Source organism: Jatrophihabitans sp. (genome assembly GCA_036389035.1).
Classification (GTDB): domain Bacteria; phylum Actinomycetota; class Actinomycetes; order Mycobacteriales; family Jatrophihabitantaceae; genus Jatrophihabitans_A.
Genome location: DASVQQ010000033.1, coordinates 57,672 through 113,279, shown reverse-complemented (window position 1 = coordinate 113,279; position 55,608 = coordinate 57,672). Strand labels below are relative to the sequence as shown.

Here is a 55,608-nt window from a genome sequence, read left to right as displayed (position 1 = left end):
AACCCGTATCTGGTGCGCGCAGGAGTGCCTGCGCAAGACCGGCCACGCCCACGCCGAACTGGTCGAGGTCTCCGGACCGAGGACTGATCACTGGGTCGTGCTGGGCTCGGGGACTGCCCAGGTCGCGACCTTCACCACGGCACTGCGGGGGCTCGCCGAGCCCGTGGTCTTCGCGATGCTGACCGATTCGAGAAAGACCGGAGAATGAACATGCAACCGTACTTCGAGTACCGGCATCTCGTCGGGTTCGAGGAGACCAACCTCGTCGGCAATGTCTACTACGTCAACTACCTGCGCTGGCAGGGGCGCTGCCGTGAGATGTTCTTGCGGGATCACGCACCCGATGTCCTGGCCGAGATCCGCGACGATCTCAAGCTGTTCACGCTCAGGTGTGACTGCGAGTACCTGGCCGAGATTGCCGCGTTCGACGAGTTGTCGATCCGGATGCGCCTGGAAGACCTGACACAGACCCAGATCGGGTTCACCTTCGACTACGTGCGGTTGCGTGACGGGGTCGAGGATCTGGTCGCGCGCGGCCGGCAGCGAATCGCGTGCATGCGTGGGCCGAACACCGACACCCGTCCGGCCCAGGTGCCCGCCTCGCTGCGCAAGGCACTGGAGCCCTACCTCGGCGGCACGCAACGCTCGCGCGTGTTCGTCGACCTCGTGAACGGTGACTGAGGCCATGGCCAACGCCGACAAAGCGTCCGTCGTGGAAGTGACGACACCGGTCGAAAGTGAGCCGATCGAGCGGCCGGACCAGAACGCCCAACTGGACCGGTTCGGCTTGCGACGTGTCTTCGGACGGTTCACGACCGGAGTGACTGTCGTGACGACCGGCGGTGACGCACCACACGGCATGACAGCGAACTCGTTCACCTCGGTGTCACTGAGCCCGCCGCTCGTGCTCATCTGCGTGCTGCGAGAGGCGGCCATGCACAGCGCCATCCTCGAACGCAAGTCGTTCGCGGTGTCGGTGCTCGCAGCGCAGCAGGAGGGCTTGGCGCGCTATTTCGCCGACCGCAAGCGCCCGCACGGCGACCAGGAGTTCGCCCTCATCGATTGGTCACCCGGCCGCTTCACCGGATCTCCCGTCGTCGAAGGCGCTCTCGCCTGGCTGGAGTGCTCCCTCACGGCAACCTACGACGGGGGCGACCACTCCATCTTTCTCGGCGAAGTCCTCGACATGGGACTGCGGGATGAGGACGACGCCTTGCTGTTCTATGACGGCTTCTTCCACGGCCTGCACCCCACGTAAGCGTTTGGCCACCCTGGTGCCTGGTGCCTGGTGCCTGGTGCCTGGTGCCTGGTGCCTGGCGCCTGGCGCCTGGCGCCTGGCGCCTGGCGCCTGGCGCCTGGCGCCTGGTCAGGGCACCAGGGCCAGCTTGCCGATGGTGGCGCGGGCCGCGAGCGTCGCCAGCGCCTTCGGTCCGTCACCGAGTTCATACATGGTGGGCTGGCCAGGGGTGAGCACGCCGGCGGAGATGAGCGCGGACAGTTCCTCAGTCACCTCGCCGAAGATGTGCGGCGCGGCCTGGATCAGAGTGCCGAGGTTCAGGCCGATGATGTGGATCTGGTGCTTGTAGACCAGTTCCCAGTTGGTGATCGCGGCTTCGCCGCCAGCCACGCCATAGACGACGACCCGGCCGGTGACCTGCTTGGCCGCGGCCAGGCTGGCGGCGAAGGTGACGCCGCCACCTGACTCCAGCACCAGGTCGGCTCCCGCGCCGTCGGTCAGCCGAAGAACGTCGGCGGCGAGGTCGGCGCTGCGGGAGTCGAGCACGTGGTCGGCGCCCAGCGCCCGTACCACTTCGTGCTTGCCCGGCGATGCGGTGGCGATCACTCTCGCGCCGTAGTGCTTGGCCATCTTCACCGCGGCCTGCCCGGTCCCGCCGGCCGCGGCGTGAATCAGCACGGTCTGCCCTGCGGTGAGGTGGCCCTGCGGCTTGAGCGCCGCCAACGCGGTCGGCCAGTTCACGACCATGCCCAGCGCCTGCTCGTCGGCCCAGCCCGCCGGCACCGGGAGCGCGCCGCCCGCGTACAGCACCATGTACTCCGCGAAGGCGCCGCCTCCGACGCCGATGACGTGAGCGCCGGGCTCCAGGCCAGCCACCCCCTCGCCGACGGCGACCACTACCCCGGCGCCCTCGAATCCCGCCAGATACGGCGGCTGTGGACCGCCTGCGAACCTGCCGTGGGCCTGGTCTATATCGGCGAAGTTAACGCCTGCGGCAGTGACCCGGATCAGGATCTCCCCCGGGCCGGGACTTGGCACCTGCGCGTCGGTGATCAGGCGCAGGTCCTGCGGGCCGTTCCATGAGGTCTGTTGCAGGGCGCGCATAGTCGCGGGAACGGTCATCGAGATCTGCCTCCTCCGACGAGGCTGCGGCGAGTGAGCCGCCCAAAATGCACATTAGCAGGATATGCGGGAGTGCTGACTTCGGCGGTGTGGCCCCACCAGTGAGCTATTCGGCATCCAGGGGATGCAACTCACGCCTGTGATCGGCGGCCCACTTCTCGACGTCCTTGATCCGCCAGACTTTGCCCATGATCAATTCGTCGTAGGGCTCGGGAAACCCGGGCTGCGCGACCAGGTGCCCGACTCGGGTCCGGCTGAGGCCGAGCATGCGGACCAACTCTCCAGTGCCGACGAGCTTGCGGGCCACAACGACATGGTAAGCACCCGGCGCCGCACCCTCTTCATCAGCGTCCTGACACCGGCCGGCGCCGCCGGTCTCTGACATGAGGCAATCCAGCGCCTTGTTAGCGCAGTTGATGTCGTCCACCCTCCCGGAGGGGAGAGGGAGAGAACATGACTGCTGCTACAGCATCACCATCACCGCTGCGCCGCCTGTGGCAACGCGAGTTGCCGGAGTACCCGACCGGCGCCAGGCGCATCTGGTACCTCGGGATTGTCTTCACCGCGACGGTCATCGTGTACTACGAGAACTTCATCAGTGGGGCTATCACCCTGCAGCTGCTGGGTGACTTCCAGATCTCCTTCTTGTACTTCGCCGTCGTCACCGCGCTGGGAAACGCTGTCGGAGCCATCGGCTCGCTGGCGACCGGCGTCGCCGACAAGGTGGGGCGCGGCAACCTGGCGGTCGTCAGCCTGTTAGGCGTTTCCCTGGTGACCCTGCTGTGGTTGCCCAACGTGACGACCGGCCTTCAGTACGGGATCGCCTTCGGCGCTGCCGGGGTTTTCGAGGGCGTCATCCTGGTGGTCACGCCCGCGTTGGTGCGGGACTTCAGCCCCCAGGTCGGTCGCGCCCAGGCCATGGCTTTCTGGACGATGGGACCGGTGCTGGGCAGCCTCCTGGTCACCATGGTGTCCAGCAACACCCTCGACAGCCACCCGGAGTGGCAGTTCCAGTTCGAGATCGCGGGCTGGGCCGGCCTGGCCGTCTGCGTGCTGGCCCTGCTGTTCCTGCGCGAGCTCAACGGAGCTGATCGTGACCGCATCATCGGCGCGCTGGAGGCAGAGACCGCAGCGGCGCTGAACAGCCGCGGGCTGTCGCATGAAGAGGCCACCCGCCAGCCGTACCGGCAGATGTTCCGGCTCGACATCGTCGGCCCGGCACTCGGTCTCAGCCTGTTCCTGCTCATGTACTTCACCGCAATCGGTGTCCTTCCGGTGTACTTCCAGACCAACCTCAACTTCTCCGCCAGTGAGTCGAACTCGCTGTTGAACTGGCTGTGGGCCAGCGCGGCGGTGTCCATGCTCGTTTTCGGGGTGCTGTCGGACAAGCTGCGCGTCCGCAAGCCGTTCATCCTCGCCGGTGCCCTGGCCAGCGTCCCGGTCGACATCGCGTTCCTTATGAAGGCCGACTCCGGCTCCCCCACCTACTCCTCCATCGCGATCCTGCTGGCGCTCATGGGCATCTGGCTGGGTGCTGCGTACGCGCCGTGGATGGCTGCCTTCACCGAGACCGTCGAGCTTCGCAACCCCGCCCTGTCGGCCACCGGCCTGGCCATCTGGGGGTGGATCCTGCGCGTGACGGTCGCCAGCGCTGTCATCACGATCCCGTTGATCGTCTCGGCTGTCACGCCCATCGTCGACGACGGCCCTTCCGTGCTCCAGGCGCAGGCCTACTTCGACAAGAGCCAACCCCTGAAACTGCTGCTTGCCGAGGCGCGGGCACACCCTGAGGTGCTCAGCGAGCTCGGCGCGTCGCCGGACGACCCGGCGGTGCAGAAGAAGGCGATCGAGACCGTCGGCGCGCCGACCGTACTTGTGCTGGCCGGTGACCCGATCGCCCAGAGCAATCTCGCCCTGCTCGCCGAAAAGGCGCCCGGCGTCCTCAAGGCGCAGGCCGACAGCCCGGGACAGTGGCGAGCCTGGTTCTGGATCTGCACCATCGGGGCACTGGCTCTCTGCCCGCTCACGCTGCTGCTGAAGGGCCCGTGGCGCCCGCAACCCACCGACGATGCCCACGCCACAGAACACGCTCTCGAGCTGGCCAACCGCCGCGCTCACCCTGATGCGCATCCGGTGGGGGCGGTTCCGCTCCACCTGCAGGAGCACGCCGTACCGGCGCAAGCCGTCGCCCGTCAGCAGCCCGGAGCGGGAACCTAGCGGTGACCGCAATCCTCGTCGAGGTCATCGACCCCACCAGAGGCACCATCGCCGCCGCGAAGGAGAACGCCGGGATCCTCCAACTTGCCGTACCGCAGCCGGCCACGCTGGCCGCGGCTGCCCTCTGATTCCGAACGGAGCCCCTGTCATGCGTTCTCTGCTGCTCACCGCCGTCTTCTGCCTCCTGCTCATCGCCGCCACGGTGATCGGCATCGTCACCACCAACGACCACGCCCAGCGTCCCTCGGTCGGCCAGAACGACTCCGGACTCGTGCTGTATGGCGGGCGTTGATGACGCTGCTGCCGCAGCTCGCCCGGTACCTCGCCGCCAGGCTGCCCGCGAAGCCTTCAAGCGATTCTGCTCTGCTCTAGTTAGTTTGAGGAATACGGAGCGAGATTCGTCCCTTGCCCGATTTTGCTTTGCTACAGTTAGTTCTGAGCACGCGAAGCAACTTCGGGAGGACGGTCGTCGTGGCAGATGGTCGTCCGTCGCGCTCAGCGATCTACCGACGACTCGACGAGGCGATCACTGACCTCAACGACCGCCTCGGCGGGCTGCCATCGCCCGCTGAAGCCGATGGCATCTGGCCCGATCTCTGGCATCAAGAGGCCCACCACTCGACCGCCCTGGAGGGAAACACGCTCATCCTCTCGGAAGTGCAGAAACTTCTCGACGAAGGCCGGGCTGTCGGCGACAAGGAACTCAAGGAATACATGGAGGTCCTCGGCTATGCGGCCGCCGCCAAGTGGGTCTATGGACAGGCGCTCGAGCCGGGTGGGTGGTCAGCTGATGGCCTGCTGACATTGCAGGAAGTCCGCTCCGTGCACTTTCAAGCGATGACCCCGGTATGGGACGTCGCACCGCACCCGCACGCGACCGGAGAAGAGTCTCCCGGCAACTGGCGCCGCCACGAGATCGCACCGTTCCCGGACGGGATGACACCACCGCCATTCACCGAGATAGACCCGCTGATCACCGACTGGGTCCACGACGTCAACCAACTGCTCAGCCCCAGCGGCACGCCACTGCCCGAACGGCTCGCTCAGGTCCACAACGCCTTCGAGCGCATCCACCCCTTCCTCGACGGAAACGGCCGCGCCGGGCGGCTGCTGCTGAACCTCATCCTCGTCCGAATGGGCTACCCGCCCGCGATCGTCTTCAAAAATGAGCGATCGCGCTACCTCGCAGCAATGCGGAAAGCGGACGACGACGACTACGGCCCTCTGGGTGAACTCATCGCGCGGGCAGTGACCGACAACCTCTACAAGTTCGTCGTACCTGCCGTCGCCGGCCCGGCCAGACTCGTCCCGTTGGCCAGTCTGGCTAACAAGCAGACCGGGTTCTCCGTGATCGCGCTACGGAATGCGGCAAACCGGGGACGGCTCAAAGCCCAGAAATCCCCGAACGGCGCCTGGCTAAGCTCCAAGAACTGGGTCGACGAGTATCGCGACCTGAAGTTCAAGCGCGACTAGCGCACCTCACACCTTCCGTCGGCATTCCAGGGCGTGTGAGGCGCGGGCCCGACGGGTGACGCGGGCTGGGAATGCTGCAGATCCGACTAGTCGCCGCGGTTAACTCGCGCCGCTGGCCGTCATCGAATAGCGTCCGAGCTCGAAGTTGTTCATCAGTCGCTGCCGCTGCGGTGCTGCTGCAGTTCGAGCAGGTCGTCGACGCCCTCCCGGCTTGGGTATCCGCACGACGAGCAAGGTCAACGCGCGACCGGCACATTGCGGCGGGCTCGGCCGCTCGCCGTACTTCACGCCGCGGCGGTGGTCCGCCGCCCGCCGAGGGAATCCAGCTGCGCGTACTTACGAGCCGTGTCGCGCCTCCTCTGTAGTGCGCACGGGACTCGTCATCGGGCAGCTTGGCCGACCGCGTCGGGCTGCAACGATTCACGCCTCGGGCGTCAGTGTGTTCGACGAAGGTATGACACGCACAGAGCGATCACGATGATCTGCCTATGTGCAGGGCAAGGGATCTTATGGTGGCCGGTCCGATACCGGCGCGAGTTTCGGCGTCGGGTTCTGCCGCCGCCAATAGGGGGAGATCACATGCGCACACCAGTATCGATCGCTGCGGTTGCCGTCGTCACGGCGGCCGGACTGCTGTACTCGGGGTCGACAGCCTGGGCCGCCGTCCCGACCAACGACACCATTGCCGGGGCAACGCCGATCTCGGCGCTGCCCTTCACGGCGACCCTCGACACCGCCCAAGCCACTACCGACGCCGACGATGCCAGCCTCAACGCCGACTGCGGTGCACCGGCAACCGAGGCCAGCGTCTGGTACTCCTACACCGCGCCAGCCGACGGAGCCGTGGTCATCGACGTCAGCCAGTCCAGCTACTCGGCCGGCGTCATCGTCGCCACCGGAACGCCCGGCAGCCTCTTGATAGACACCTGCGGCCCCGGCGCGGTGGCCGAGACCGTCACCGCCGGCGAGACCGTGTACATCATGGCGTTCGACCACACCCCGGGGTCGGGCAACGGCGGCACCTTGCAGATCTCGGTCGACAACGCGCCCCCGCCGCCGGACCTGTCAGTGACCGTCGACCCCGTCGGGAGCTTCAACTCGCACACCGGTGTCGCCACCATCAGCGGGAACGTGACCTGCACCGGCGGTGACTTCGTCATCTTGGAGACCAGCCTGCGCCAAAAGGTGGGGCGAGTCGCCATCACCGGCTTCGGGATCACGGAGTTGCCCTGTGACGGCACCTATCGCTGGGCGATCGACGTCCTGGGCGACAACGGCCGCTTCGCTGGCGGCAAGGTCGCCACTGTCAACTTCAGCTTCGCCTGCGGAGCCGTCTACTGCAGCCAGGGCTTCACCACGCAGACGGTGACCCTCAAGAGCGCGAAGAAGTAGCCAAGCAGCACCAGGCCGGCGGCTCACGGGCCTCGGCAGGGGCAGCGCCTTGCCGCCCCTGCCGGGAGGTTCTACCGGTCGCACCCACAGCGGCATGCCGCCGCGGACCTCGTCAGCTAGCGCGTCATCAGGTTAGCCGTCCGTCCAGCTCCCGGCCGGTGCGGGCGACATAACGCCAGAACGTCTCAGACACATTTGCACGCTTGGAGCGAGCTCAGCGAACAGTGAGCAGACGATCAATCTGAGCCACTCCACGGCCTGCGGGCTCAACGTCTGGATTCCGCGCTGCGGCCGATCCGCTCGTAATCACCGTCACCGCAGGTCTGGGACCGCTCGCAGCACTCCAATCCGAGCCTCGATCATGCTTAGTAAGGTCTAGAAATGTCGGATATTTTATGATCTGCTTTGTATCAATCGATTGGAGAGATCTGTCGTTGCGGAGGGGACATGAAAGCGATTCTGCCCAGGTGCGCGTGGATTAGCGTCGCTCTACTGCTCGTCGCCTGCTTCTTTACGGTTGTTGTTCCGACATCTGCTATGGCCAATCCATCGGGCAGCGTCCATTCAATTCCCGGCGGGAACATGAGCAGCGGTGGAGTGTTCACGCTCTGCTACGACTCCTCCGGCTTCAGTTGTGCTGGCGGCGGCTACAACGGCACTTCAGGGCAGATCGGCGGGAACGGCTGGACAACCGGTCAGTATTGGTCGTATGGCAGTTCCGGTCCCAACGGCACACGGCACAACTGCACGACGTACGCGGCCTACCGGCTTCAGCAGAATGGAGTCCCGTACCCGGGTTGGACGGACAACGCGAACGGCTGGGACGACAAGGCGTGGGCCCGCGGCACGCAAGTAGATCAGACGCCCGCAGTCGGCGCGATCGCTCAGTGGAACGGCGGGAGCGCTGGGCACGTGGCGTACGTCGAGGTCGTGACCGACACGTACATCGAGACCACCAGCGATAGCTTCGGCGGCGGCACTGATCGTCAGCGGATCAGCAGGACTTCAAGCTATAGCCCGGACAATTTCATCCACTTCAAGGATATCGGCGGTGCTACGGCTAACGGCGGCAGCGCGATCCAGAACCCGATCTCTGGGCGGTGTGTCGATGTGCACGGGGCGAGCACGCAGTCCGGGACGCAGGTGCAGTTATGGGACTGCAACGGCAGCCCGGCCCAGCAATGGCTGTACGTGGAACGCACGTTGCGCGTCTACGCCAACATGTGCCTAGACGTCAGGGGGGCGGACTTCCAAGCCGGAACAGCGGTACAGACCTGGGAGTGCAACGGCGGCGGCGCCCAGAACTGGTCGGTCAACAGCAACGGCACCATAACCATCAGCGGCTACTGTCTCGACGCCACCGGCGGCGGCACAGCCAACACCACGAAACTCCAGCTCTGGACCTGCAACGGCGGAACCGCGCAACGCTGGGTAGGTATTCCATTGCCTCAGCCACTGTAGAACGGTAAGCCAACTGCACAGGTGAATACAGCGGGCCGGTGAAGCTGTGACCGTTAGTAGGACGCGTTGCATCACATAGCCGCAGGGTGCGATCGAGGTTGCTGGCCGCACGCAACACCCTCGATCGCTTTAGCGACCGACAATCCTCGACCGACATCGCCACCCTCCCGAACAACCACGACCCGAGCTCGGAACCCGGACCACCTTTGCTACCTCAGCTGCATCGACCTAAGGGGTAACCAACCGAACATCCCACCCTTCGACGGCGCCACACCAGATAACGCGGCGGCACGCTCGCTACCGCCGCACAACCCTTGAAAGCCGTCTTGAAGAGTCAGTCACAGACGCCCCGCGCCAGCTCAAACAAATGGGTCAACCGAGGGTGACTAGATGCAACGTCTGAGCCGCTCCACGACACCAGCATGACCCCATTTCACAGATCAGCCGGGTGCACCAATACAGGCCTGGCACTATTCCCCGCATATAGGGCTACGGTGAATACGGTGGGATCTTAGATAGGAGCGGCAGTGGGTCTCTTCTCGAAGCGAAATCGCCACAATGAAGGCGCGGGAAAAGCGGCTCAGGAGACACCGAGGTCTGCAGGTTTCGAACAGTGGCGCAGCGCTGGAGCGGCGCAGGCCGCTAAGGACGTCAGACGGAAAGTGTCCCCGATCGGGGAGTTGCCGATCAGCCAGCGCCTGCCCAGGGAGGGTGAGTTCCACGTGGTGTGGCAGGTGTACCTGTACGCCCCTAACGGGGCCGAAGCTCGCCGCCTCGGATTGGACTGGCTCACACAGCCTCCGGGGCCATGGGATAGCTACTACGGGGTTATCGACTCGACCGGAGCAGGGATCACCGTGGAAGGCATTGACACGCGGGAATGGAGCCTCCTCGACCGCAACTGCGATCCAGGTGAGTACATGGTCATGTGGGACGGATACTTCACCGCGTCAGGACCCGTCGAGGCGAAACAGGCAGCTTGCCGCTGCATTGAACAAGCCGGCGACGAGCTCGCCCAGCAGATCACCGTGGCGCCGATTGCCTAGCTGTTCAGATCGGGTAAGCGCTGGGCCGTCACGACGGCTCAGTCAGCCGATGGCCTGCGGTACACCATCCGTAAGCCTTTCCGCCCGGTAACGGGATCCCTCGTCAAACGTGATGATGGCGGTGCCAGCGCCGGCGCCGGTCTCGATGTCCTGACACCGGCCGCAGAAAGGGCAGCACGACACTTCCGCGCGCCCGCAGTGGGCGAAGGCGACGACGTTGCCGAACTGATCGACCTCAAAGCGCACCTCGCTGACATCGCTTCTCATGCCTGGCCTTCCGTGAGGTAGATCAAGGCCAGAGCCGCCACCGAGGAGGCGTCGACGATACGCCCGGCGAGCAGTGCGGAGCGGACCTCGGCATCCGGCAACTCCACCACCTCGTTCTGGGCCTCCAGAGGCTCCGGACGCGGCGCCGCGTCGCGGGCGACGTCGGCTGAGAACACGTGCACGCGGGAGGTGGCGAAGCCCGCGGCCTCCTGAAGTACGCCCAACCGCCGCAGCGACAGCACCCGGTGACCCGTCTCCTCGACCAGCTCGCGCTCGGCGGCGTCCTCAGCGCGTTCGCCGGTGTCCAGGCCGCCTTGCGGAAACTCCAGCGTCCACTCGCCAGGAAAGGTCGGCCGCTGACACCGCAGCATCACCCAAGCGCCGCTTGCCCGCTCACGCGCGATCACCAGCGACGAGTCCGGCTTCTCGACCCAGAAGTAGGGATGCTCGTCGCCAGCCGCCCCCACCACTGCTGACACCACGCCGAACCATGGGTTGCGGTGAACGATCTCGTGCTGGGTGATCTCAAACATCAAGTCCTCCCAGGTACTCGCGGGCAAGGGCGTGGGCGCCGTCGCACAGCGCGGCGTAGTTGGCGCTCAACTGATCGTGCATCCCGCGACAACCACGCCGTGGTGAGGCGGGCCAGCTCGAGAACGATCCGGCGGGTGACCGAGTCCAGCGCCGTGTGCGGAATTCTGTCATCCCAGGCAGATCCGAGCGGGTTATAAAGGGATCGGCGGTCCCGGTTACAGCCCACATATCTTGCCGAAGGCTTGCGAGCCAGATCAGACCTGCGGATCGCTACTTCCAGCCTTTTCGGCCCTGCGGGAAGCTGGCGCGGATGTGCAAACTCGTAGCTTGAGAACGTTGCGTCAGCCCGCCGAGGTCGAAACCGCCCTTCTTGAGTTTAACTCCGAGGGCGCCATCGATCGCGTGGGTGCGATGGCTCCTTATGTTGATGACCACCTCTGTGGCCCCGTTCTCAAGAACGCTGCTCACGGCTGCGGAGAATCCCGGTTCGTCAGGCCAACGTAGCGGCCTTGGGTCGCGAGGTGCGCTGCCCGCACCACTGTGTCGGAAGTCGAATCCGCTATTTTCGATGCGCTCTTGAGTCAGCTCGCCGCCACGACGGAGAACCTTTGCGCGGATTCCGCGACGAGCAGCGACCTCACCATAGGTCTCACAGGTGATTGCCGAGGCGCCAAGGGTGTTCATGATCCGGATGGCCTCGTTGTAGCGATCACGGAGCGACCAATCGTCGTACTCCCCAAACGGAACCAGGAACGGTCCGGCCTCGCTGGGCACCCGAACGTAGACGAGCGAAGTCCGAATCGCGCCTTCGACCGAACGCGACCCGGCAGCCGACGCAATCGGCAACTGGTGGATTTCCACCTGGCTCTTGGGCTCAACCGGGTTCTCGTCGTAGTACGCGACAAGCTGACTCATCCTTCAACCCCCTAGATGCGGTTTCGCCAACGAGGCTAAAGGGTTAGTCGGCTTCTGGTATCTAACCATCAGGGGTGGCCAGCGTCATTTCCGCTGCAGGCGCGGTGTCAGGGTTGAGCCAGCACGGCGCCAAACGACCTCGTCTAGCTCTCAGATCGGCTTGCGAGACATCGAGTAGCGAAGAACATCATCAGGCTGTCGAGACCCGAGCCACCACCCGGACTGAGATCATCGAAGCCATCCAGGCCGCGCAGGTCACAGAGCCCGCCGAACCGGCACTCATGTCAGGGGACGACGAGGTGTCGTCGAGATGATCAAGGACGCGGAACCTTCCGCGTCATCTCACATGCCGGAGTCGAACGTCCTCTGTTTTGGTGGAGCTGAGGGGACTCGAACCCCTGACCCCCACACTGCCAGTGTGGTGCGCTACCAGCTGCGCCACAGCCCCTAACCAAGCGGCCCACCCTGGTGCGGCGAGCCGGAAAGTGAGTTTACACAGCGCCGGGGACCGCCCGCGGCCAGCCCTCCGAAGCGATCTTGAAACGAGCCGTTCGCCACGCCGAGAACCCCCGGATTTCTTGACTTGCAGCCCTCTCGGCCATACTTGGGACGAGCCGCACCGGCCTCGCGCCGCCAAAGCATCGTCCACCGCGCGGCGAGGACACTCATAAGGGAGACATTCGTGAACCGCAAGGAACTGGTGACCGCGGTCGCCGAGCACGCCGATCTGGAGCAGAAGACCGTCGACGCAGTGCTTCGCAGCCTGCAGTCCACCCTGGAAGGCGCCGTCGCCAAGGGCGACAAGGTCAGCGTCCCCGGCTTCTTCGCCGTCTCCGTCGGCAAGCGCGCCGCCCGCGAAGGACGCAACCCCGCCACCGGCGAGACCATTCAGATCGCCGCCGCCAACACGGTCAAGTTCACCGCCGGCAGCGCCCTGAAGGACGCCGCCAACAAGTAAGCCGGTCCGGCCCACCAGCCACCAGGCCCCGCGCCGAACGGCTCAACAGCGCCCAGGTGGGCCAGCCAGGCAGCTCAAGCCAGCCAGCTCAAGCCAGACAGCTCAACCGAATAGCTCAACAGCAGCGAGGGCCGGTACCCACAGGTACCGGCCCTCGCTGCTGCTCAAGCCAGAGCTGCTGCTCAAGCCAGAGCCGAGCAAGCCAGGGCCGGGCAGCCCACGAAGCAGCTAGTTGCTCGACGTCGGGCTGGCCGACCCGGTGGGAACCGGAACCCCCGTCCTGCTGGGCGACACCGTCGGGCGAGGGCTGGTGGCCGGGCTGCTCGGCGCCCGCGAGGTAGGACTGGGCGTCGCGGTCGGCGACGGCGCCGCGGTGGACTTGGCCTTGGCCAGTGCCGACTTGATCGCGGAGTCGACCTCGGCGACCGTCACCGACGTGTCGCCGTTGTCGTTGAGCCGCCGGCCGTCGACGAACACCGTCGGGATGCTGCTGACGCCCCGCTTGGACGCGGCGTCGGTCACCCCGGCCACTAGCTCCTTGTGCTGGTTGGACGTCACACAGGTGGAGAAGTCGGCGCTGGTGATGCCGGCCTCCTTGCCCCAGGCGATCAGCTGCGAGTCCGGCTTGCCAGCGCTGCCAGCAGCCGGCTGGTTGTTCTGCCCGGCGGTGTTCTTGCCGAACAGGATGTCGTGGAACTTCGCGAACGCCTCGGGGCTCTGGTCGGCGGCGCAGTAGCCGGCGTTGGCCGCCCGCGAGGAGTAGTCGTTGCCGTTGAACTCCGAGTCCAGGAACGACACCATGTGGTAGTTGACCTTGATCGTGGTGGCCTTGACCTTGTCGGCCAGATCCTTGGCCAGCCCGCTCTGCTGGACGGTGTTGCAGTCCGGGCAGCCGAAGTCCTCGTACACGTCGACCAGCACCGGCGCCTGCTGGTTGCCGACCCGCACCCCGGTCGAACTGCTGGCGTTGGTGGTGTCTGCCTCGGAGCTGACCGTGGCCCGGCTGCCCTGCACCCCGGCCCCGATGATGGTGATCAGCAGCAGCACCGCCAGGGTGCCGGCGGCGGTGTAGCGCTGCTTGTACCGCAGCTCGGCCTCGGCGGCGGTCACCGCGGCCCGGTACCTGCGGATGTTCTTCTCGCTCCGGCGCTGCTTGAGGCTGAGCTCGGGGACCCGCTCGGAGTCGATGATCGCCTTGTCGATGGACCCCCTGGTCAGCGGCCAGCGGATCAGGAACGCCGACAGCGCCAGCATCCCGAGGGCACGCAGGATGTCCAGGGTGTAGGACGTCGAGGTGGAGGGCCCGCCTTCGCCGCCGAAGCAGTCGCACCAGACGTCCAGGCCGCGGGCGGCCGCCTGCAGGGTGAGGAGCAGGAACAGCGCCAGCAGCACCGCGCTGACGATCGCGGCGTACCGGGTGACCAGCCCGATCAGCAGCAGCAGGGCCAGCACCAGCGCCAGCGCCGGCAGGGCGTAGCCGATCGTCCTGCTCAACCACTCCGGGGTGGCGTCATAGGACCGCACCACCTGAACGAAGCGTCGCGGGTCACCGATCTTGGCCAGCGCGCCCCACATCCAGAGCGCCGCGAGCAGCACCCGGATCACCAGGCCGGCCACGCTGAGTCGATCTCGCCGGGTGGACAGCGCTGGGAACCTCACGTCGTAACCCCTTACTTGGCCTCAGCCACCAATGGCAGGTCGTGGGCGATCTGCGCGGCCCCGTTGGTGCTCTGCAAGAACGCCACTCGCGCGTAGTCGTCCGTACCATAGAGCAGCACTTGCGCAGAATGCGTCCGACCCTCGTCCTCGGCGAGTGTCACCCGGGCAGCCACCTGGGCGGCGTCGATCCCGGACTGGGTCCCCCGCAGGCCGATGAACTCGTTCGGCAACCCGGCGTCGAACTTGTCCAGGTAGCTCTTGATCACCGGTGCGGTGTCGCGCTTGACGTCGGTCGTCACGAACACGATCTGGGTCGCTGCCCGGACAGCCGCCGGCACCTGGCGCAGCCCGTTGGCGATGTCGGCCAGGGTGGTCGGGCAGACGTCCGGGCAGTGCGTGAAGCCGAAGAACAGCAGGGTCGGCTTGCCGGCCGTCTCGGCGCCGAACTTGAACTCCCGGCCCGCGGTGTCGGTGAGGGTGAACTGCGGCCGCGGCCGCGGCGGCGTCAGCACCACCCCCCGGTAGGTCGGGTCGGTGTTGCCGTTGAGCTCGCTGGGCGCCGGCTTGGCGGTGCCGCTCGAACCGTCCGGCCCGCTCGGGCCGTCCGACCCGCAGCCGGCCACTAGCAGCACCGCGAGCAGGACGGTGGTCAGGACCGCCCCGGCGCCACGCAACCGGGCGCCCCGTGACTGGGCGCGTGACCGGCTCATTCAGGCTCCTCGGTCGGAACCGGCGCGGTGACCGCGATCACCGGTGCGGTCAGCAGCACCTGCCCGGACCGGGAGAAACTCAGCTGGAAGTTGACGCTCTGGCCGGGCTTGAGCGGCCCGTAGAGCTTCTCGATCATGACGTGCCCCTTGCCCGGTGAGAGGGTGACGGCCCCGCGCGCCGGAATGCTCAACCCGGCGCTGGGCCGCATCGAAGCGGTGTGCAGGGTGGTCTGCGCGCCGGCTCCGGACGTGACCGCCGTCAGCACCTCTGGCTTGTCGGTGGTGTTGGAGATCGTGAAGTACGCCGCCGCGTTGATGCCGTTGGCAGGCTCACGGACATAGGCGCCGCTGACCACGATCGGCCGCTGCGGCTCCATGGCGGTAGTGGCGGTGCTGGCGGCGGGCGCCGCGGGCTCAGCGCCTCGGACCAGGCCCGCCAGACCGGCCACGGCCAGCAGCACCGCGGCAATCAGCGGCAACGGAAAGCGCTTCACGACATCCATAATCCCTCAACCGCGCCGGTGGTCGCGCCGCGGGAACCCGGTCCGGCCGCGGGAGCCAGTCGCGCTGCCGGGAAACCGGTCGCGCCGCGGGAACCCGGTCTCGCCGCGGGGAAGCCGGTCGTCCCCGGAAGCCGGCCGCGCCATCAGGACAGCTCGATCTTGGCGACGGCCACCGTCGAGTCGAACTCCGAGGTCCGGACGGTCAGGCGCAGTTCCCAGACGCCGGCGGCGGGCAGCAGCACGCCGGTGGAGGTGTAGCTGCCGGCCCCGGCCGCCTGCAACGGCACCGGGATCGGTCCCAGCTGCTTGGCTGGCAGGCTGGCGGTGGCGGTGACGCCGGTCGGCGGCGGCCCGCCGCTGAGCCGCACTGTGATCCGGACGTTGCCCTGCACGCCCGGCTCCACGCTGACCAGCGCCTGGGTCTGCGCGTTCAGCTGGACCGTGGCCTGCCGGGGCTGGCTGCGCTCGGCCGCCAACGCCACCTTGCCCGGCGGCTGCGAGACCAGCACCGCGGTCGCGGCCAGCACCAGGGCGCCGATCGCCACCTCGCTCAACAGCGTCCGGCTCAGCCCGGCCGGCAACCCTGACCTCGACCGGGGCGCCGGCACCATGCTGGACGGCCCTGCCGGCGTCGTGCTGGACGGCCCTGGCGGCACCGCGCTGGACGGTCCCGGCGGTACCCCACCGGAGGCCAGGGCCAGCGCCATCTCCGACGGCGCCGGCTTGGCAGCGCTTCGCTGGACTGCCCGCCGGGCAAGGTAGCCGAGCCCCAGCACCCCCGCGAACAGCACCACCTTCAGCACCACCAGCTGGCCGTACCGGGTGCCGGTGATCGCGTCGAGGTCCCCGATCTCGCGCCAGGCCTGAAGGGTGCCGGTCACCGCGAGGGTGGCGATGCACACCATCGCGACCCTGGAGAAGACCGGCAGCCCCGCGGACAGCTGCGCCCGGTCGGCGTCGCGGTCAGCATGCTCGGCACTGCCCCGGCCGAACGCGGCCACCAGCAACATCGTCAGGCCGCCCAACCAGATGATCATGGAGCTCAGGTGCACAGCGTCCACCAGCACCCACAGCTCGTGCGGGTTGGCCGACTGGGCGTGTCCGGTCGCCGCGAACGTGATCACGATGCCGAACCCGATACCGGCCACGGCCCCGGGCCCCCAGCTGGGCGCATCCTGCGCCTCGCCGTCGGCCCGCGCGCCCTCGCCGGCCCGCGCACCGCTCCGCGCGCCCGCACCGAGCAGCGCCGTCAGCACCATCCCCAGGATGCCCAGCAGCAGCAGTCTCAGCGACAGGAATTGACCGAAGGTGCTGTGCAGGGTGGCGTCCAGCAGGGCGGTCTGGGTAAGGCTCGACAGGCTCGACCCGGCGGCGTAAGGCCCCTCCAGCAGGAACTCGGTGGCCGCGCCCAGGCCGGCCAGGCTCCAGCCGACCCACACCAGCCGGCGGACCGAGCGGCGACCAAGGCCGGCCGGCCACAGCGCGAAGACCAGCCAGCTGCCGCCGACCAGCCCGACCCCGGCGAAGCTGATCCAGTGGCTGAGCGCCAGGCCGGCCCGAACCGCCGGATCCACCGGCGCCGTGCCCGAGCCGGAGGACTGGTCACCGCCCACGTCCAGCGGGCCGTCGCCCACCACGTACCGGATGGTGCCCGCGATCGGATGCGAGTCGGCCGAGATCACCCGGTAACTGGCCAGGTAGCTGCCGTCGCCCAGGCCCGAGCGCAGCGGCACCGAGACCGAGCTGCCCACCCCGCCGGGATGGCTGGCCGGGCCGCTGTCGACCCGCTGGCCGGACGAGTCGGTCACCCGCAGGTAGCCCAGCCGCAGGCCCACCTGCTCGTTGAACCGCAGGGTCACCGACTCCGGCGACTGGGTCAGCCGGCTGCCGTTGGCCGGGTCCGAGCCCAGCAGCACGGTGTGCGCCGACGCGGGAGCGGCCAGCAGCACGCTCAGGACGGCGCCGGCCAGCAGGGTCAGCAGGACCGGCAGCCAGCGCCTCACGCCGCCCCCCGGTGCCGCCACGGCAGCGAGCGGGACAGGCCATGGCCATCACCGCGGGCGGCCGGGCGGCCAGGCCCTGGCACCCGTTCGGCGCGGGCCAGCGCGGCCACCAGCAGCAGCCCGAGCACCACGCCGGCATGACTGCCGAGCCGGGCGCCGGTGACCGCCCCGGCCAGCAGATCCGGCACGCTCAGCACCGCCAGCACCGACACGAAGACCAGCAGGATCGGCGCGGTGCCCGCCGCCCGGGCCGGCCGCAGCGCCACTGCCAGCATCGCGGCGCCCACCGCGACGTTCCACGCCGCGCTCTCGTGCGCCTGGTGCGCCCCACCCACGTGCATCGCGGCCATTCCGATGTCCCGGCCCAGCACCGCCGGCGCCGACAGCAGCCACTGCACGCCCGCCAGCAGCGCCAGGCCGAGCTGCAGCGAGCGCCGGCGACGCAGCAGCCGGGCGGCCGGCAACGCGGCCTCGCGCAGGATCGGCCCGCTCAGATCCGGCGGGGTGGCTCCGGACACCCGCAGCAGCCGGCCGGCCCGGGTGGCGGTGTCCAGCCAGGCCGAGCAATCCGGGCAGCGCGTCAGGTGCTCGTCCAGCACTACGCTCGCCATGCCCGCAGCTTCGCCGTCCAGCCGGGCCGAGGCGGCCTCACGATAGGGCGCACAGCTCATGCCCACTTCAGTCGGGTTCAATGGTTGTTCAGTTCCCTGCCTGTGGCCTGGGTCACGACGCTAGGGTGCCAGCACCTGGCGCGGACGCCAGGGGTCACCGCATACCAGTCGAGCACGCAGAGGAGGACCGGTGCCGCCGCCAGAGCAGGACTACGACGCTGTCACGCTGTCGGCGTTGCAGGCCCGCGCCGGCGACGCCGAGGCTGCCACCGCGTTCGTACGGGCCTGTCAGGGCGATGTCTGGCGGCTCTGCGCGCATCTGGGCAGCCCCCGCGACGCCGAGGACCTCACCCAGGAGACCTTCGCCCGGGCGTTCGGCTCGCTGCACCGGTTCGCCGGCCGGTCCTCGGCACGCACCTGGCTGCTCTCGATCGCCCGGCGGGTCTGCGCCGACGCCATCCGCACCCGCCGGCCGTGCACCCCGGTCGCCGAGCTGGAGCCGCCCGGCCGCGGCGCCGACCCTGCCGACACGGTGAGCCTGCGGATGCTGCTGGACAGCCTGGACCCGCCGTTCCGGGAGGCGTTCGTGCTGACCCAGGTGCTCGGGCTGGGCTACGCCGAGGCCGCCGAGGTGGCCGGCTGCCCGATCGGCACCATCCGATCCCGGGTGGCCCGGGCGCGCGACGCGCTGGTGGCCGGCCTGGGTGAGGGCGGCAGCCGGAACGCCCGCGGCGCCGGCTGAGCGGCTCAGCCCAGGCGCGCGCGTACCTCCTGGTTGGCGCGGCGCTCGGCGACGAACGAGGCGAACGGCACGGTGCCGGCCAGCATCACCAGGCCCAGCTTGAGCCAGGCCCAGCGCAGCCGGATGCCCAGGTCCAGGGCGGTCACCAGGTACACCATGAACAGGAAGCCGTGCGCGGTGCCGATCAGCGAGGTCGGCCCCTCGTTGTCACCGAGGTACTTCATCGGCAGGGCCACGAAGACCAGCAGGATGAGCAGCACGCCGGTGATGAAGGCGAGGATCCGGTAGCGCAGGAACGCCCCGGACAGCCCGCGCTGGCCGGCGGTCGTGGTGGTGCTGGTGCCCGTCACTCGGCAGCCTCTCGGTCAGCGGCGCTCAGGCGCGCCAGGTAGGCGTTGAGTCTGCGCCGCTCCGGATCGGTCTCGAGTTCCGGGTCAGGCGGTGGCGGCGGGGTGTAGCCGCGGTACCGGTTCGCTGCCTGCTGCTGAGCCCCCGCCTGCCGCGCCCGGCCATCAGGGGTGACGCCGTCCGGAGCACCGGCGTCCCGAGCACCGCCGTTCTGGGCACTGACCTTCCCAGCGTCGGCCTCCCGAGCACCGCCGCCGTGGGCACTGACGTCCTGAGCACTGACATCCTGCGATCTGTTGGCGTGCCGGTCCGGCCGCAGGTGATCGTGGACGATCCGGAACCACATCAGCACCGTGAAGCCGACGAAGGCCCACCACTGCAGGGCGTAGGCGTAATTGCGCAGGTCGTCGTTGCGCCGGACGGCAGCGCGCCACTGCCAGTACCCGAGCCAGATCATCCCACCGCACACCGCGAGCGTGACAAGGTGCAGCAGCAGCCACTTCGGCTGCAGCAGCGTCAGCTTGCCAGGGCGTCCGGACACGCCACCACGGTACGTCCTGGGCCAGTGGGAATCAGAGTCGGACCGCCTTGTCCCAGCGGCCCGCCGGCCCGGTTCGCCTCAGCTCGACGGTGGCGCGTCGGCCGCCCTCGGCGCGGACAGCTCCAGCGCGATGTTGTCCGGGTCCCGGAAACCCAGCAGGTGGACCGGGCCGAAGTCCTTGATCCCGGCATGGCTGACTCCGAGGCCCTCCAGCACCCGGACGGTGTTCTCCAGGTCGGCGAGGCTGCCGACCGCGAAGCTGACGTGATCCAGGCCCACCCGGTTCTCATCGAAACGATCCCCTGGCGGCGCGCCCGGACGCACCCCGAAGTGGCTGTCCCCGATGGCGTAGATGACCCCGTCGAACACGAAGGCCAGCTGCTCGCGGGTCGCCTCGTCGGCGTCCTCGGGAACCTCGAAGGCCACCGGCAGCCCGAACACCTCGTCGTAGAAGGCCCGGGACCGCTTCATGTCGGTCACGGTCAGGCGGACGTGGGCATAGGAGGTGGTGGGGATCGGCATGGGTAGATGCTGATCACCACCGGCCACCGACGCCACTCCGGCCGTGCGCGAGAGGGAACGGCGGGCTGGTCGAACGGGCCTAGTTGAACGGCGGGCGTCCCGGCTTCCAGGCGTACATCTCCAGGGCGATGTTGTCCGGGTCGCGGAATTCCAGGATGTGGGCGAGCCCGATGTCCTTGATCCCGGCGTGGGTGATCCCGAGCCCGTCCAGTGACCGCTGGATGTCCTCCAGGTCGCTGAGCCCGTCGACCAGGAAGGCGAGGTGGTCCAGGCCCACCCGGTTCTCGTCGAACCGGTCCCCCGCCGGCGCCGCCGGGCGCAGGCCGAACAGGGCGGCGCCGACCCGGTAGATCACGCCGCCGTACAGAAAGCTCAGCTGCTCGCGAGTCGCCTCGTCGGCGTCTTCGGGCACCTCCAGGGCGATCGGCATCCCGAACACCGACTCGTAGAAGGCGCGGGACCGCTTGATGTCGGTCACGGTCAGGCGGACGTGGGAGTAGGCGGTGGTGATCGGCATCTGGCGATCATGCCACCGCCTACTGAACCTGCGCGACGGCCTCGCACAGCGCCCGGGCGGGCGTCACCGGTCGCCGGCGTGCGTCACCGGCCACCGACGTGCGTCACCGGCCGGGTGGCTGGCAGGCTGGCGGGATGGACCCGGTAATCGTGGTGGGTGCTGGAATCGCGGGCATCTCGTGCGCCCGGGCGCTTGCCGATGCCGGCGTGGCAGTGCTGGTGCTGGAGCGGGACGGGCAGCCCGGCGGCCGGATGGCCAGCGCTGAACTCGCCGGACGTCCGGTCGACACCGGCGCCTCGTACTTCACGGTGTCCGATGACCGCTTCGGAGAGGTAGTGCGGGACTGGCAGCGGCGGGGCCTGGCGCGGCCGTGGACCGACACCTTCGAGGTCTATGCCGACGGGACGTTTCAAGGCAGGAGCAGCGGCCCGCCGCGCTGGGCGGCGCCCGCCGGCCTGCAGGCGTTGGTGAGGGACCTGGCCGGCGGCGCGGACCTGCGGATCGAGCAGTGCGAGGTCGGGCAGGTCGCACCCGCCGGCCCTGAGCTGGCGGCGGACGGCCGGCTGGCGGCGGGCGGTCGGCTGGCGGGGAGCGGACGGCTGGCGGGGAGCGGACGGCTGGCGGCGGGCGGTCGGCTCGCGGTGGACGGCCGGCCGGCGGCCGCGGTGGTGCTGGCGATGCCCGACCCGCAGGCCAGGGCCATCCTGCATCCGGACCTGGCCGCCGAGCGGGCCGGGCTGTACGCGGGGTTCGAGCCGGTGCTGGCGCTCAGCGCGGGCTGGCCGGAGCGCGACTGGGACCCGCTGGACGGCGTCTTCGTCAACGGCGACGAGCGGCTGTCCTGGATCGCCGACGACGGCAGCCGGCGTGGCGACGGGGCGCCGGTGCTGGTCGCCCACTCCACCACGTCCTGGACGGCGAGGCAGCTGGGCCGGCCCGACCAGCCCGCGCAAGACGACCGGCCCGCGCAAGACGACCAGCCCGCGCAAGACGACCAGCCCGCCGAGGCCGTCGAGCAGCTGGTGCGGGCGCTGAGCCAGGTGCTCGGCATCAGCGCGGCCCCGTCCTGGACGCGCCTGGACCAGTGGCCGCACGCCAAGCCCGCAGCCGGGCGAACGGCTGCCTTTCAGCTGTGGCCGAGCAGGGTCGGCGCCTGCGGTGACAGCTGGTCGCCGCGGCCGCGGGTGGAGGCGGCGTTCCTGTCCGGGCTGCGGCTCGGCAACGCGCTGGCGGCCCGGCTGCAGCGGTGATCGCCGGGTGCCAGGGCCGGGGTGACGGCAACGTCGGCAAGCATGCATGATGGGGTGCATGCTTCTGGTTCGCGCGATCGCCCGTCCTCTGCTCGCCGCCGCTTTCATCACCGGTGGCGTCAGCACCCTCCGCAAGCCGGCCCAGCGGGTTGCCGCCGCTGAACCGGTGGTGACCCCGCTGATCAGCCGGTTCCCGCAGCTGTCCAACACCGAGCAGGTGGTCAAGATCGACGCCGCTGCCAAGGTGGTCGCCGGTTCGATGCTCGCCTTCGGCAAGTTCCCGCGGCTGTCGGCCACCGTGCTGGCAGCCAGCCTGGTGCCGACCACGATCGCCGACCACCCGTTCTGGGAGGAGCAGGACCCGATCCGGCGGACCCAGCAGCGTCACCAGTTGATGAAGAGCGCCGGCCTGCTCGGTGGCCTGCTGCTGGCCGCCGTCGACACCGAAGGCCGGCCCTCGCTGACCTGGTGGGCCCGGCGCACCCCACGGGTGCTCAGCCACGCCGCGACCGGCCTGCGTCGCGACACCGAACTCGCGCTGCAGTCGGCGACCCACACACTGCGGGACAAGCTGCCGGTCTGAGCCGTCCTGGCGGGCGACAAGCGTAGAGTCGCCCGACAGAGGCAGAAAGTGTCTTCTTCGCCAGCCCGGCGGGCGCTGGCGAACCGGCTAATTCAGCTGACGACGTTTTATTGAGGACACTAGTGATCAGAACCAGCGCCGAATCCGCACGATCCGATGGCTAACGAACCGACCCTGCAGCAGTTGGCCGAGGTGTTCACCAGCCTGGAACCCCACCTGGTAGAGCCCGGCCCCGCCGATGACGTGCTGCAGGCGATCACCAGCAATGGCGTGCAGGTGGTGCAAGGAGCCGAGCATGCCGCGATCACCCGCGGCCGGCCCGACAAGTTCAAGACCGTCGCCGCCACCAGCGAGGTGCCGCTGAACGTCGACTCGATCCAGTACGAACTCGGCTACGGGCCGTGCGTCGATGCCATCCTCGAGAACACCACCTTCGTCACCGGCGACCTCGCCAACGAGGAACGCTGGCCCGGATTCGGCCCGCGCGCCGCTCACGAGTGCGGCGTGATGAGCATGCTGTCCTTCCGGATGTTCCTGGAGGACGACGACCTGATCGCCGGCCTGAACTTCTACTCCGGCAAGCCGAACGCCTTCGACGAGCACGACCGGACGGTCGGGCTGCTGCTGGCCACCCACGGCGCCCTGGCGGTGTCGGCCATGCAACGCGGCGAGACCGCCGCCCACCTGACGCGCGCGCTTGCCAGCAACCGCGAGATCGGGGTGGCGATGGGCGTGCTGATGACTCAGCACAAGATCAGCCGTCAACAGGCCTTCGACCTGCTGCGCATCACCAGCCAGCACAGCCACCGCAAGCTGTCCGACATCGCCGCCGACGTCGCCGACACCGGCACTCTGGAGCTCCCCCGCCTCCAGTGACTCGGAAGCGCAGGGTGTGCCACACCGCTTGTCGCGCGTTACGCGATCCGCGCGAACCAGAGTCCGGATGTGGAGCGTCGATTACTGCGCACACAGCCGCTCGAGGTGTTGCCTTCGATGGTGACGATGTTACCGCCGCCTGCTGACCACACCCATCCCATGTGCTCGCCCTCGACGCCGAAAACATCGCCGGTCTGTGGCCGGCTCACGAGCTTGCCGTGCCGCGACGCCCACGAGCGGACGGACGGCACATAGCCGGGGGTGTCCCACGGGGTGCGCCGGTTGCGGTCGGTGGCGTTGTCCCAGCACCACGACACGAAGTACGCGCACCACGGGCTGGCCGGGTAGTTGCCGAACCAGCGGACATATCGCTGATGCGGCACACCACCGTCGTCGCCCTGCTCGCAGACGCCGGCCCGAAGCTCGGCGCCGGCGTAACGCAGTGCCTCCATCACCCGTGGATCGATCGAGGCCGTCAGGGAGCGGACTGAATCCTCGGTGGTGTCGAGGTCGACCTCGACAGCCTCGGCGAACGCGGCGTGGGTTGGAGGTGGCTGCTGCGGCGAGTCGACCGGTTCGACGTCGACCAGGGCGTCCGGTGGTGTGTCCTGCGTGCTCACGAAATGCCTCCGATTCGCATGAGCGCCACACCGGCACGCTCCCCCAACCGCCTGGCGGCTTCCTCGGCCTGCAGGCGGACATGCTGCGGGACCGGGCCTGCGCCGCACCGGGGACAGTAGAGATCGGACATCGCGAAGGTGTGGTTCTTCGGGCACCCGATGTAACCCGGGAGCGCCGTCCAGGTCGGCGCGGACACGGCGGTTTTGTAATCCGGGTTGGACGCCAGGTTTTGATAGGCCTGCGCAAGCGCGACATCCATCATCTGGTCCGCCTCACGCCACAGCGGATCGTCCGGGTGTGCTGGTGACAGCGCTGGTGGTTGGGTACTCGGATACTTCGCCCTCCACTTCTCCTCGAAGATCCGTCGAGCTTCGCGTAGTTCCGGCAAGTTCGCGATATCCATTGCGGTTCCCCCATCAACAGCGGTCCTCGCCTGCCTTCCCCTGCCGGAAAGTGGCGGCTCGCTCATCGTCCTCGCGCGGGGACCGGTGCGCCATAGGTGGAACTAACTTCGACGGGCATATCTCGCTCCGTGCCGTCCGTTACCGGCGATCACGCCCTGATAAGCCGGTTCAGCACCGCGGCGGTCACCACCCCGTAGGCCAGGTGCGGCGCGGCGTCGGCAGCCCAGTCGGCCGCCGACCAGGACCGCGGGTCGGTGACTCCGAGCAGCGTCATCGGAGCGTTGCCCGCGATCAGCGCACCGGTCGTGGCGGCCGCGACAGCCGCTCCCGGGCCCGGCCGCCAGCCCGCCGCCCGAACCAGTCCGAGCATCGCGCCCACTCCCACCCCGGCCGCCACTCCGAGCAACGGGCCGAGGCCGGCCACCCGGTTCTCCCGTGCCTCGCCGTCCCCCGGGACGGGCAGCTTCAGCCGGGTGGACAGCCGCTCGACACTCTCCTGCGGGGTGCTGCTGGTCGGACGGCCGCGGACCGCCATGTCGAGGTAGGTGACGGTGTTCAGTGCGGTGGTTCCGGCGGCTCCGGCGGCGGCGCCGAGCAGCAGGCCGGTGGACAGCTTCATGCGATCGACGCTAACCACCGGCCGCGCCGCCAGCAACGAGTGCTCCGGGACCGAGCCGGCCGGCGCCTTTCTGATTTGCTTCCTCCCAGATTTGGGAGTATGGGTAGAGACCTGTTCCGGCGATGAGGGCCAAGAAGCGATCTCACGTCCGCCGAGCCAATCGCTGAGAAGCCGCGACCAGATCGACCCGAGCGCCTGGGGCGTTCGGGCTTCGCCCTTCGCCGGAGAACCTCATGGCGCTGTCGGAAGAAGAGAACTCCAAGCTGCTCCAGGTGGAGCAGGAACTGGCCGCTGACCGGCTGCTGAGCTGGCTGTTCATCGCGGCGTTTCCGCTGGTCAGGCCCGGTAGGCCGCGGCCGGGCCCAGCACGGCGGATGCTGTGCGCGCGCCCGCGGCAGCGACCCCGCTGACCCCAGCCACTCAGCCCTCGTAGTGGTGACCGACCGCGGTCAGCGCCTTGTCCAGCGCGGCCAGGCCCTGGCGCATCTCGTCGTCGGTGATGGTGCAGGGCGGCACCACGTGCAGCCGGTGGTAGTTGGTGAAGGGCAGCACGCCGTTGGCCCGAAGGGCGCCGACCAGCTCCGTCATCGCCGGCGAGCTGCCGCCGTACGGGGCCAGCGGCTCGCGGGTGGCCCGGTCCTTGACCAGGTCCAGCGCCCAGAACACCCCCAGCCCGCGCACCTCGCCGATCATCGGATGCCGCTCGGCCAGCTCCCGCAGCCCGGGGCCGAGGACCTGCTCGCCGATCCTGGCCGCGTTCTCGACGATGCCCTCCTCGGTCATCGCGGTCATGCTGGCCACCGCGGCCGCGCAGGCCAGCGGGTGCCCCGAGTAGGTCAGCCCACCGGGAAAGACCCGCTCGTCGAACGTCCGGCAGATCTGCTCGGAGATGATCACGCCGCCGAGCGGGACGTAGCCGGAGTTCACCCCCTTGGCGAAGGCGATCAGATCTGGTGTCACGTCGTAGTTGTCGACGGCGAACCAGCGGCCGGTCCGGCCGAAGCCGCACATCACCTCATCGGCGATGTAGACGATGCCGAACCGGTCGCACAGCTCGCGCACGCCCGCGAGGTATCCCGGCGGCGGCGGCATGATGCCCGCGGTGCCGGGGACGGTCTCCAGGATGATCGCGGCGATCGTGGCCGGCCCCTCGAAGCTGATCACTTGCTCCAGGTGCGCCAGCGCGCGCTCGCACTCCTCGGCCTCGGTGCTGGCGTGGAACGGGGAGCGGTACAGGAACGGGCCGAAGAAGTGCACCGCGCCGGCCGCGCCGAGGTCGTTGGGCCAGCGGCGCGGGTCACCGGTCAGGTTCACCGCGGTCTGGGTGCCGCCGTGGTAGCTGCGGTAGGTCGAGAGCACCTTGTGGCGCCCGGTGTGCAGCCGGGCCATCCGCACGGCGTACTCCACCGCCTCGGCGCCGGCGTTGGTGAAGAACACCTTGGCCATGTTCGCCGGGGCCCGCTCGATGATCATCTTGGCTGCCTCGCCGCGAGCGGCGTTGGCGTGCTGCGGGGCGATCGTGCACAGCAGGTCGGCCTGCTCCTTGATCGCGGCGACCACCTTGGGATGCTGGTGGCCGATGTTGGTGTTCACCAGTTGCGAGCTCAGGTCCAGCAACTGGTTGCCGTCGCCGTCGGTGACATAGCTGCCGGCCGCCGAGGTGATGACGAGGGGTTTCAAGGCCGCCTGTGCTGACCAGGAGTGGAAAACGTACTGTCGGTCGAGTTCGAAAGTTGTCTCGGCGGTCATGTCGAATTCCTGTCTGGCGGCACGCGCCTTATAGGTTGTGGCGGCGGTGGGCCCGCTCCGGCGGACCTGCCCTCCACGTTGGTGATGGTAGAGAGTGCGCCCGCGGTGGCGTCAAGGAGGCAGGATGTACTACCAGCTGTATGTGGAGTCCCAGCGCCGGGTGCAGGACCTGGTCACCCCGCTGGACTCCGCGGCCCTGGACAAGCCGACTCCGGCCTGCCCGGACTGGTCGGTGCACGACGTGCTCGCCCATCTGGCCGGCGCGGCCGCCTCGTTCGGCACCGACTCCTTCGCCGGGGTGGGGACCGATCCCTGGACGGCTGAGCACATCGAAAACCGCCGGGACGCCGCGGTGACTGACCTGTTGGCCGAGCGGTGGGCCTGCACGCCCAAGCTGGAGCACGTTCCGGCCGACCACCGCGTCTGGCTGCCGGTCGTGCATGACGCGCTGACCCACGAGGCCGACATCCGCGGCGCGATCGGCGCGCCCGGGCTGCCCGCGGACGCGCTCGCGGCCGCCTTTCCGCTGGTCGAACCCGCGCTGGGAATGAAGTTCGCCGCGTTCGGCCCCACCACCGTCGAACTGGACGGCCAGCCTCGCAATTTCGGCGAGGGCGAGCCGGTGCTGGTGGTGCGGACGTCGATGTTCGAGTTCTGGCGCGGCGCCTTCGGCAGGCGCAGCAACCGGCAGATGCGCAGCTGGGTGGCGGCCGGCGACGCCGCGGCCTTCGCCCGGGTCCTGCCGGTGTTCGGCCCCCGTGACACCGATCTGCTCGAACCGGCCTGACCCCTCGCCCTGATCCCGGCGAACCGAACACCCTGATCGGAACCACGGAACACCTTGATCCAGGCCACTGAGCAGCTACCAGGCCGGCTGAGCCGGGCGCGGATAGCCACCTCGCTGATCTTCGCCTTCAACGGCCTGCTGTTCGCCGCCTGGGTGCCGCACATCCCCGAGGTCAAGCACCAGCTCGGCCTGAGCGACGCCTCGCTGGGTCTGGCCCTGCTCGGCCCGGCCATCGGCTCGGTGATCTCGATGCCGGTGATCGGGCGGGCCACCACCCGCTACGGCAGCGGCATGGTCACCGCGGTGCTGGCCTTCGCCACCTACCTGGCGATCAGCGGTCCCGGGCTGGCCCGCAACCTTCCAGAGCTGTTCGGAGCGCTGGTGCTCTGGGGGGTCGTCACCGGCGGGCTGGACGTGGCGATGAACTCCCAGGCCGTCCAGATCGAGACCAGCTACCGGCGCCCGATCATGTCCAGCTTCCACGCCTACTGGAGCATCGGCACGGTGCTGGGCACGGTGCTGGGCAGTCTCGGCGCCGGGTTCGGGGTGTCGCTGGCCGCCCAGCAGGCCGGGCTGGCGGTGCTGCTGGCGCTGGTCACCGGCTGGTGCGTGCGCCAGTTCATCGCCGATCACCCGCCGCGGGACTATCAGGCCGGCAAGCGGGTCTTCGAGTTCCGGCTGGTGCTGCTGGGCATGGCCGGGGTCTGCGCCCTGCTGGCCGAGGGCAGCGCCGCGGACTGGTCACCGGTCTACCTGCGCGATGACCTGCAGGTCTCGCCGGGCCAGGCCGGCATCGCCTTCGGCGCCTTCACGGTGATGATGACGGTCGGCCGGCTGACCGGGGACCGGCTGGTCCTGGCGCTGGGCCGGTCCAGAAGCCTCAGCGTGCTGGCCGGCATCGGGACGCTGGGGATGAGCCTGGGCCTGCTCAACAACACCCTGATCGGCTCGTCGATCGGTTTCGCCTGCCTGGGACTGGGCCTGTCGGTGATGGTCCCGGTGATCTTCTCCACCGCGGCCGACGGCCCGGGGGCGGCCGGGCCCAAGCTGGCGCTGGTGTCCAGCTTCAGCTACCTGGGCTTCTTGCTCGGACCGGCCTCGCTCGGCCCGCTGGCCCACGCCACCTCGGTGCACACCGCGTTGTGGGTGCTGCCGACTTTCGCCGCGCTGGCCGGGGTGCTGGGCGTGATCGCGGTCCGGATGACCGCCCGCCTCTCAACCCCGGCTGCCGCCGACGTCAGGTGAGCTGCCCCGAGGTCATTGCCCTGAGGTCATTGCGCGGCCTGAAACCGCGCTGTCGGGCCGCCGAACCGCGGTTTCGGGCCGCGCAACGCCCCGAGGTGCCTGAGCGGCGACGGCTCAGGCCCGGTACTCCTTGAGCAGGCCGCGGCTGATGATGGTCTTCTGGATCTCCGAGGTCCCCTCGCCGATCAGCAGGAACGGCGCCTCCCGCATCAGCCGCTCGATCTCGTACTCCTTGGAGTAGCCGTAGCCGCCATGGATCCGGAACGACTCCTGGGTCACCTCGGCGCAGTACTCGCTGGCCAGCAGCTTGGCCATGCCGGCCTCGACGTCGTTGCGCTGGCCGGCGTCCTTCAACCGGGCCGCGTTGACCATCAGCAGGTGGGCCGCCTCGACCTTGGTCGCCATCTCGGCCAGCTTGAAGGCGATCGCCTGGTGCTCGGCGATCTTCTTGCCGAAGGCCTTGCGCTGCTGGGCGTAGTCGATGGCCAGCTCGAAGGCCCGGATCGAGATGCCGCAGCCCCGGGCGGCGACGTTGACCCGGCCCACCTCGATGCCGTCCATCATCTGGTAGAAGCCCTGGCCGCGCTTGTCCGGCCCGCCCAGGATGTCCTCGGCGGCCACCGCGACGTCGTCCAGGATCATCTCGGTGGTCTCGACGCCCTTGTAGCCCATCTTCTCCAGCTTGCCGGGGATCCGCAGCCCGGGCCGGGTCTCACCGAAGCCCGGCTCCTTCTCGATGAGGAAGGTGGTCATGTTGCGATAGACCGAGTCCGCGCCCAGCTCGTCCTTGACCAGGGTGGCCACCACCGCCGACCGGGCGCCGTTGGTCAGCCACATCTTCTGCCCGTTCAACCGGAAGCCATCCCCATCGGCGGTGGCCCGGGTCTTGATGGCGGCGACGTCGGAGCCGACGTCCGGCTCGGACATCGAGAACGCGCCGCGCACCTCGCCGGTGGCCATCTTGGGCAGCAGCCGCTGCTTCTGCTCGTCGGTGCCGTGCTGCATCAGCAGGTAGGCGACGATGAAGTGGGTGTTGATGACGCCCGAGACACTCATCCAGCCACGGGCGATCTGCTCGACCACCAGGGCGTAGGTCAGCAGCGACTCGCCCAGGCCACCGAACTCCTCGGGGATGGTCAACCCGAACAGGCCCATCTCGGCCATGCCCGCGACGATCTGCTCCGGGTACTCATCGGCGTGCTCGAGCTCGCTGACGTTCGGCAGGATCTCCTTGTCGACGAAGCCGCGGACTGTGGACAGGATCTCTTTCTGCAGGTCGCTGAGGTCAGCTGTCTGGGCGAGACGGGCCATGGCGCGTTACTCCTTGTGGTCAGCTGGTCAGCTGGTCGGCGGTGTGAAGGCAGAGGTCCGGCTCAGCCCGGCGGCGCGGCCCTTGGCGGCGATCACCAGGGCCATCTTGCGCGAGGCCTCGTCGATCATCTCGTCCCCGATCATGGCCGAGCCCTTCGCACCGCCCGCTTCGGAGGTGTAGTAGTCATAGGCGTCCAGGATCAGCTCGGCGTGGTCGTAATCCTCCTGCGACGGCGCGTAGACCTCGTTGGCGGCCTCGATCTGCCCCGGGTGCAGCACCCACTTGCCGTCGAAGCCGAGGGCGGCCGAGCGCCCGGCCACCCGCCGGAACCCCTCGACGTCGCGGATCTGCAGGTACGGGCCGTCGATCGCCTGCAGGTCATAGGCCCGGGCCGCCATCAGGATCGACATCAGGATGTGGTGGTAGGCATCGCCGACGTCATAGCCGGGTGGCTGCTCGCCGACCACCAGCGAGCGCATGTTGATCGAGGCCATGAAGTCGGCCGGCCCGAAGATCAGCGTCTGGATCCGCGGCGAGGCCTGGGCGATCTGGTCGACGGCGAGCAGGCCGCGGGCGTTCTCGAGCTGGGCCTCGATGCCGATCCGGCCGACCGGCAGGCCGACGGTCTTCTCGATCTGGGTCAGCATCACGTCGAGCCACTGCACCTGCGCCGCGCTCTGCACCTTGGGCAGCATGATCGCGTCCAGGTTGGCGCCGGCCCCCTCGACCACCTCGATCACGTCGCGGTAGGTCCAGTGGGTGGTCAGGTCATTGACCCGCACCACCCGCAGCTTCTCGCCCCAGCCGCCCTCGTTCAGCGCCGCCACGATGTTCTTGCGGGCGCCGGGCTTGGCCAGCGGCGCGCAGGCGTCCTCGAGGTCCAGGAACACCTGATCGGCCGGCAGCCCCTTGGCCTTGTCGAGGAAGCGCGGGTTCGAGCCGGGCACCGCCAGGCAGGACCGGCGCGGGCGCAGCGGCGCGGGCTGGTCAGTGGGCAGCGAATCGGAGGCCGTCATAGCTGCTGAGAATGCCACCGGAGCCCGTCAGGCCGCAGGACGATGTTCGCGGGGTCACACCTCGCGCACGGAGTTCGCGCCGATGATCTGTGGAGCCAATTGCACGGATAGCCCCTTCCGCCTGATTCATCATTAATCTACGCTCACCTCACCCCAAGGAGGCGTTATGAGATTAGGTACCCGTTCCCGGATCGCCATTGCGGCAGCCGTGCTCAGCAGCGGCGCGCTGCTGGCGCCGGCCGCCCCGGCGGCGGCGACCAAGTTTCCATGTCCGTCGGCCCAGTACCAATGCGACGTGGTGAACTATTACTACTCGGACTCCACCAAAACCTACTTGGTGGGGTATTACCAGGACGGCCCCTGTGGGCAGGACATTTGGGGTCAGGAGACCGCGTACGTCGAACGCGTACGCGTTTACTGCTAACCGGAGCCGGCCTGAATACGGCGCCTACCAGTAGCGGCCTCAGTCCAGGTCGGGCACCGGCTCGGCACCCGGCTGACGGGCCCGGACCACCACGATCAGGCCGGCCAGCAGCAACACCAGCCCGGGGATCGCGCTGAGCGGGGGCCACTGGTCCAGCCAGAGCCCGGCGATCAGCGCCGCCCCGGGGACCTCGATCAGGATGGTCAGGCTGACGAACGTGGCGCTGACCGAGCGCAGCACCACGTTGAACAGGCTGTGCCCGAGCAGCTGGGCGCTCACCGTCACCGCCAGGATCAGCAGCCAGGCCTTGCCGGAGTAGCCGCTGAGGGGCTGGCGGGCTGCGAGGCAGACCACCAGCAGCCCCAGCGCGCACACGCTGTAGCAGATCGTGGTGTAGGCCGAGGTGGACATCTCCCGGCGGGCGCTGGCGCCGGCGGTGACGTAGGCCGCCGCGAAGATCCCGCCGAGCAACGCCAGCCCGTCGCCGGCCAGCGCCCGCGCCGAGATGCCGAAGTCGGCCCCGGCGATCAGGGCGGTGCCGATGATCGCCAGGACCATGCCCAGCCAGGCGATCCGGGGCAGCCGGCGGCCGGCCGCCGCCGCGATCAACCCGGTGAACACCGACTGGGTGGCGACCAGGGCGGTGGCCGAGGCGACCGAGGTCAGCTTGATCGAGGGCACCCAGGTGCCGAAGTGCAACGCCAGGAACACCCCGGCGAGCGAGGCCACCGCCCAGCCCCGCCGGTCCAGGGCGGCGAACTCGGCCCGGTGCCGCAGGCCGACGAACAGGCCGGTGCTGCCGGCGCCGAGCGCATTTCGCCAGAACGCGATGGCCAGCGCGGGCGCCGCGGTGGCGGCCATGATCGGCCCGGACGCCGACACCCCGGCCAGCGCTATCGCCAGCAGTCCGGCGTCGCGGGCCGGCGGCAGCGTCAGCGACTCGTGGGACTGCTCGATCCGCGACACCCGACCATCTTGTCAGTCCGAATTCGCGGGCCTCATGCCCACTAAGCTTTGCCCGTGAGCACCGCGACCCGCGTCTTCGTGGCCAGGCTGGCCGGCCTGGGGGTCTATGACCCCAACGGCGACCAGCTGGGCCGGGTCCGCGACGCGGTGGCGACCCTGCGGGTGGGACGCCAGCCACCACGCATCCTCGGCCTGGTGGTCGAGGTGCAGCACCGGCGCCGGATCTTCGTCCCGATGGGGCGGGTCACCCGGATCGAGCCGGAGGCGGTGGTGCTGACCACCGGCAGCGTCAACATCAAGCGCTTCGAGCAGCGGCCCAACGAGCTGCTGGTGCTGGGCGAGGTGCTGGACCGGACCGTCGTGCGGATCGAGGACGGCGCCCGGATGGTGGTGGTCGACGCCGCCATGGAGCAGAGCCGCACCAAGGACTGGGTGATCACCAAGCTGGCGGTGCGCGCAGCCACCGGCAAGCTCGGACGGCGCCGGGCGGTGCTGCAGCAGGTCGACTGGAACGACGTGGACGGGCTGTCGGCGACCGAGAAGGGGCAGGGCGCGGACTCGCTGCTGGCGGTGCTGGCCGGGCTGCGGCCGGCCGACCTGGCCGCCCAGCTGCAGGGCATGCCGGACAAGCGGCAGCAAGAGGTGGCCGAAGCCCTCAACGACGACCGGCTGGCCGACGTGATGGAGGAGCTGCCCGAAGAGGACCAGATCAACATCATCAGCGGGCTGACCGACGAGCGTGCCGCCGACATCCTGGAGAAGATGAACGACGACGACGCGGCCGACCTGCTGCGCGAGTTGCCCGCCGACGAGCAGGAACGCCTGCTGGAGATCATGGAGCCGGAAGAGGCCGCCCCGGTCCGCCGGCTGATGACCTACGGCGAGTACACCGCCGGCGGCATGATGACCTCGGAGCCGGTGGTGCTGCTGCCCGACGCCACCGTCGCCGAGGCGCTGGCCAGGTTGCGCAATCCCGACCTGTCGCCGGCGCTGGCCGCCCAGGTGTACGTGGTCCGCCCGCCCCAGGCCACCCCGACCGGGCGCTATCTCGGGGTGGCGCACTTCCAGCGGTTGCTGCGCGAGCCGCCGTCCTCGCTGGTGTCCGGAGTGCTCGATGACGGCATCGACCCGTTGACGCCGGAGTCGACCCTGCACGAGGTGACCCGGCACCTGGCGACCTACAACCTGGTCGCGGTGCCGGTGGTGGACGAGAACGACCGGCTGCTGGGCGCGGTCAGCGTCGACGACGTGATCGACCACCTGCTGCCGGAGGACTGGCGCGATCGCGACGAGCAGCCCGCCGACGCCGCCATCACCCGCCGGAGAGCCGAGTGACCGAGCCGCGTCGCCGGCTCGATCAGCCGAAGGCGCCTCGGAGCCTGCGCGCGCCCAGGTTCAGCGCCGACGCGATGGGGACGGCGGCCGAAGGCATCGCCCGGTTCTTCGGCACCGCTCGCTACCTGGCCATCCAGACCTTCCTGGTGATCTGCTGGATCACTTTCAACGTGCTGGCCATGGGTGTGTGGAAGTTCGACCCGTACCCGTTCATCCTGCTGAACCTGGCCTTCTCCACCCAGGCCGCCTACGCCGCGCCGCTGATCCTGCTGGCTCAGAACCGGCAGGCCGACCGGGACCGGATCCAGGCCGACGCCGACCGCAGGCGGGACCAGCGCGCCATCGCCGACGCCGAGTACCTGGCGCGCGAGATCGCCGCGATCCGGATCGCCCTCGGCGATGTGGCCACCCGTGACTACCTGCGTTCGGAGCTGACCCGGTTGGAACGGGGCCTCGCCGAGGACCGGGACGGCTGACGAGCCCCACCGGCTGGACGTGTTCCATCACGAAGATCAGAAAGGTGACGGGCTCCAGCGCCATGCGTTCGCTCTACAGAACACTCGAGCGCTCCCTGGTACGTGACCTGGTGCTGGTCTCCCTCGCCAACGGCGTGGTGGGCGCCTCCTTCGGCGCCATCGCGGTGGCCGGCGGCCAGCCTGCCTGGGTGGCCCTGCTGATGTCGCCGCTGGTCTTCGCCGGCGGCGCCCAGTTCGCCGCGCTGGGGGTGGTGCTCAGCGGCGGCACCGCCGTGGCAGCCGTGGTCGCCGGCCTGGTGCTGAACCTGCGGCTGCTGCCCTTCGGTCTGGCGGTCACGGACGTGCTCGCGGTCTCATGGCCCAAACGGCTGCTGGGAAGCCACCTGATCTTCGACGAATCCGTCGCCTTCGTGATGACCCAGCAGGGCCTGAGCCGGCGACGGGCGGTCTTCGCGGTCTTCGGCGTGCTGATGTACCTCACCTGGAATCTGGGCACCGTCATCGGCGTGCTGGCCGGTCAGGTGATCGGCGACCCCAACGCGCTGGGCCTGGACGCGGCCGCCCCGACGATCCTGCTGGCCCTGGTGCTGCCGGTGCTGCGAGACCCCGGGTCGGGCTCCTACGCGCTGCGAGCGAGCCTGGTGGGCGCGGCGATCGCCTTGCTGGCCACCCCCGTGCTGCCGGCCGGACTGCCCGTCCTGCTGGCCCTGCTGGGCGTGCTCGTCGCAGTCAGCCACCAGCCCCGCCCCGCCGGTCCGGCGAGTGAGGAGGCGGACCCGGCATGAACCTGCTGGCGATCCTGGTGCTGGCCGGCGGCACCTACGGCCTGCGGCTGGCCGGACCTGTGCTGCGCAACCGGATCACCCTGTCGGCGCGGACGCTGTGGCTGCTGTCGATCGCTGCGACCGTGCTGCTCTGCGCGCTGGTGGCGGTCTCGAGCCTGACCACCGGTCACGGCTTCGCCGGCTGGGCCCGGCCGGCCGGCGTGCTGGTCGGCGGGCTGCTCGCCCTGCGCCGGCTGCCCTTTCTCGTGGTCGTGCTAGCCGCGGCCGCCACCACCGCGTCGCTCCGGCTGGCCGGCGTCTCGTAAGCGCCCGGTTTCAGCCTGCGAGCTGGCCGGCAGCTCGCGCGCTGGCGGCGAGCACGAGCTTGGCCGCGCCGCCCGATCCGCCGGTGAAGGTGAAGACCTGGTCACCGGTCCCGGCAACCGGCCGCAGGGCCAGCAGCGAGTCGGCGCTGTAGCAGTCCGGCGCCACCACCGGCTGGGCGCCGGCCCGCAGGCGGAGCCGTGGAAAGCGGCTGCTGGCCAGCTCGAAGACCTGCTGGCTGAGCTCCGGGTTCGGCGGCGGGGCGTCCGGGTCGATGTTCCAGGCCTGGGTGGGCAGTCCCACCAGCATGCCGGTCGCGGCCGTCTTGCCGTACAGGCCGCTGACCTCGTCGACGAAGGTGCCCGGCTGCCAGTCGTCCACGCCGAACACCGTGTACTGGATGGCCTTGGTGCTCAGCCCGTCGCTGTCCCAGCCGGACGCGCGCAGCAGGGCAGGCGTCCAGGCGCCGGCCGCCAGCACCAGCAGGTCACAGCTGTGCGCGACGCCGGCCAGCCGGAAGCCGCCCGGCTCCAGCTTCTCGACCGGCCCCTCGTCGAGCACCCGCACCTGGCGGCGGCCGGCCAGATCGGCCAGCACCCGACCGCGCAGCCGATCCGGGTCCAGGCTGCCCGCCTGCCGCTCCGCCAGCGCGAGCGGGCCGTCGCCGGCCAGCTCGTCCGGGCTCATCAGCCAGCCACGGCCCGCCAGCTGCTCGGCCGACAGCAGCTCGACCGATCCGGGCAGCCGGGCGTCCAGCTCAGCGGCGGCGCTCTGGAGACCGGCCGGTTCCAGCGGCCGGTAGATCGAACCCGACTCGAGGTAGCCGGCCCAGTCGCGCAGCCGGTCATCGCCGAGCAGCTCGATCATGCTGTCGACGGCCAGCTGCCGGGCGGCCGGATCGGCCTCGTAGCCGCGAATGGCGCCGCCGGAGGCCGCGGTCGCATCCCGGGCGCCGGCCGGCCCGGGCGCGATCGAGACGCGGTTGACGCCAGGTTGCTGGGCAAGCCGCCAGGCCAGCAGGGCGCCGGCCATGCCGCCGCCCACCACAGATACATGTGCCACGGCCAGCTTCCCCTAACGCCTGATTCGCCCATGTCCGGGTCCGCACACTATGTCTGACATCCCGGGCTCGGTCCAGAGGATGGCGGCGCACCGCGGCAGGTGCCCCGAACTACCGGCCACTCCTGACAGGCACCGGGTCGAGTTTGACCATCAGGGCCTCCAGCTGGCGCAGCTCGGGCTCGGACAGCCGACCCAACACCAGCTCCGACACCCCGGCCAGGTGAACCTTCGAGGCGTCGCGCAGGGTGTCGCGGCCCTTGCCGGTCAGCACCGTGAACATGCCCCGGGCGTCCTCGGGGTCGGGTTGGCGAAGCACCAGGCCGTCCTTCTGCAGCCGGTCGACCAGCCTGGTCAGCCCGCTGCGTGAGAGCAGCACCGCCTCGGCCAGCTCCGACATCCGCAACCTGTTGTCAGTCGCCTCGGCCAGCTGCACCAGCACGTCATATCCGGCGATCGCTATCTTGCCGTGTTCCTGCAGTTGATGCTCCAGCTGGCGCAGCAGGTGATTGTGGGTTCGCAGAAAACTGCGCCACACCGCAAGCCGCCAGTCATCTGGGCTCAGCGACTGGGCCGCAGCGGCTGGCGGAGCCGCGGCGGCATCGTCGGAATCGGGCATCACCACCCACATCGTAGTGACGCCGGATGCGCCGCCGTAGGATCTTTGGTGTGTCTATTAATGAAGTAGAGCGGGACCCCAGCACGCTGCAGGCCGCGATCTCGGCGGCGCTGGCCGGCGTGCAGGACCCCGAGATCCACCGGCCCATCACCGAGCTGGGCATGGTGGAGCGGGTCAGCGTCGCCGCGGACGGCGCTACCAGCGTCCGGGTGCTGCTGACGGTCGCCGGCTGCCCGATGCGCGAGAAGCTCACCCATGATGTGACCGCCGCGGTGTCGGCGGTGCCCGGGGTGTCCTCGGTGGCCGTGGAGCTGGGCGTGATGAACGACGCGCAGCGCACCGACCTGCGCACCAAGCTGCGCGGCGACAACCCGGTGAACGAGATCCCGTTCGCCCAGCCCGGCTCACCCACCAGGGTGTACGCGGTCGCCTCGGGCAAGGGCGGGGTCGGCAAGAGCTCGGTGACGGTGAACCTGGCGGTGGCGCTGGCCCAGCGCGGCCTGCGGGTGGGCGTGCTGGACGCCGACATCTACGGCTTCTCGGTGCCCCGGATGCTGGGCGTGACCGGCAAGCCGACCCAGGTCGAGAAGATGATCATGCCGCCGCAGGCGCACGGGGTGAAGGTGATCTCGATCGGCATGTTCACCCCCGGCAACACCGCGGTGGTGTGGCGCGGGCCGATGCTGCACCGGGCCCTGCAGCAGTTCCTGGCCGATGTCTACTGGGGCGAGCTGGACGTGCTGCTGATGGACCTGCCGCCGGGAACCGGTGACATCGCGATCTCGCTGGCTCAGCTGGTGCCCTCGGCCGAGCTGCTGGTGGTCACCACGCCGCAGCTGGCCGCCCGCGAGGTGGCCGAGCGGGCCGGCTCCATCGCCCTGCAGACCCACCAGCAGATCGTCGGCGTCGTGGAGAACATGAGCTGGCTGGACCTGCCCGACGGCAGCCGGATGGAGCTGTTCGGCGCCGGCGGCGGCCAGGCGGTGGCCGAATCGCTGACCGAGTCGACCGGCACCAAGGTCGGCCTGCTGGGCCAGGTGCCGATGGAGGTGGCCATCCGCGAGGGCGGCGATGACGGCACGCCGATCGTGCTCTCGCAGCCGGACTCGCCCGCCAGCCGGGCGTTCGGCGCGATCGCCGACACCCTGGCCGGGCGGCAGCGCAGCCTGGTGGGCCGCCCGCTCGGGCTGTCGGTCGCCGCTCGCTGATCCGCCAGGCCGCGCCCCGGCCTACCAGGATTCGGCTCAGGTGGCGTCGGGGTCGATCGGGGGCCGCTCCCCCGGGCCCAGCGGCAGGTCCGCCGGCGGGTCCGGCGTCGCCGGCTTGCTGAGATCGATCGTGGACGACAGCCGGTCCGGCTCGTCCTCGCCGCGCAGCGCGCGCTGGATCGAGTCCCGCGGGTTCAGCGAGGTGAAGTCCTCATCGCCCAGCAGGGCGTTCTTGATCGCGGTGCGCGGGTTCAACGACGACAGGTCGAAGTCGGCGAATTCCGGCCCGAGTTCGGTGTTGAGCTGGGTCCGCGCGCCCTGGGCGACATCGCGCAGCGTCCGCAACATCCGGGCGGCGTCCCTGGCCAACTCGGGTAACCGTTCGGGGCCGAACACGATCAGCGCGACAGCCGCGAGCACCACGAACTCGAGCGCGCCGATGTTGAACACAAACTCAGCCTAGCCGGGCTCAGCTGCTGCCGAGGGTGACCTTGGCCTGCCCGGTGACGCCGTCGCGGACGTAGCGCAGCGTGACGGTGTCACCCGGCCGCGACTCGGCGACCGCGACCGTCAGCGCGTCACCGGAGTCGATCAGGGTGTCTTCGAACAGGGTCACCACGTCACCCTCCTTCAGCCCGGCCTTGGCAGCCGGGCCGTTCGGGACGATCTGCACGAGGTAGGCGCCGTCCCGGGTGCCGTCGGTGACGCTGCGGCTGCTGGCCCCGAGGTCGGCGTGCCGGACCTTGCCGGTCTGGATCAGCTCCTCGGCGACGGCGCGGGCGGTGTTGACCGGAATGGCGAAGCCGACCCCGATATTGCCGCTCTGGCCATTGGACTGGCTGACCGAGGCGATCGCGGTGTTGATGCCCACCACCGCCCCGGCGGCGTCGACCAGCGCGCCGCCGGAGTTGCCCGGGTTGATCGAGGCGTCGGTCTGCACCGCGTCGATCACCGCGTCCGGCTCGCCGTTCTCGCCCGGCAGCCGGAGCGGCCGGTTCAGGGCCGAGACGATTCCGGCGGTCACCGTGCCACGCAGGCCCAGCGGATCTCCGATGGCGACCACCGGATCACCGACCGCCAGGCTGTCCGAGTCGCCCAGGGTCGCCACCGTGAGGTCGGTCTTGGTGACCTTGAGCACCGCCAGGTCATTGCGGGGATCGGTTCCCACCACTCGGGCCGGGGCCGAGGACCGGTCGGCGAACACCACCCGGATCGTCGGTGTGCCGGGGAAGGCGACCACGTGGTTGTTGGTCAGGATGTAGCCGCCCTTGTCGATGATCACGCCCGAGCCGGACCCGGCCGCGTCGGCGGAGCGGACGTCGACCGACACCACCGCCGGGCTGACCCGCTTGGCGATGTCTGCCACCGAGCCGGGCGGCCGGTTGGCGGGCGTGTCGGTCTTGGCTAGCTTGACGTTGGGATCGGTCAGCACGTCGTGGGCCCGTTCGGACAGCCAGTACCCGACCCCGCCGCCGAGCAGGCCCGCGACCAGGCCGGCCACCAGCACCATCGCCAGCGCCGACAGCCCGAACCTGGCCCGCTTGCCCGAAGGGGCCGGGGCGGGCTCGGTCTTGTCCTGGTCCTCGACGGCCTCGGCCATGCCGATGACCTCGTCCTCGGCGTACACCGGCGGTCCGGCGATCCAGTACGGCGACTGCGGGTCGCGCCACGGGTCGGTCGCCGCGTCCGGCTTCCACCAGGGCGAGCCCGGGCCGGGCAGGGACGGGCTGAGCCGGTCCCCCGGCGCGGGCGCGAACGACCCGGCGCCCGCGCCCGCGTAGACCTGTGCGAGCTCGGCCGGCACCGGCTGCCGCAGCGGGCTGTGCCGGGCCGGCATCCGGTCCCCCGGCGCCGGCGCGAACGCCGCGTCCGAGCCCGCCGGCGGGCTGAAGATCTCGCGGTCGGCGGCTGAGACCTGCGGCCTGGACGCGGCCTGCTCAGCGGGCGCCGGCGGAGGTGGCTGGAATGATCCCTCGGCGCCATCGGGGCGGGCGAACGGCGAGGAGTCGACCTGGTCGTCGCTCACATACCCTCCGTCCGTGGGATGCCGCTCCCGGTGACCTGGTCGCACCGGAAAGTGGGATCGATCGTCTGAGTCTGCCTGAGCGGCGCGGTCCGGACCAAGCCCGGCGCGTCGGCGCCCAGGTTCGGCCGAGTCCACTCGGGCAGCTCGGGTTGCCGGCCGCGATCCATGAACCCTAGGGCGTGGCCACGGGCGCGCCGGCCGGCGTCGGCTCGAAGCCGGCCGGCGAGCGGGCGTCGTTGCCCGGCACGGATCGATCGGCCTCGGCCTGCGCGCCGACCAGCCGGCTCCAGGACGCGTCGCTGGCCGCCTGGTCACTGCGCTGGGAGGTCCGCGGCACCGGGGCCAGCGTCACCGAGTCCGCCCGCAGGCCTACCCGCAGGGCCGGCGTGGCCGGCTGGTCGGTGCTTGCCGGGCCGGCCGACGGCCGGCTGACGCCGAGCCGGACGGCGGGGTTGAGCGGGTTGGACGAGCGCAGCGCCGCGTTCTGGCTCCCGGTCACCGAGCCGACCACGTTGGCCGCGCCGGCGGGCGCCTGCCGGTCGCCGACGGCGGCCAGCGTCGAGACCTGCCCGCCGAAGGTGCCCGCCGCGACCACCGCGGCGGCCGAGGCCAGCACGGTCACCGGCAGCGCGGCGCGACGGTGCACCGGTCGGGCCGGTGGCGGGGCAGCCGCCTCGGGCTGCTCTCCGGCGGAAGGCTGGCCGGCTCGCGGGTCGCGGGCCTCACGCTCGAGCGCGTCGCGGGCCCGCACCTCACGCTCCAGCGAGTCCCGGGCCTGCAGGCCGCGGGCCTTGTGCGCGTCGTGCGCGATGAACATCGCGGTGCCGTCGGCGCCGAGCACCGTCGGCAGCCCGCCGCGCGAGGGCGGCGGCAACGGGGTGGACATCGGCAGACCGGCCAGCCGGTCGAGCAGGCCGGACGGCAGCGCCGGAGCCTGCGCGGCTCGCAGCATCATCGCCGTCTCGCGCTGGCCCCGGACGGCGTCCGCGCACTCGACGCACTCCGCGCAGTGCCGCCGTGCCCGGCTCGCCGCAGCCGCCGAGAGCACGCCGTCGGCGAAAGCCGCGACGGCGTCCTCGGACAGGTGCGGCAGGCCGAACACCGGGCTGGTCATTTAGGCGATCACCACTCCCGGGTCGGCGCCCAGCTCATCGGGCCTGCTGGAGGGCGCGCGATGGGCCAGCGCCTCGCGCAGCAGCACCCTGCCCCGGTGAATGCGGGAGCGGACCGTCCCGACCTTGATGTCGAGGGTGAGGGCGATCTCTTCGTAGGTGAGGCCTTCGAGGTCACAGAGCACCACGGCGGCCCGGAAGTCGGCCGGCAGCGCGTCGAGCGCGCGCTGGATCTCGGGGTCGAGGTTGTTCTGCTCGTAGGCCCGCTCGGGTCCCGGCTCGTCGGAGGCCAGCCGCTCGGAGGCGTCCTCGGCAAGGGCGTCGAACCGGATCTTCTGCCGGCGGCGCACCATGTCCAGGAACAGGTTGGTCGTGATCCGGTGCAGCCAGCCCTCGAACGTTCCCGGGGTGTAATCGGCCAGCGAGCGGAACACCCGGACGAAGGTCTCTTGGGTCAGGTCTTCGGCGTCGGAGCGGTTGCCCGAGAGCCGGTAGGCCAACCGGTACACCCGGTCGGCGTGCTGGCGCACTATGTCATCCCAGGACGGCGCGACCCAGGCGGTCGGCTCTGCGGCATGCGAGGACTCTGCGGTCACCGGCGGCTGGGCCGCCCGTTGTCCACCCATCGAGCTAGCCACACCGAGGTTCAGCGTGGACATCGAACGATCACCCATTTCTCAGTGGTGCCCCGCCTGTTCTGGCCAGGACCACATAAGCCTCGCAGCAGTGGCTGTGTATTGGTTAAACGTCTCACCAAGCGCTCACGTTCCCCGGCGGGGGTTCCGGCGCGGCGTTTCCGGCGTCGAAGCAGCTTTCACCTCCTCCGATGTCTAGGCTCCAGCCGTGCACACCTACACCGACGTTAGCGCGGCCATGGCCCGGTCGCTGGCCGAGCTGTGCCTGGACCGGTTGGCGATGCATGCGCCGCTGGACCGCTCGCTCACCCCGGACCAGCTGAGCGCGGCCGCCGGAGTCACCGTCACCGAGACCGGCATCGGCGCCGACGAGGCGCTGCGGTTGTGGGAGCACGTGCTGGCCCCGGCCTGCCTGTCGGTGGACCATCCGCGCTACCTGTCCTTCATCCCCGGCGCGCCGACCAAGGCCTCGGCCGCCTTCGACATGCTGGTCGGCGCCTCCAGCGTCTACGGCGGCACCTGGCTGGAGGGCTCCGGCGCGGTGTACGTGGAGAACCAGGCGCTGCGCTGGATCGCTGACCTGGCCGGCTTTCCCGAGGAGGCCGGCGGGGTCTTCGTGCAGGGCGGCACCATCGGCAACCTGTCGGCCCTGGTGTCGGCCCGCGAGGCCGCCCGGCACAAGCGCCAGGGCGATCCGCCGGCCCGCTGGTCGGTGCTGGTCACCGACGAGACGCACTCCTCGGTCAAGCACTCGCTGCAGGTGGTGATGGACGTCGGCGTGGTGCAGGTGCCCGGCGACGAGCGCGGCCGGCTGACCGGGGCCGGCATCCGGGCCCGGCTGGCCGAGTTGCCCGAGTCCGAGATCGACGGGATCTTCGCCGTCGTGGGCACCGCCGGCACCACCAACTCCGGCGTGGTGGACGACCTGGCCGGAATCGCCGAGGTGGCCCGGGAACGGGACTGGTGGTTCCACATCGACGGCGCCTACGGCGGCGCCGGGCTGGCCGCGCCCTCGGTTCGCGCGCTGTTCGACGGCATCGAGCACGCCGACTCGTTCATCGTCGATCCGCACAAGTGGCTGTTCGCCCCGTATGACTGCTGCGCGCTGGTCTACCGCGACCCGGTGCTGGCCCGCGCCGCGCACACCCAGAAGGCCGGCTACCTCGACGCGGTCACGGTGGAGGGTGAGTGGAATCCCAGTGACTTCTCGGTCCAGCTGACCCGGCGGGCCCGGGGGCTGCCGTTCTGGTTCTCACTCGCCGTGCACGGCACCGCCGCCTACACCGAGGCGGTCGAGCAGACGCTGCAGGTGGCCCGGGGCGGGGCGGAGCTGATCGAGGCGGCCGAGCACGTCCGGCTGCTGGTGGAGCCGGACCTGTCAGTGCTGATCTTCGAGCGGATCGGCTGGCAGTCCGATGACTACAACCTCTGGACGGCGCGGATGCTGGCGGCCGGCTTCGCCTTCGTGACCCCGACCCGGCACGCCGGGCAGTCCTGCACCCGGTTCGCCATCGTCAACCCCGAGACCACCGTCAACGACCTGGCCCTGATCATCGATTCGATGAAATAGCCGCTCGGCCTCGGCCCGGCCGGGCCTGAGCGGCTCGGGTGCTCGGTAGAGTCTGAAGCCATGGCCGACGCGTATCTCAACTCATCCAGCCTCGTCTACGCCGAGAACTTCTTGGCCGAGGACGAAGTCACCGCGGCAGCCCGGGCCCGGGGCGCCGAACTCGGCTGCACCCCGATCGGCCGGGCCGGCGGGGCGACCCTGCGGCTGCTGGCCACCCTGGTCAGCGCCAAGTCCGTGGTCGAGGTCGGCACCGGCGCCGGCGTCTCGGGACTGTGGCTGCTGGCCGGCATGCGCCCGGACGGCGTGCTCACCACTGTCGACACCGAGCCCGAGCACCAGCGGGCCACCCGGCAGGCCTTCGGCGAGGCCGGCATCGGCACCACCCGGTACCGGCTGATCAACGGCGCCGCGGCCGAGGTGCTGCCCCGGCTCAACGACGGCTCCTACGACCTGATGTTCGTCGACGCCGACAAGACCGGTTACAGCGAGTACTTCGAGCAGGGCGTCCGGCTGCTGCGCAGCGGCGGCGTGCTGGCCTTCGACAACGCGCTCTGGCACGACCGGGTGGCCGATCCGAACGCCCGCGACGCCGAGACGGTGGCGCTGCGCGAGCTGGGCCGGGCGGTGCGCGATGACCCCCGGCTGGTGCCGGTGCTGCTGCCGGTGGGCGACGGGTTGCTGGTGGCCGCCAAGCGCTGATCAGCCGGTGGCTTTGACCAGCTCTGATCAGCCGGTGGCTTTGACCAGCTGTTCCAGGGCGGCCCGGATGATCGGGCGTTCCTGGCTCGAGCTGCGGGTCAGGGCCAGCAGCCGCCGGCTCATGCTCGGCTCGGCCAGCGGCCTGATGTCGACCTCGGCGACCTTGTCGGCCACCGCCAGCCGGGGCAGCACGGCGATGCCGTGGCCGGCCGCCACGGCCCGCACCAGCAGCAGCATGTCGTCGGTCTCCCAGCGGACCCGGGGCTCGAAGCCTTCGGCGCGGCAGGCGAACCGGACGGCCTGGCCACAGGCCGCGTCCAGCGGCGGCATCACCCAGTTGGCGCCCGACAGCGCCGCGAGCTTCACCTCACCCAGCCCCGGCAACGCCCCGACGGCGCTGACCACCACCAGCGGCTCGGTGCACAGGTCGGTGGCCATCAGGTAGTCGGGCACCGCGACCGGCACCCCGTCGTAGAAGTCCACCACGGCGATGTCGAGGTCGCCGTTGAGCAGCTGATCGATGCTGCGGGCCGGCTCGGCCACCGTGACGGTCAGCTCCAGGGCGGCGTGCTCGGCCGCCAGCCGGATCGCGGCCTCGCTGACCAGGGCGGCGGCGGCCGAGGCGACGGTGCCGATCCGGACATGCCCGGACAGCTCACCGGTCAGCCGGTCCAGGTCGGCGCGGGCCTCCTCCAGCAGCTCCAGGATGGAACGGGCCCGGACGACCAGCGCCTGGCCTGCCCCGGTGAGCAGCACTCCGCGCGGCGAGCGGTCCAGCAGCGCGGTGCCGGCTTCCCGCTCGAGGATGCTCAGCTGCTGGGACACCGCCGAGGGCGTCAGGCCGACCTCGCGGGCCGCGGCGGCGATGGAGCCGCGCAGATCGACCTCGCGCAGCAGTCGCAGCCTGCCGACATCAAGGGGTGTGCTCACTCTTGGGGGCCATCCTCTACGCTAGGGACCACCATCATATTCTCTAATGACGATTCTGAGACTATCGTAAGCGCAGCTGCACGTGGTTCAGCGGCGTCGAAGGAAGGATCACCCCTACATGCAACGCTCGATCAATGAGGTTCGAGTGGTCGGACTCGGCAAGGTCGGCGAACTGGTCGCCCTGCTGCTGTCGGACTCCGGCTTCACCGTCACCGCCTTCGACGCCAGGACCCGCAGCGACCTGCCGTTCACCTGCAAGGAGCTCGACGTCCGCGACGGAGCCGGACTGCGGTCCGCGCTGACCGGCGCCGACGCCGTGGTGTCGTGCCTGCCGTACAACCTGAATCTCGGGGTCGCCGAGGCGGCTCACGACATCGGCGTGCACTACTTCGACCTCACCGAGGACGTGCCGACCACCAACCGGGTGCTGGAACTGGCCGCGCAGGACCCGCGCGCGGTCTACGCGCCGCAGTGCGGCCTGGCCCCTGGCCTGATCGGCATCGTCGGCTCGTGGCTGGCCAAGCAGTTCGACCAGATCCGCTCGATCGAGCTGAAGGTCGGCGCGCTGCCCCGGCACCCGGCCGGCCTGCTCGGCTACGCCTTCAACTGGTCCTCCGAAGGCGTGGTGAACGAGTACCTCAACGACTGCGAGGTGCTGCGCGGCGGGCACCGGCAGATGGTGCCGGCGATGACCGAGAACGAGCGGGTGGTGATCGGTGGCATCGAGCTCGAGGCCTCGCTGACCTCGGGCGGGCTGGGCACCATGTGCGACACCTACGCCGGCCGGGTGCAACGGCTGGACTACAAGACCATGCGCTACCCGGGCCACTTCGAGCTGATGCGGTTCTTCTTCGACGAGCTGGGGCTGCGCGAGCGCCGCGAGCTGGCCGGCGAGATCCTGGTCGAGGCCAAGCCGCCGGTCGATGACGACGTGGTCTACCTGCACGCCGCGGTCGAGGGCCGCGCCGAAGCCACCGGCGGCCAGCTGTACCGCAAGCAGTACGTCCGGGCCTACCAGCCGCTGGCGATCGACGGCCGCAACTGGCGCGCCATCTCCTGGACCACGGCTGCCTCGGCGGCCGCGGTCGTCGAGCTGGTCGCCGACGGCCGGCTTCCGCAGGTCGGCTTCGTCAAGCAGGAGGACATCTCCTTCGCCGACCTGCTGTCCACCAAGAGCGGCGCCCTGTTCGGCGACCTCGGAAAGGTCTGAAAATGACTGCCATGATCTCTCACGACGACTTGACCACTCGCACCGGCGACATCCTGTCCCGGCTCGGCGTCGGCAACCCCTTCAGCGCTGACGGCGACCTCAGCTGCCACTCCCCGATCACCGGCGGCGAGCTGGGCCGGCTGCGCTCGCACAGCGCCGAGGAGGTCGCCGACATCGTCGGCCGCGCCCAGCAGGCCTTCGAGCAGTGGCGGGTGACGCCCGGCCCGGTCCGCGGCCAGCTGGTGCGCGAGCTGGGCAACTTGCTGCGCGAGCACAAGCAGGACCTCGGCGCGCTGGTGTCCATCGAAGCCGGCAAGATCGTCTCCGAGGGCCTCGGCGAGGTCCAGGAGATGATCGACATCTGCGAACTGGCCGTCGGGCTGTCCCGGCAGCTGTTCGGCAACACCATCGCCACCGAGCGCCCCGGCCACCGCATGATGGAGCAGTGGCACCCGCTCGGCGTGGTCGGCGTCATCTCGGCGTTCAACTTCCCGGTCGCGGTGTGGTCGTGGAACTCGGCCCTGGCGCTGGTCTGCGGTGACCCGGTGGTCTGGAAGCCGTCGGAGAAGACCGTGCTCACCGCGCTGGCCTGCCAGGCCCTGGCGGCCGAGGCCGCCCGCCGGGTCGGGGCGCCGGAGGCGGTGTCCCAGCTGGTCCTCGGCGGCGCCGACACCGGCCAGGCGCTGGTGGACGACCCGCGGGTGGCGCTGGTCTCGGTGACCGGCTCGACCCGGATGGGCCGGGCGGTGGCGCCGCGGGTGGCCGGCCGCTTCGGCCGGCTGCTGCTCGAACTCGGCGGCAACAACGCCGCGATCGTGGCGCCCAGCGCCGACCTCGAACTGACCGTCCGGGCCATCGTGTTCTCCGCCGCCGGCACCGCCGGGCAGCGCTGCACCAGCCTGCGCCGGGTGATCGTGCACTCCTCGATCGCCGACCAGCTGGTCGAGGCCCTCAAGAAGGCCTACGCCACCCTGCCGATCGGCTCTCCGCTGGAAGAGGGCACCCTGGTCGGCCCGCTGATCGACGGCGGCGCCTACGAGAGCTTCGGAAAGGCGATGGCCGCGGCCCAGGCCGACGGCGGCGAGCTGATCGTCGGCGGCGAGCGGGTGTCACTGGGCGAGGGCGAGCAGGCCGAGCAGTCCTTCTACGTGCAGCCGGCGATCATGAGGATGCCGCGGCAGAGCGACATCGTGAAGTCCGAGACCTTCGCGCCGCTGATGTACGTGCTCAGCTACGACAGCTTCGACGAGGCGATCGCGATGCAGAACGACGTGGCCCAGGGGTTGTCCTCCTCGATCTTCACCCTCGACGTCCGCGAGGCCGAGCGCTTCCTGTCCGCGGCGGGCTCGGACTGCGGCATCGCCAACGTCAACATCGGCCCGTCCGGCGCCGAGATCGGCGGCGCGTTCGGCGGCGAGAAGGAGACCGGCGGCGGTCGGGAGGCCGGCTCGGACTCCTGGAAGGCCTACATGCGCCGCACCACCAACACCATCAACTACTCGACCGAGTTGCCGCTGGCACAGGGCGTCCAATTCGGCTGAGCCCGCGCAGCCGGGGCCGGCTGGTCACCGCCTGGCTGCTGTCGAGGGTCGGTATGCCCCTGAACCGCTTCGGTGGAACGGGGGCATACCGATCCAAGGCACGCTGGTTAGGCCCTGGGCACGCTGGTCAGGCCAGCCCCACCCGGCGGGCCGCCAGCTCGATCCGGTCATCCGGCGCCACCGCGGCCACCCTGAGATAGTCGGTGGACGCCGGTCCGTAGAACTCTCCCGGCGAGGCGACGATGCCGGTCCGCTCGGCCAGCATCCTGCACGCCGCCCAGGCGTCGCCGTCCGGCGCCTGCAGCCAGAGGTAGAACGCGCCGTCCGGCATCTTGGCCGGTAGCCCGACGGCGGCCAGCACCTGGCACAGGCGCAGCATCCGGCGCCAGTACCGCTCGCGCTGCCGCTCGACGTGCTCGTCGTCGGCCAGCGCCACCGTGGCGGCGTGCTGCACCGGGCCGGGGACCATCAGGCCGGCGTGCTTGCGCACCTCGCGCAGGTAGTGCACCAGCTCGGCGTCGCCGGCGTAGAAGCCGATCCTGGCCCCGGCGAAGTTGTCCCGCTTGGACAGCGAGTGCAGCGCCAGCACCCCGGCCGTTCCGGCGCGCAGGATGGTGCTGGGCGCGCCGGAGTAGCTGAACTCGGCGTAGCACTCGTCCGAGAGCACCGGAATCCCCCGGTCGCGTCCCCAGGCTGCGGCCTCGGCCAGCTCCGACACCTCGCCGGTGGGGTTGCTGGGCGAGTTCACCCACACGCACAGCGCCCGGGCGGCGTCGGCGTCGGCGATCTCGTCCAGGTGCTGGTAGGCCAGGGGTCGCTGGCCGGACAGGATGGCGCCCATCTCGTAGGTCGGGTAACTGATCGCCGGGTACAGCACGGTGTCCTTGGCAGGCGTGCGCAGCCTGAGGTACAGCGGAACCGAGGCGACGAACTCCTTGGTTCCGACGCAGGCGGCCACTTCGGCGTCGGCGTCCACTGTCGCGCCCAGCCGGCGCGAGATCCAGGCCGCCGCCTCGTCCCGCAGCGCCTTGGTCCCGATCGAGGGCGGGTAGCCCTCGGCGCGGCCGGCCGCCGCCAGCGCGGCGATCACCTCCGGCGGCGGCGAGTCGCACGGGGTGCCGATCGACAGATCGATCGCGCCGCCTTCGAGCCGGTCCCCGATCGCCTTCAGCTCACCCAGGCGCTCATAGGGATAGGGCGGTGGGACGAAGCTTTCCGTCATGGCTGTGTCCTGTCGGTGGTCGTCCGGTCGGTGGTGGGCCTGGCGGTGGTCGTCGGGTCGGTGGTCGTCGGGTCGGTGGTCGGACTTCCCGCCGGGTGGCTCGGCAACCGGCCGGCGAGCAGCTGCGCCAGGTGCAGGCCGGTGCGCTGGCTGAGCTGATCGAGCTGGGTGCGGCAGGAGAACCCGTCGGCCAGCACCACGGTATCCGGCCCCGCGCCGCGCACCGCGGGCAACAGGGCCTGCTCGGCGACCGCCACCGACACCTCGTAGTGGCCGCGCTCGACCCCGAAATTGCCGGCCAGGCCGCAGCAGCCGCCCACCGTCTGCAGCTGGGCGCCGGCGCCGGTCAGCAGCGCCGAGTCGGCGTCGAAGCCCAGCACGGCGTGCTGGTGGCAGTGCGGCTGCACCACGGCCTCGACGCCGTGCAGGGACGGCGGGCTCCAGCCGCGCTCGGTGAGCAGCTCGGCCAGCGTCCGGGTCTGGGCCCGCACCCGCTCGGCCCGGTCATCGCCAGCCATCAGCTCCACCGCGTCCGAGCGCAGCACCGCGGTGCAGGACGGTTCCAGGCCGACCACCGGCAGGCCCTGCGCCAGCGCCGGCGCCAGGGCGTCGAAGCTGCGGCGCAGCTGCTTGCGAGCGCCGTCGAGCTGGCCGGTCGAGATCCAGGTCAGGCCGCAGCAGACCTGGGAGTCCGGAATCCGCACCGAGCAGCCGGCGGCCTCCAGGACCTCGACGGCGGCCTGCCCCACCTCCGGTGAGAACGCGTTGGTGAAGGTGTCGACGAACAGCAGCACCGGATCGCCGGCCGCGACCGGGTGCTCGGCGAACCAGTCGCGAAAGGTCCTGGGCGCGAAGGCCGGCAGCGGCCGGCGCCGGTCGATGCCGCCGATCCGCTTGGCCAGCGCCGCCAGCGGCTTGGGACGCAGCGCGGCGTTGGCCAGCCGGGGGGCCCGGGCGGCGAGCCGGCTCCAGCGCGGCAGCCAGCCCAGCAGGTAGTGCGCGGCCGGCCGGAGCCGGCGGCGGTAACGCTGGAACAGCAGCTCGGCCTTGTAGGTGGCCATGTCCACCCCGGCCGGGCAGTCCGAGGCGCAGCCCTTGCAGGCCAGGCACAGGTCCAGCGCCTGCAGCAGCTCCGGCGACTGCCAGCCCTCGGTCAGCAACTGGCCGTTGGCCAGCTCCTGCAGCACCCGGGCCCGTCCCCTGGTCGAGTGGGTCTCATCCAGCGTCGCCAGGTAGGACGGGCACATCACGCCGCCGGTGGCGGTCAGGTCCGCTCGGCACTTGCCGACCCCGACGCAGCGGTGCACCGCCGTGCTGAACGAGCCGCCGTCGTGCGGGTAGCTGAAACCGAGCGCGCGGCCACCCGAGCCGGTCAGCGAGCGGGCCAGCGGCAGCCGCAGGTCCGCCTCGACCGGCGCGGGGTCCACGATCACGCCGGGGTTGAGCACGTTGGCCGGGTCGAAGATCGCCTTGACCGAGGCGAACAGCCCGATCGCCTCGGCGGAGTACATCGCCGGCAGCAGCTCGCCGCGGGCCCGGCCGTCGCCGTGCTCGCCCGACATCGAGCCGCCGTGCGCGGCCACCAGGGTGGCTGCCTCCAGCAGGAACTCCCGGAACGCGGGCGGCCGGTCGGCCAGCGGAAAGTCCAGCCGGACGTGCACGCAACCGTCACCGAAGTGGCCATAGGCCAGCCCGTCGATCCGGTGCCGCTCCAGCAGGGTGAAGAACTCGCGCAGGTAGCCGCCCAGGCGCTGCGGCGGCACCGCCGCGTCCTCCCAACCGGGCCAGGCAGGCGCGTTGGCCGGGGTGCGCCCGCCCAGGCCCGCGCCGTCCTCGCGGATCCGCCAGAGCCGGCGGGCGTGCTCGCCGGTCACCACCGCCGAGGCGAGCGGGTCGGCGGCCCGGACGACCTGCTCCGCGGCGGCGACCGCCTCGGCCTGGCTCTGGCCGCCGGTCTCGACGAACAGCCAGCCACCGCCCTCGGGCAGCGGCGGGACCGCGGCCGGGCCGCGCCGGCTCCGCAGCACCTCGACCAGCCGGGCGTCCATGCCCTCCAGCGCCAGCGGCCGGTACGGCAGCACGGCCGGCACCGCGTCGGCGGCGCTGGCCATGTCCGGATAGGCCAGCACGGCCAGCGCGGTGGCCGGGGCCAGCTCGACCAGCCGGACGGTGGCCGCCGTGCTGATCGCCAGGGTGCCCTCGGTGCCGGCCAGGAACCGGGCCAGGTTGCCGCCGTTCTCGGGCAGCAGGTGCTCCATCGAGTAGCCCGAGATCTGACGGCCGAACCGGCCGAACTCGGTGCGGATCACGCCCAGGTTTGCTTGCGTCAGGGCCGCCAGCCGGGCGCCGATCGGGTCGGCCAGCGCGGCCAGCGGGCCGGTGTCCAGGCTGCGCCCGTCGGCCAGCAGCAGCGACAGCGACTCGACGTTGTCGGCGGTGCGACCGTAGGCCAGCGCGCGCGGGCCGCAGGCGTTGTTGGCGATCATCCCGCCGAGGGTGCAGCGCGCCTGGGTGGAGGGGTCCGGGCCGAAGCGCAGCCGGTGCACGGCCGCGGCCCGCTGCAGCTCGGACAGGATCAGCCCGGGTTCCACGGTGGCGGTGCGAGCCTCGGGGTCCAGGGCGATCAGCCGGTTGACATGCCGGGAGAAGTCCAGCACCAGGCCCGGCCCGACGGCGTTGCCGGCGCAGGAGGTGCCTCCGCCCCGGGCAGTCAGCGGCGTCTGGGTGCGAGCGGCCACCTGCAGTGCCAGTGCCACCTCGTCGGCGTGCCGCGGAAACACCACCACCTGGGGAACCACCCGGTAGTTGGAGGCGTCGGTGGAGTACTCGGCGCGCCGCCGGCTGCTGGCATCGACGTCGGGGACACCGGCACGGCGCAGCTCGGCGGCCAGCGTCTCGGGGTTCACGTCCTCAATCTTGTCCTAGGCGCCGGTATTCGCGCGGATCGGTGGCCAACATGGTGGCCGAGACGTTGGTCTGGTTGAAACCCTTGAAGCCCGACCGGCGCGCCAGGTTCTCCAGGTGCGAGCCGGCGGCGCCGGCCTCGGCGATCTCGGCCGCCCGCCGCGGGTCGAGCTGGCCGGCGGCCACCAGCGCGGCCAGCCGGGCCGCCGGCACCGGCCACCATTCGGCCTCGGTGAACGCCTGACGCAGGTAGGGGTAGTCGGAGAACGGGCGCATCGACGGCTGGCCCAACTCGGCCAGCGACGCGGTCAGCTCGTCGAAGGAGAACTGGCCTTCCAGGTGGTGCATGCCCGCTGCCAGCAGCGACTCCCCGTGCAGCGCGCACCACATCCCCACCGTGCCGTACCGGCCGGTCTCGGCGAGCTCGACCTGAGCGAAGTCGAGGTCGACCTCGTCGGCTGTCAGGTCCACGTCGGCGAAGATCACCCCACCGCAGCCTGGGTGTTCCAGCACCTGGGCGCCCCAGCCGGCCTGCGCGCCGGCGTAGAACCGCTCGCGCGGCCGGAACCCGAGCAGGGTCAGAAATCCGATCAGCGGCGCGAAGGCGGCCCGGGACGAGCGGAAGGTGTGGTGGTCGTTGTTGCCCCAGCCCAGGCCCAGCCGGTCCTGACGGGCGTGCTGCAGGGTGCCCGCGCTGTTGTGCCGCTGCCAGTAGTCGCGCTCCTGCCGCAAGAAATAGGACGCCGCCAGGTCCGGCCCGACGAGCTCGACCGCTGCCCGGGCCGCGGGCAGCTGAGCGCGTATCCCGGCCGGGCCGGTCAGCGTCCGGGGCCGTTCGGCCAGCAGTTGCCAGGCCTGGCCGGCGGCCCGGGCCTCGCCGGGCTGAAAGGTCTGCGGCCTGGCGCCGGTGGCCCACGAGCGCCGTTCCACGCCGGCCAGCACCACCCCGTTCTGCTCGGCCAGCACCACCCGGCGGTAGCCGGCCAGCGGCGAGCCTTCGAGTTCGAAGGCGGTGCTGTCACCGCGCACCCGGGCATAACTGGTGGCAAGGGCGGCGATGTCATCCACCCGCAGTGCCAGCTCGTAGTGCTCGGCCGGGATCACGGCGGGCAGCTGCGCCCCGGGGTGCCGCCACAGGCCGGCCCGATCGGCGGGCTGGTACCCGATGGGCTGGTAACCCACGGCGGCCAGCTCGTCGACCGTGACCGGGCCGGCGACCGAGTCCAGCCAGTCCTGCGGGCGGGTGGCCGTCTGGGTGGCCAGCCGGCTGCTGAACTCGGCCAGCTCGGAGCTCTTGCTGATCGCCTCGTCGACCAGCCGGTCGACCAGGGCTTCGGCCTGTGGATGCAGGTGCCACTCGTAGGAGGTCATGAACTCCATTCTCGCCGGGTAGCGGCTGTCGACAAAGGTGAGCACTACGAATTCTTCTGGCCTTCAGCATCAGAAATGCTAATGGAAACCAAGCACGCTCGGACAAAGCCCCGGTGGGCTGAGCTAGTCAGATACTTCCGGTATCTATTTGCTCCCTCGCTGGGGCATTCCGAAGTGAAAGCCGAGGTACTCCATGTATCAGCAGGTGCTCGACCCGGTCGCCGGGTCACTCGGCTGGAGCGCGCTGTTCGCGGCGTTGCCGATCATCGGGCTGTTCGTGCTGCTCGGCGTCGTGCGGGCCAAGGCGTGGGTGGCCGCGGCGGGCGGACTGGCGGTGGCGCTGCTGGTCGCCGTCGCGGCCTATGGGATGCCGGTCGACCAGGCGCTGCTGACCGCCACCCAGGGCGGCGCCTTCGGCCTGTTCCCGCTCGCGTGGACGTTCACCACCGCGATCTGGATCTACACGATGACGGTCGGCACCGGCCACTTCGACGTGCTGCGGCGATCGTTCGTCCGGGTCAGCGACGACCGGCGGATCCAGGCGATCGTCATCGCGTTCTGCTTCGGCTCGCTGCTCGAGGCGCTGGCCGGGCAGGGCACCCCGGTCGCGATCACCAGCGTCATGCTGCTCGCGGTGGGGTTCCGGCCGGTGCTGGCGGCCAGCACCGCCCTGGTCGCCAACACCGTGCCGGCCGCGTTCGGGCCGCTCGGACTGCCGATCACCACGTTGGCCAAGGTGACCGGCCTGCCGGCCGATGACCTCGGCGCGATGGCCGGGCGGCAGGTGCCCATCCTCGCCGTGGTCATCCCGCTGCTGGTGGTCGCGATCGTGGACGGTCGCCGGGGCGTGCGGGAGCAGTGGTGGCCGGCGCTGGCCTGCGGGCTGTCCTTCGGCCTGGCCCAGTTCGCCACCGCCAACTACCTGTCGGTCGCGCTGGCCGATATCGTCGCCGCCCTGGTCAGTGTGGGCGTGGTGACGCTGGTGGTGCGCAGGCGATCGGTGACCGTAGCCGCCCCGGCGCCGGTCCTGGTGGGCCGGAGCGGCTCGGCCGTTGGCGGTCCGGCAGTCGGTGGTTCAGAAGTTGGCGGTCCGGCCGGTGGTTCAGGAGTTGGCGGTCTGGCCGGTGGTGAAGTGCACGGCGCCAACCTGGACGCCAACGCGGCAGCGAGCGACAGTCGCGCGGACGTCCTGCGCGCTTACGCGCCGTACGCGGCGATCGTCGCGATCTTCAGCCTGTCGCAGTGGTCACCGATCACCCGGATCCTCGACTCGGCCACCACGACGTTCAACTGGCCCGGCCTGCACCTGCTGACGTCGGCGGGCAAGACCTCGTCGCTGCCGATCTACAAGCTCAACCTGCTGCTGGCGCCCGGATCGCTGCTGTTCCTGGCCGGGCTGCTCACCATGGTGGTGCTGCGGGTCCGTCCCGGTGTGGCCGTGCGGGCCTACGGCCGGGCGGTGTCGCAGCTGCGCTGGGCGATCCTCACGGTGACCTGCCTGCTGGCGCTGTCCTTCGTGATGAACGCCAGCGGCCAGGCCACCACCCTGGGCCACTGGATGGCCGGGGCCGGCGGGCTGTTCGCAATACTGTCGCCGATCCTGGGCTGGCTCGGCGTGGCCCTGACCGGTTCGGACACCTCGTCGAACTCGCTGTTCGGCGCGCTGCAGGTCTCGGCTGCCGGGCAGACCGGGCTGGACCCGACACTGCTGGCTGCCGCCAACGCCTCCGGCGGGGTGGTCGGCAAGATGATCTCGTTGCAGAACCTCACCATCTCGGCCGGCGCGGTGGGCCTGAGCGGCCAGGAGGGCAACCTGTTCCGGCGGATGTTCGGCTGGAGCCTGCTGCTGCTGTCCGGGATGTGCCTGATCGTGGGGCTGCAGGCGACGCCGGTGCTGTCCTGGATGGTGCCCTGAGCGCTGACCGATCGCCGCCCGTCAGCCGTCGCTGGCCGCCGGGGGGCAGCATAAGCTT

59 protein-coding genes, 1 tRNA gene and 1 pseudogene (1 of these 61 cut by a window edge) are annotated in these 55,608 nt (G+C 70.3%); 29 read left to right on the top strand and 32 right to left on the bottom strand.

Features of this window, described 5'->3' with window-relative positions; genetic code table 11:
* The 3 genes in view from VF557_17655 to VF557_17645 are tightly spaced (at most 4 nt apart) and all read left to right on the top strand, a layout consistent with a single transcriptional unit that may run on beyond the window.
* Positions 1-208, top strand: the 3' end of a protein-coding gene (locus VF557_17655) for a type I polyketide synthase (protein ID HEX8082041.1). The gene continues 5,645 nt to the left of window position 1, outside the view; the window shows 208 of its 5,853 coding nt (coding positions 5,646-5,853); its start codon lies off the left edge, out of view; it ends in the stop codon at positions 206-208.
* Complete coding sequence (locus tag VF557_17650) at positions 205-681, top strand: acyl-CoA thioesterase (protein HEX8082040.1); 477 nt, start codon at positions 205-207, stop codon at positions 679-681. Before VF557_17655 ends, VF557_17650 begins: the two co-directional genes overlap by 4 nt.
* Before the next feature lie 4 nt (positions 682-685).
* On the top strand, positions 686-1,258 hold the full coding sequence (locus VF557_17645) for a flavin reductase family protein (GenBank protein ID HEX8082039.1): 573 nt from the start codon (positions 686-688) through the stop codon (positions 1,256-1,258).
* A gap of 108 nt (positions 1,259-1,366) precedes the next feature.
* On the opposite strand, the gene VF557_17640 is transcribed toward VF557_17645, so the two are convergent.
* Positions 1,367-2,359 (bottom strand): zinc-binding dehydrogenase, encoded by a 993-nt coding sequence (locus VF557_17640; GenBank protein ID HEX8082038.1) that lies wholly within the window; start codon positions 2,357-2,359, stop codon positions 1,367-1,369.
* 106 nt (positions 2,360-2,465) lie between these two features.
* Positions 2,466-2,786, bottom strand: coding sequence for a hypothetical protein (locus tag VF557_17635; GenBank protein ID HEX8082037.1), 321 nt, complete (start codon positions 2,784-2,786; stop codon positions 2,466-2,468).
* 26 nt (positions 2,787-2,812) lie between these two features.
* On the opposite strand from VF557_17635, the gene VF557_17630 reads away from it, so the two are divergent.
* From VF557_17630 to VF557_17600, 7 genes are all read left to right on the top strand, one after another.
* Positions 2,813-4,576, top strand: a complete 1,764-nt coding sequence (locus VF557_17630; GenBank protein HEX8082036.1) for an MFS transporter — start codon at positions 2,813-2,815, stop codon at positions 4,574-4,576.
* 2 nt (positions 4,577-4,578) lie between these two features.
* Positions 4,579-4,704, top strand: a complete 126-nt coding sequence (locus tag VF557_17625; GenBank protein ID HEX8082035.1) for a hypothetical protein — start codon at positions 4,579-4,581, stop codon at positions 4,702-4,704.
* Between the two features lie 20 nt (positions 4,705-4,724).
* Positions 4,725-4,868: a hypothetical protein gene (locus VF557_17620; GenBank protein HEX8082034.1), complete on the top strand. Its 144-nt coding sequence runs from the start codon at positions 4,725-4,727 to the stop codon at positions 4,866-4,868.
* Positions 4,869-5,047: 179 nt separating this feature from the next.
* Positions 5,048-6,049 (top strand): Fic family protein, encoded by a 1,002-nt coding sequence (locus tag VF557_17615; GenBank protein HEX8082033.1) that lies wholly within the window; start codon positions 5,048-5,050, stop codon positions 6,047-6,049.
* A gap of 579 nt (positions 6,050-6,628) precedes the next feature.
* Positions 6,629-7,441, top strand: coding sequence for a hypothetical protein (locus VF557_17610; protein HEX8082032.1), 813 nt, complete (start codon positions 6,629-6,631; stop codon positions 7,439-7,441).
* A gap of 447 nt (positions 7,442-7,888) precedes the next feature.
* Positions 7,889-8,902, top strand: coding sequence for a ricin-type beta-trefoil lectin domain protein (locus tag VF557_17605; GenBank protein ID HEX8082031.1), 1,014 nt, complete (start codon positions 7,889-7,891; stop codon positions 8,900-8,902).
* 527 nt (positions 8,903-9,429) lie between these two features.
* Positions 9,430-9,948: a hypothetical protein gene (locus tag VF557_17600; protein HEX8082030.1), complete on the top strand. Its 519-nt coding sequence runs from the start codon at positions 9,430-9,432 to the stop codon at positions 9,946-9,948.
* A gap of 42 nt (positions 9,949-9,990) precedes the next feature.
* Here the strand turns inward: VF557_17600 and VF557_17595 are convergent, their stop codons facing one another.
* The 4 genes from VF557_17595 to VF557_17580 all read right to left on the bottom strand — a co-directional run bounded on the left by VF557_17595 (position 9,991) and on the right by VF557_17580 (position 12,112).
* Positions 9,991-10,215, bottom strand: coding sequence for a hypothetical protein (locus VF557_17595; protein HEX8082029.1), 225 nt, complete (start codon positions 10,213-10,215; stop codon positions 9,991-9,993).
* The gene (locus tag VF557_17590; GenBank protein ID HEX8082028.1) at positions 10,212-10,748 is read right to left on the bottom strand and encodes an NUDIX hydrolase; all 537 of its coding nucleotides are present in this window, start codon (positions 10,746-10,748) and stop codon (positions 10,212-10,214) included. The genes VF557_17595 and VF557_17590 overlap by 4 nt, the downstream gene beginning before the upstream one ends.
* A 271-nt stretch (positions 10,749-11,019) precedes the next feature.
* Positions 11,020-11,664, bottom strand: coding sequence for a hypothetical protein (locus tag VF557_17585; GenBank protein HEX8082027.1), 645 nt, complete (start codon positions 11,662-11,664; stop codon positions 11,020-11,022).
* Between the two features lie 372 nt (positions 11,665-12,036).
* A tRNA-Ala gene (locus VF557_17580) sits at positions 12,037-12,112 on the bottom strand.
* Between the two features lie 219 nt (positions 12,113-12,331).
* Between VF557_17580 and VF557_17575 the strand changes: the two genes are divergently transcribed.
* The gene (locus tag VF557_17575; protein ID HEX8082026.1) at positions 12,332-12,622 is read left to right on the top strand and encodes an HU family DNA-binding protein; all 291 of its coding nucleotides are present in this window, start codon (positions 12,332-12,334) and stop codon (positions 12,620-12,622) included.
* Between the two features lie 228 nt (positions 12,623-12,850).
* Here the strand turns inward: VF557_17575 and VF557_17570 are convergent, their stop codons facing one another.
* The 5 genes from VF557_17570 to VF557_17550 all read right to left on the bottom strand — a co-directional run bounded on the left by VF557_17570 (position 12,851) and on the right by VF557_17550 (position 18,168).
* Positions 12,851-14,281 (bottom strand): thioredoxin domain-containing protein, encoded by a 1,431-nt coding sequence (locus tag VF557_17570; protein ID HEX8082025.1) that lies wholly within the window; start codon positions 14,279-14,281, stop codon positions 12,851-12,853.
* 11 nt (positions 14,282-14,292) lie between these two features.
* Positions 14,293-14,991 carry an SCO family protein gene (locus VF557_17565; GenBank protein HEX8082024.1) on the bottom strand — a complete coding sequence of 233 codons (699 nt, stop codon included), beginning with the start codon at positions 14,989-14,991 and terminating at the stop codon, positions 14,293-14,295.
* The gene (locus VF557_17560) at positions 14,988-15,485 is read right to left on the bottom strand and encodes a copper chaperone PCu(A)C (protein HEX8082023.1); all 498 of its coding nucleotides are present in this window, start codon (positions 15,483-15,485) and stop codon (positions 14,988-14,990) included. The genes VF557_17565 and VF557_17560 overlap by 4 nt, the downstream gene beginning before the upstream one ends.
* Before the next feature lie 152 nt (positions 15,486-15,637).
* Positions 15,638-17,497, bottom strand: a complete 1,860-nt coding sequence (locus VF557_17555) for a copper resistance protein CopC (GenBank protein ID HEX8082022.1) — start codon at positions 17,495-17,497, stop codon at positions 15,638-15,640.
* Positions 17,494-18,168, bottom strand: coding sequence for a zf-HC2 domain-containing protein (locus VF557_17550; protein ID HEX8082021.1), 675 nt, complete (start codon positions 18,166-18,168; stop codon positions 17,494-17,496). The genes VF557_17555 and VF557_17550 overlap by 4 nt, the downstream gene beginning before the upstream one ends.
* 130 nt (positions 18,169-18,298) lie before the next feature.
* On the opposite strand from VF557_17550, the gene VF557_17545 reads away from it, so the two are divergent.
* Positions 18,299-18,850 carry a sigma-70 family RNA polymerase sigma factor gene (locus tag VF557_17545; protein HEX8082020.1) on the top strand — a complete coding sequence of 184 codons (552 nt, stop codon included), beginning with the start codon at positions 18,299-18,301 and terminating at the stop codon, positions 18,848-18,850.
* Between the two features lie 5 nt (positions 18,851-18,855).
* Here the strand turns inward: VF557_17545 and VF557_17540 are convergent, their stop codons facing one another.
* From VF557_17540 to VF557_17525, 4 genes are all read right to left on the bottom strand, one after another.
* On the bottom strand, positions 18,856-19,200 hold the full coding sequence (locus VF557_17540) for a DUF3817 domain-containing protein (protein HEX8082019.1): 345 nt from the start codon (positions 19,198-19,200) through the stop codon (positions 18,856-18,858).
* On the bottom strand, positions 19,197-19,739 hold the full coding sequence (locus VF557_17535; GenBank protein HEX8082018.1) for a hypothetical protein: 543 nt from the start codon (positions 19,737-19,739) through the stop codon (positions 19,197-19,199). The genes VF557_17540 and VF557_17535 overlap by 4 nt, the downstream gene beginning before the upstream one ends.
* A gap of 78 nt (positions 19,740-19,817) precedes the next feature.
* The gene (locus tag VF557_17530; protein ID HEX8082017.1) at positions 19,818-20,261 is read right to left on the bottom strand and encodes a VOC family protein; all 444 of its coding nucleotides are present in this window, start codon (positions 20,259-20,261) and stop codon (positions 19,818-19,820) included.
* A 79-nt stretch (positions 20,262-20,340) separates the two neighbouring features.
* Positions 20,341-20,778: a VOC family protein gene (locus VF557_17525; protein HEX8082016.1), complete on the bottom strand. Its 438-nt coding sequence runs from the start codon at positions 20,776-20,778 to the stop codon at positions 20,341-20,343.
* Between the two features lie 134 nt (positions 20,779-20,912).
* Here VF557_17525 and VF557_17520 point away from each other — a divergent pair, with 134 nt between their 5' ends.
* The 3 genes from VF557_17520 to VF557_17510 all read left to right on the top strand — a co-directional run bounded on the left by VF557_17520 (position 20,913) and on the right by VF557_17510 (position 23,487).
* Complete coding sequence (locus VF557_17520; protein ID HEX8082015.1) at positions 20,913-22,028, top strand: FAD-dependent oxidoreductase; 1,116 nt, start codon at positions 20,913-20,915, stop codon at positions 22,026-22,028.
* A 58-nt stretch (positions 22,029-22,086) separates the two neighbouring features.
* Entirely contained in the window at positions 22,087-22,611 is a 525-nt protein-coding gene (locus VF557_17515; protein HEX8082014.1) for a DoxX family protein, read from the top strand.
* Between the two features lie 156 nt (positions 22,612-22,767).
* A complete protein-coding gene (locus tag VF557_17510; GenBank protein HEX8082013.1) occupies positions 22,768-23,487 on the top strand; it encodes a GAF and ANTAR domain-containing protein in 720 nt (239 codons plus the stop codon).
* 38 nt (positions 23,488-23,525) lie between these two features.
* Here the strand turns inward: VF557_17510 and VF557_17505 are convergent, their stop codons facing one another.
* The 3 genes from VF557_17505 to VF557_17495 all read right to left on the bottom strand — a co-directional run bounded on the left by VF557_17505 (position 23,526) and on the right by VF557_17495 (position 25,131).
* The gene (locus tag VF557_17505) at positions 23,526-24,107 is read right to left on the bottom strand and encodes a hypothetical protein (protein HEX8082012.1); all 582 of its coding nucleotides are present in this window, start codon (positions 24,105-24,107) and stop codon (positions 23,526-23,528) included.
* Positions 24,104-24,511, bottom strand: a complete 408-nt coding sequence (locus VF557_17500) for a hypothetical protein (GenBank protein HEX8082011.1) — start codon at positions 24,509-24,511, stop codon at positions 24,104-24,106. Before VF557_17500 ends, VF557_17505 begins: the two co-directional genes overlap by 4 nt.
* 149 nt (positions 24,512-24,660) lie before the next feature.
* Positions 24,661-25,131, bottom strand: a complete 471-nt coding sequence (locus VF557_17495; protein ID HEX8082010.1) for a hypothetical protein — start codon at positions 25,129-25,131, stop codon at positions 24,661-24,663.
* Between the two features lie 233 nt (positions 25,132-25,364).
* On the opposite strand from VF557_17495, the gene VF557_17490 reads away from it, so the two are divergent.
* Positions 25,365-25,541: a hypothetical protein gene (locus tag VF557_17490; GenBank protein HEX8082009.1), complete on the top strand. Its 177-nt coding sequence runs from the start codon at positions 25,365-25,367 to the stop codon at positions 25,539-25,541.
* 10 nt (positions 25,542-25,551) lie between these two features.
* On the opposite strand, the pseudogene VF557_17485 reads toward VF557_17490, so the two are convergent.
* Positions 25,552-26,889 (bottom strand): annotated as a pseudogene (locus tag VF557_17485) (aspartate aminotransferase family protein).
* A gap of 115 nt (positions 26,890-27,004) precedes the next feature.
* Here VF557_17485 and VF557_17480 point away from each other — a divergent pair.
* A complete protein-coding gene (locus tag VF557_17480) occupies positions 27,005-27,667 on the top strand; it encodes a maleylpyruvate isomerase family mycothiol-dependent enzyme (GenBank protein HEX8082008.1) in 663 nt (220 codons plus the stop codon).
* Positions 27,668-27,721: 54 nt separating this feature from the next.
* Entirely contained in the window at positions 27,722-28,912 is a 1,191-nt protein-coding gene (locus VF557_17475; GenBank protein HEX8082007.1) for an MFS transporter, read from the top strand.
* Between the two features lie 114 nt (positions 28,913-29,026).
* On the opposite strand, the gene VF557_17470 is transcribed toward VF557_17475, so the two are convergent.
* Both VF557_17470 and VF557_17465 read right to left on the bottom strand, forming a co-directional pair.
* Positions 29,027-30,223 (bottom strand): acyl-CoA dehydrogenase family protein, encoded by a 1,197-nt coding sequence (locus VF557_17470; protein HEX8082006.1) that lies wholly within the window; start codon positions 30,221-30,223, stop codon positions 29,027-29,029.
* 27 nt (positions 30,224-30,250) lie between these two features.
* Positions 30,251-31,240, bottom strand: coding sequence for a CoA ester lyase (locus VF557_17465; protein ID HEX8082005.1), 990 nt, complete (start codon positions 31,238-31,240; stop codon positions 30,251-30,253).
* Between the two features lie 166 nt (positions 31,241-31,406).
* Here VF557_17465 and VF557_17460 point away from each other — a divergent pair, with 166 nt between their 5' ends.
* Positions 31,407-31,664, top strand: coding sequence for a hypothetical protein (locus VF557_17460; GenBank protein HEX8082004.1), 258 nt, complete (start codon positions 31,407-31,409; stop codon positions 31,662-31,664).
* Positions 31,665-31,703: 39 nt separating this feature from the next.
* Here VF557_17460 and VF557_17455 read toward each other — a convergent pair whose 3' ends face one another.
* The gene (locus tag VF557_17455) at positions 31,704-32,630 is read right to left on the bottom strand and encodes a DMT family transporter (protein HEX8082003.1); all 927 of its coding nucleotides are present in this window, start codon (positions 32,628-32,630) and stop codon (positions 31,704-31,706) included.
* A 54-nt stretch (positions 32,631-32,684) separates the two neighbouring features.
* Here VF557_17455 and VF557_17450 point away from each other — a divergent pair, with 54 nt between their 5' ends.
* Genes VF557_17450 through VF557_17435 form a run of 4 tightly spaced genes read left to right on the top strand, consistent with a single transcriptional unit; the run spans position 32,685 to position 35,531 of the window.
* Positions 32,685-33,965: a CBS domain-containing protein gene (locus tag VF557_17450; protein HEX8082002.1), complete on the top strand. Its 1,281-nt coding sequence runs from the start codon at positions 32,685-32,687 to the stop codon at positions 33,963-33,965.
* Positions 33,962-34,441, top strand: a complete 480-nt coding sequence (locus tag VF557_17445) for a DUF1003 domain-containing protein (protein HEX8082001.1) — start codon at positions 33,962-33,964, stop codon at positions 34,439-34,441. Before VF557_17450 ends, VF557_17445 begins: the two co-directional genes overlap by 4 nt.
* Before the next feature lie 44 nt (positions 34,442-34,485).
* Positions 34,486-35,226 carry an AzlC family ABC transporter permease gene (locus tag VF557_17440; GenBank protein HEX8082000.1) on the top strand — a complete coding sequence of 247 codons (741 nt, stop codon included), beginning with the start codon at positions 34,486-34,488 and terminating at the stop codon, positions 35,224-35,226.
* Positions 35,223-35,531: an AzlD domain-containing protein gene (locus VF557_17435; GenBank protein ID HEX8081999.1), complete on the top strand. Its 309-nt coding sequence runs from the start codon at positions 35,223-35,225 to the stop codon at positions 35,529-35,531. Before VF557_17440 ends, VF557_17435 begins: the two co-directional genes overlap by 4 nt.
* A 10-nt stretch (positions 35,532-35,541) precedes the next feature.
* On the opposite strand, the gene VF557_17430 is transcribed toward VF557_17435, so the two are convergent.
* Positions 35,542-36,591, bottom strand: coding sequence for an FAD-dependent oxidoreductase (locus VF557_17430; GenBank protein ID HEX8081998.1), 1,050 nt, complete (start codon positions 36,589-36,591; stop codon positions 35,542-35,544).
* Positions 36,592-36,700: 109 nt separating this feature from the next.
* The gene (locus VF557_17425; protein HEX8081997.1) at positions 36,701-37,207 is read right to left on the bottom strand and encodes a MarR family transcriptional regulator; all 507 of its coding nucleotides are present in this window, start codon (positions 37,205-37,207) and stop codon (positions 36,701-36,703) included.
* Positions 37,208-37,257: 50 nt separating this feature from the next.
* Here VF557_17425 and VF557_17420 point away from each other — a divergent pair, with 50 nt between their 5' ends.
* Positions 37,258-38,415 carry an Mrp/NBP35 family ATP-binding protein gene (locus VF557_17420; protein HEX8081996.1) on the top strand — a complete coding sequence of 386 codons (1,158 nt, stop codon included), beginning with the start codon at positions 37,258-37,260 and terminating at the stop codon, positions 38,413-38,415.
* 36 nt (positions 38,416-38,451) lie between these two features.
* Here VF557_17420 and VF557_17415 read toward each other — a convergent pair whose 3' ends face one another.
* From VF557_17415 to sigE, 4 genes are all read right to left on the bottom strand, one after another.
* The gene (locus VF557_17415) at positions 38,452-38,865 is read right to left on the bottom strand and encodes a sec-independent translocase (GenBank protein HEX8081995.1); all 414 of its coding nucleotides are present in this window, start codon (positions 38,863-38,865) and stop codon (positions 38,452-38,454) included.
* Between the two features lie 19 nt (positions 38,866-38,884).
* On the bottom strand, positions 38,885-40,441 hold the full coding sequence (locus VF557_17410) for a trypsin-like peptidase domain-containing protein (GenBank protein HEX8081994.1): 1,557 nt from the start codon (positions 40,439-40,441) through the stop codon (positions 38,885-38,887).
* 172 nt (positions 40,442-40,613) lie between these two features.
* On the bottom strand, positions 40,614-41,555 hold the full coding sequence (locus VF557_17405) for a hypothetical protein (GenBank protein ID HEX8081993.1): 942 nt from the start codon (positions 41,553-41,555) through the stop codon (positions 40,614-40,616).
* On the bottom strand, positions 41,556-42,212 hold the full coding sequence (gene sigE / locus VF557_17400) for an RNA polymerase sigma factor SigE (protein ID HEX8081992.1): 657 nt from the start codon (positions 42,210-42,212) through the stop codon (positions 41,556-41,558).
* A gap of 184 nt (positions 42,213-42,396) precedes the next feature.
* On the opposite strand from sigE, the gene VF557_17395 reads away from it, so the two are divergent.
* Positions 42,397-43,758: a pyridoxal-dependent decarboxylase gene (locus tag VF557_17395; GenBank protein ID HEX8081991.1), complete on the top strand. Its 1,362-nt coding sequence runs from the start codon at positions 42,397-42,399 to the stop codon at positions 43,756-43,758.
* Positions 43,759-43,818: 60 nt separating this feature from the next.
* On the top strand, positions 43,819-44,457 hold the full coding sequence (locus VF557_17390) for an O-methyltransferase (protein HEX8081990.1): 639 nt from the start codon (positions 43,819-43,821) through the stop codon (positions 44,455-44,457).
* A gap of 27 nt (positions 44,458-44,484) precedes the next feature.
* On the opposite strand, the gene VF557_17385 is transcribed toward VF557_17390, so the two are convergent.
* Positions 44,485-45,387: a LysR family transcriptional regulator gene (locus tag VF557_17385; GenBank protein HEX8081989.1), complete on the bottom strand. Its 903-nt coding sequence runs from the start codon at positions 45,385-45,387 to the stop codon at positions 44,485-44,487.
* A gap of 118 nt (positions 45,388-45,505) precedes the next feature.
* Here VF557_17385 and VF557_17380 point away from each other — a divergent pair, with 118 nt between their 5' ends.
* Positions 45,506-46,597 (top strand): saccharopine dehydrogenase C-terminal domain-containing protein, encoded by a 1,092-nt coding sequence (locus tag VF557_17380; protein HEX8081988.1) that lies wholly within the window; start codon positions 45,506-45,508, stop codon positions 46,595-46,597.
* Positions 46,598-46,608: 11 nt separating this feature from the next.
* Complete coding sequence (locus VF557_17375; GenBank protein ID HEX8081987.1) at positions 46,609-48,138, top strand: aldehyde dehydrogenase family protein; 1,530 nt, start codon at positions 46,609-46,611, stop codon at positions 48,136-48,138.
* A 127-nt stretch (positions 48,139-48,265) separates the two neighbouring features.
* Here the strand turns inward: VF557_17375 and VF557_17370 are convergent, their stop codons facing one another.
* The 3 genes from VF557_17370 to VF557_17360 are packed head-to-tail and all read right to left on the bottom strand — an operon-like array spanning position 48,266 to position 53,635.
* Positions 48,266-49,360: an aminotransferase class I/II-fold pyridoxal phosphate-dependent enzyme gene (locus VF557_17370; GenBank protein HEX8081986.1), complete on the bottom strand. Its 1,095-nt coding sequence runs from the start codon at positions 49,358-49,360 to the stop codon at positions 48,266-48,268.
* Positions 49,357-52,266, bottom strand: coding sequence for an FAD-linked oxidase C-terminal domain-containing protein (locus VF557_17365; GenBank protein ID HEX8081985.1), 2,910 nt, complete (start codon positions 52,264-52,266; stop codon positions 49,357-49,359). The genes VF557_17370 and VF557_17365 overlap by 4 nt, the downstream gene beginning before the upstream one ends.
* A 4-nt stretch (positions 52,267-52,270) precedes the next feature.
* On the bottom strand, positions 52,271-53,635 hold the full coding sequence (locus VF557_17360; GenBank protein ID HEX8081984.1) for a hypothetical protein: 1,365 nt from the start codon (positions 53,633-53,635) through the stop codon (positions 52,271-52,273).
* Positions 53,636-53,828: 193 nt separating this feature from the next.
* Between VF557_17360 and VF557_17355 the strand changes: the two genes are divergently transcribed.
* On the top strand, positions 53,829-55,550 hold the full coding sequence (locus VF557_17355) for an L-lactate permease (GenBank protein HEX8081983.1): 1,722 nt from the start codon (positions 53,829-53,831) through the stop codon (positions 55,548-55,550).
* Positions 55,551-55,608: the final 58 nt, after the last annotated feature.

Excerpts from the sequence above, each read along its gene's own strand:
- VF557_17650 (HEX8082040.1), top strand. The coding sequence starts at position 205 with ATGAACATGCAACCGTACTTCGAGTACCGGCATCTCGTCGGGTTCGAG.
- VF557_17645 (HEX8082039.1), top strand. The coding sequence starts at position 686 with ATGGCCAACGCCGACAAAGCGTCCGTCGTGGAAGTGACGACACCGGTC.
- VF557_17640 (HEX8082038.1), bottom strand. The coding sequence starts at position 2,359 with ATGACCGTTCCCGCGACTATGCGCGCCCTGCAACAGACCTCATGGAAC.
- VF557_17630 (HEX8082036.1), top strand. The coding sequence starts at position 2,813 with ATGACTGCTGCTACAGCATCACCATCACCGCTGCGCCGCCTGTGGCAA.
- VF557_17620 (HEX8082034.1), top strand. The coding sequence starts at position 4,725 with ATGCGTTCTCTGCTGCTCACCGCCGTCTTCTGCCTCCTGCTCATCGCC.
- VF557_17610 (HEX8082032.1), top strand. The coding sequence starts at position 6,629 with ATGCGCACACCAGTATCGATCGCTGCGGTTGCCGTCGTCACGGCGGCC.
- VF557_17605 (HEX8082031.1), top strand. The coding sequence starts at position 7,889 with ATGAAAGCGATTCTGCCCAGGTGCGCGTGGATTAGCGTCGCTCTACTG.
- VF557_17595 (HEX8082029.1), bottom strand. The coding sequence starts at position 10,215 with ATGAGAAGCGATGTCAGCGAGGTGCGCTTTGAGGTCGATCAGTTCGGC.
- VF557_17590 (HEX8082028.1), bottom strand. The coding sequence starts at position 10,748 with ATGTTTGAGATCACCCAGCACGAGATCGTTCACCGCAACCCATGGTTC.
- VF557_17585 (HEX8082027.1), bottom strand. The coding sequence starts at position 11,664 with ATGAGTCAGCTTGTCGCGTACTACGACGAGAACCCGGTTGAGCCCAAG.
- VF557_17565 (HEX8082024.1), bottom strand. The coding sequence starts at position 14,991 with ATGAGCCGGTCACGCGCCCAGTCACGGGGCGCCCGGTTGCGTGGCGCC.
- VF557_17550 (HEX8082021.1), bottom strand. The coding sequence starts at position 18,168 with ATGAGCTGTGCGCCCTATCGTGAGGCCGCCTCGGCCCGGCTGGACGGC.
- VF557_17530 (HEX8082017.1), bottom strand. The coding sequence starts at position 20,261 with ATGCCGATCCCCACCACCTCCTATGCCCACGTCCGCCTGACCGTGACC.
- VF557_17525 (HEX8082016.1), bottom strand. The coding sequence starts at position 20,778 with ATGCCGATCACCACCGCCTACTCCCACGTCCGCCTGACCGTGACCGAC.
- VF557_17520 (HEX8082015.1), top strand. The coding sequence starts at position 20,913 with ATGGACCCGGTAATCGTGGTGGGTGCTGGAATCGCGGGCATCTCGTGC.
- VF557_17515 (HEX8082014.1), top strand. The coding sequence starts at position 22,087 with ATGCTTCTGGTTCGCGCGATCGCCCGTCCTCTGCTCGCCGCCGCTTTC.
- VF557_17510 (HEX8082013.1), top strand. The coding sequence starts at position 22,768 with ATGGCTAACGAACCGACCCTGCAGCAGTTGGCCGAGGTGTTCACCAGC.
- VF557_17500 (HEX8082011.1), bottom strand. The coding sequence starts at position 24,511 with ATGGATATCGCGAACTTGCCGGAACTACGCGAAGCTCGACGGATCTTC.
- VF557_17495 (HEX8082010.1), bottom strand. The coding sequence starts at position 25,131 with ATGAAGCTGTCCACCGGCCTGCTGCTCGGCGCCGCCGCCGGAGCCGCC.
- VF557_17490 (HEX8082009.1), top strand. The coding sequence starts at position 25,365 with ATGGCGCTGTCGGAAGAAGAGAACTCCAAGCTGCTCCAGGTGGAGCAG.
- VF557_17480 (HEX8082008.1), top strand. The coding sequence starts at position 27,005 with ATGTACTACCAGCTGTATGTGGAGTCCCAGCGCCGGGTGCAGGACCTG.
- VF557_17470 (HEX8082006.1), bottom strand. The coding sequence starts at position 30,223 with ATGGCCCGTCTCGCCCAGACAGCTGACCTCAGCGACCTGCAGAAAGAG.
- VF557_17465 (HEX8082005.1), bottom strand. The coding sequence starts at position 31,240 with ATGACGGCCTCCGATTCGCTGCCCACTGACCAGCCCGCGCCGCTGCGC.
- VF557_17460 (HEX8082004.1), top strand. The coding sequence starts at position 31,407 with ATGAGATTAGGTACCCGTTCCCGGATCGCCATTGCGGCAGCCGTGCTC.
- VF557_17435 (HEX8081999.1), top strand. The coding sequence starts at position 35,223 with ATGAACCTGCTGGCGATCCTGGTGCTGGCCGGCGGCACCTACGGCCTG.
- VF557_17425 (HEX8081997.1), bottom strand. The coding sequence starts at position 37,207 with ATGCCCGATTCCGACGATGCCGCCGCGGCTCCGCCAGCCGCTGCGGCC.
- VF557_17405 (HEX8081993.1), bottom strand. The coding sequence starts at position 41,555 with ATGACCAGCCCGGTGTTCGGCCTGCCGCACCTGTCCGAGGACGCCGTC.
- sigE (HEX8081992.1), bottom strand. The coding sequence starts at position 42,212 with ATGTCCACGCTGAACCTCGGTGTGGCTAGCTCGATGGGTGGACAACGG.
- VF557_17390 (HEX8081990.1), top strand. The coding sequence starts at position 43,819 with ATGGCCGACGCGTATCTCAACTCATCCAGCCTCGTCTACGCCGAGAAC.
- VF557_17380 (HEX8081988.1), top strand. The coding sequence starts at position 45,506 with ATGCAACGCTCGATCAATGAGGTTCGAGTGGTCGGACTCGGCAAGGTC.
- VF557_17375 (HEX8081987.1), top strand. The coding sequence starts at position 46,609 with ATGATCTCTCACGACGACTTGACCACTCGCACCGGCGACATCCTGTCC.
- VF557_17370 (HEX8081986.1), bottom strand. The coding sequence starts at position 49,360 with ATGACGGAAAGCTTCGTCCCACCGCCCTATCCCTATGAGCGCCTGGGT.
- VF557_17360 (HEX8081984.1), bottom strand. The coding sequence starts at position 53,635 with ATGACCTCCTACGAGTGGCACCTGCATCCACAGGCCGAAGCCCTGGTC.
- VF557_17355 (HEX8081983.1), top strand. The coding sequence starts at position 53,829 with ATGTATCAGCAGGTGCTCGACCCGGTCGCCGGGTCACTCGGCTGGAGC.